This is a genomic window from Sphingopyxis sp. Geo25, assembly GCF_949769135.1.
Lineage (GTDB): Bacteria > Pseudomonadota > Alphaproteobacteria > Sphingomonadales > Sphingomonadaceae > Sphingopyxis.
Genome location: NZ_CATKOZ010000003.1, coordinates 1 through 54,819 on the forward strand (window position 1 = coordinate 1; position 54,819 = coordinate 54,819).

60 protein-coding genes, 1 tRNA gene and 1 pseudogene (1 of these 62 only partly in view) are annotated in these 54,819 nt (G+C 65.3%); 35 read left to right on the top strand and 27 right to left on the bottom strand.

Annotated elements, in window-relative coordinates; genetic code table 11:
- Positions 1-211 precede the first annotated feature (211 nt).
- The 5 genes from QOL68_RS10495 to QOL68_RS10515 all read left to right on the top strand — a co-directional run bounded on the left by QOL68_RS10495 (position 212) and on the right by QOL68_RS10515 (position 4,436).
- Positions 212-487 carry a hypothetical protein gene (locus tag QOL68_RS10495; RefSeq protein WP_282949515.1) on the top strand — a complete coding sequence of 92 codons (276 nt, stop codon included), beginning with the start codon at positions 212-214 and terminating at the stop codon, positions 485-487.
- A 1-nt stretch (position 488) separates the two neighbouring features.
- Positions 489-623, top strand: a complete 135-nt coding sequence (locus tag QOL68_RS10500) for a hypothetical protein (RefSeq protein ID WP_282949514.1) — start codon at positions 489-491, stop codon at positions 621-623.
- A gap of 141 nt (positions 624-764) precedes the next feature.
- Positions 765-2,948, top strand: a complete 2,184-nt coding sequence (locus QOL68_RS10505; RefSeq protein ID WP_282949513.1) for a glycosyltransferase family 4 protein — start codon at positions 765-767, stop codon at positions 2,946-2,948.
- Entirely contained in the window at positions 2,941-4,242 is a 1,302-nt protein-coding gene (locus QOL68_RS10510; RefSeq protein ID WP_282949512.1) for a glycoside hydrolase family 130 protein, read from the top strand. The genes QOL68_RS10505 and QOL68_RS10510 overlap by 8 nt, the downstream gene beginning before the upstream one ends.
- 11 nt (positions 4,243-4,253) lie before the next feature.
- Positions 4,254-4,436 (top strand): hypothetical protein, encoded by a 183-nt coding sequence (locus QOL68_RS10515; protein ID WP_282949511.1) that lies wholly within the window; start codon positions 4,254-4,256, stop codon positions 4,434-4,436.
- 193 nt (positions 4,437-4,629) lie between these two features.
- On the opposite strand, the gene QOL68_RS10520 is transcribed toward QOL68_RS10515, so the two are convergent.
- Positions 4,630-4,929, bottom strand: coding sequence for a hypothetical protein (locus QOL68_RS10520; protein ID WP_282949510.1), 300 nt, complete (start codon positions 4,927-4,929; stop codon positions 4,630-4,632).
- Between the two features lie 621 nt (positions 4,930-5,550).
- Here QOL68_RS10520 and QOL68_RS10525 point away from each other — a divergent pair.
- The gene (locus QOL68_RS10525; RefSeq protein ID WP_282949509.1) at positions 5,551-6,423 is read left to right on the top strand and encodes a hypothetical protein; all 873 of its coding nucleotides are present in this window, start codon (positions 5,551-5,553) and stop codon (positions 6,421-6,423) included.
- Here QOL68_RS10525 and QOL68_RS10530 read toward each other — a convergent pair.
- From QOL68_RS10530 to QOL68_RS18965, 4 genes and pseudogenes are all read right to left on the bottom strand, one after another.
- Positions 6,420-6,575 (bottom strand): hypothetical protein, encoded by a 156-nt coding sequence (locus tag QOL68_RS10530; RefSeq protein WP_282949508.1) that lies wholly within the window; start codon positions 6,573-6,575, stop codon positions 6,420-6,422. The genes QOL68_RS10525 and QOL68_RS10530 overlap by 4 nt on opposite strands.
- Positions 6,576-6,994: 419 nt before the next feature.
- Positions 6,995-7,165 carry a hypothetical protein gene (locus QOL68_RS10535; RefSeq protein ID WP_282949507.1) on the bottom strand — a complete coding sequence of 57 codons (171 nt, stop codon included), beginning with the start codon at positions 7,163-7,165 and terminating at the stop codon, positions 6,995-6,997.
- Between the two features lie 311 nt (positions 7,166-7,476).
- Positions 7,477-7,602: a hypothetical protein gene (locus tag QOL68_RS10540; protein ID WP_282949506.1), complete on the bottom strand. Its 126-nt coding sequence runs from the start codon at positions 7,600-7,602 to the stop codon at positions 7,477-7,479.
- Between the two features lie 67 nt (positions 7,603-7,669).
- Positions 7,670-7,888: pseudogene (locus tag QOL68_RS18965) on the bottom strand (hypothetical protein); the annotation flags it as partial.
- Between the two features lie 918 nt (positions 7,889-8,806).
- Between QOL68_RS18965 and QOL68_RS10550 the strand changes: the two are divergent.
- Entirely contained in the window at positions 8,807-10,144 is a 1,338-nt protein-coding gene (locus QOL68_RS10550) for a glycine zipper 2TM domain-containing protein (RefSeq protein ID WP_282949504.1), read from the top strand.
- Positions 10,145-10,260: 116 nt separating this feature from the next.
- On the opposite strand, the gene QOL68_RS10555 is transcribed toward QOL68_RS10550, so the two are convergent.
- Positions 10,261-11,424, bottom strand: a complete 1,164-nt coding sequence (locus tag QOL68_RS10555; RefSeq protein WP_282949503.1) for a sensor histidine kinase — start codon at positions 11,422-11,424, stop codon at positions 10,261-10,263.
- Positions 11,425-11,847: 423 nt separating this feature from the next.
- Positions 11,848-11,921 (bottom strand) — tRNA-Gln (locus QOL68_RS10560).
- A 155-nt stretch (positions 11,922-12,076) separates the two neighbouring features.
- Between QOL68_RS10560 and QOL68_RS10565 the strand changes: the two genes are divergently transcribed.
- Together QOL68_RS10565 and QOL68_RS10570 are read left to right on the top strand one after the other, a co-directional pair.
- Positions 12,077-13,369, top strand: a complete 1,293-nt coding sequence (locus QOL68_RS10565; RefSeq protein WP_282949502.1) for an FAD-dependent oxidoreductase — start codon at positions 12,077-12,079, stop codon at positions 13,367-13,369.
- On the top strand, positions 13,366-13,773 hold the full coding sequence (locus QOL68_RS10570; protein WP_282949501.1) for a DoxX family protein: 408 nt from the start codon (positions 13,366-13,368) through the stop codon (positions 13,771-13,773). The genes QOL68_RS10565 and QOL68_RS10570 overlap by 4 nt, the downstream gene beginning before the upstream one ends.
- A gap of 3 nt (positions 13,774-13,776) precedes the next feature.
- Here QOL68_RS10570 and QOL68_RS10575 read toward each other — a convergent pair whose 3' ends face one another.
- Positions 13,777-15,048 (bottom strand): dipeptidase, encoded by a 1,272-nt coding sequence (locus QOL68_RS10575; RefSeq protein ID WP_282949500.1) that lies wholly within the window; start codon positions 15,046-15,048, stop codon positions 13,777-13,779.
- 78 nt (positions 15,049-15,126) lie between these two features.
- A complete protein-coding gene (locus QOL68_RS10580; RefSeq protein WP_282949499.1) occupies positions 15,127-15,408 on the bottom strand; it encodes a hypothetical protein in 282 nt (93 codons plus the stop codon).
- Between QOL68_RS10580 and QOL68_RS10585 the strand changes: the two genes are divergently transcribed.
- The 3 genes from QOL68_RS10585 to QOL68_RS10595 are packed head-to-tail and all read left to right on the top strand — an operon-like array spanning position 15,407 to position 18,070.
- The gene (locus tag QOL68_RS10585) at positions 15,407-16,582 is read left to right on the top strand and encodes an acyl-CoA dehydrogenase family protein (RefSeq protein ID WP_282949498.1); all 1,176 of its coding nucleotides are present in this window, start codon (positions 15,407-15,409) and stop codon (positions 16,580-16,582) included. The genes QOL68_RS10580 and QOL68_RS10585 overlap by 2 nt on opposite strands.
- A 40-nt stretch (positions 16,583-16,622) precedes the next feature.
- Entirely contained in the window at positions 16,623-17,828 is a 1,206-nt protein-coding gene (locus tag QOL68_RS10590; protein ID WP_282949497.1) for a M20 metallopeptidase family protein, read from the top strand.
- Complete coding sequence (locus QOL68_RS10595) at positions 17,825-18,070, top strand: GlsB/YeaQ/YmgE family stress response membrane protein (protein WP_282949496.1); 246 nt, start codon at positions 17,825-17,827, stop codon at positions 18,068-18,070. The genes QOL68_RS10590 and QOL68_RS10595 overlap by 4 nt, the downstream gene beginning before the upstream one ends.
- Here the strand turns inward: QOL68_RS10595 and nadB are convergent.
- The 3 genes from nadB to QOL68_RS10610 all read right to left on the bottom strand — a co-directional run bounded on the left by nadB (position 18,067) and on the right by QOL68_RS10610 (position 21,015).
- On the bottom strand, positions 18,067-19,653 hold the full coding sequence (nadB, locus tag QOL68_RS10600; protein ID WP_282949495.1) for an L-aspartate oxidase: 1,587 nt from the start codon (positions 19,651-19,653) through the stop codon (positions 18,067-18,069). The genes QOL68_RS10595 and nadB overlap by 4 nt on opposite strands.
- The gene (locus tag QOL68_RS10605; protein ID WP_282949494.1) at positions 19,650-20,012 is read right to left on the bottom strand and encodes an endonuclease domain-containing protein; all 363 of its coding nucleotides are present in this window, start codon (positions 20,010-20,012) and stop codon (positions 19,650-19,652) included. The genes nadB and QOL68_RS10605 overlap by 4 nt, the downstream gene beginning before the upstream one ends.
- A gap of 79 nt (positions 20,013-20,091) precedes the next feature.
- Positions 20,092-21,015: an ABC transporter ATP-binding protein gene (locus QOL68_RS10610; RefSeq protein WP_282949493.1), complete on the bottom strand. Its 924-nt coding sequence runs from the start codon at positions 21,013-21,015 to the stop codon at positions 20,092-20,094.
- A 112-nt stretch (positions 21,016-21,127) separates the two neighbouring features.
- Here QOL68_RS10610 and QOL68_RS10615 point away from each other — a divergent pair, with 112 nt between their 5' ends.
- The 13 genes from QOL68_RS10615 to QOL68_RS10675 all read left to right on the top strand — a co-directional run bounded on the left by QOL68_RS10615 (position 21,128) and on the right by QOL68_RS10675 (position 33,055).
- Complete coding sequence (locus QOL68_RS10615) at positions 21,128-21,688, top strand: DUF4402 domain-containing protein (RefSeq protein WP_282949492.1); 561 nt, start codon at positions 21,128-21,130, stop codon at positions 21,686-21,688.
- 43 nt (positions 21,689-21,731) lie between these two features.
- On the top strand, positions 21,732-21,935 hold the full coding sequence (locus QOL68_RS10620) for a zinc-finger domain-containing protein (RefSeq protein WP_282949491.1): 204 nt from the start codon (positions 21,732-21,734) through the stop codon (positions 21,933-21,935).
- A 381-nt stretch (positions 21,936-22,316) separates the two neighbouring features.
- Positions 22,317-22,877: a DUF4402 domain-containing protein gene (locus QOL68_RS10625; RefSeq protein ID WP_204992299.1), complete on the top strand. Its 561-nt coding sequence runs from the start codon at positions 22,317-22,319 to the stop codon at positions 22,875-22,877.
- A 39-nt stretch (positions 22,878-22,916) separates the two neighbouring features.
- Positions 22,917-24,359: a metalloprotease TldD gene (gene tldD / locus QOL68_RS10630; protein WP_282949490.1), complete on the top strand. Its 1,443-nt coding sequence runs from the start codon at positions 22,917-22,919 to the stop codon at positions 24,357-24,359.
- A 212-nt stretch (positions 24,360-24,571) separates the two neighbouring features.
- Entirely contained in the window at positions 24,572-25,768 is a 1,197-nt protein-coding gene (locus QOL68_RS10635) for a hypothetical protein (protein WP_282949489.1), read from the top strand.
- 110 nt (positions 25,769-25,878) lie between these two features.
- On the top strand, positions 25,879-26,289 hold the full coding sequence (locus QOL68_RS10640) for a hypothetical protein (protein WP_282949488.1): 411 nt from the start codon (positions 25,879-25,881) through the stop codon (positions 26,287-26,289).
- A gap of 7 nt (positions 26,290-26,296) precedes the next feature.
- Positions 26,297-26,872 (top strand): DUF924 family protein, encoded by a 576-nt coding sequence (locus QOL68_RS10645; RefSeq protein WP_282949487.1) that lies wholly within the window; start codon positions 26,297-26,299, stop codon positions 26,870-26,872.
- A 28-nt stretch (positions 26,873-26,900) separates the two neighbouring features.
- Positions 26,901-27,464, top strand: a complete 564-nt coding sequence (locus tag QOL68_RS10650) for a pyridoxamine 5'-phosphate oxidase family protein (RefSeq protein WP_282949486.1) — start codon at positions 26,901-26,903, stop codon at positions 27,462-27,464.
- The gene (locus QOL68_RS10655) at positions 27,464-27,694 is read left to right on the top strand and encodes a putative signal transducing protein (protein ID WP_282949485.1); all 231 of its coding nucleotides are present in this window, start codon (positions 27,464-27,466) and stop codon (positions 27,692-27,694) included. The genes QOL68_RS10650 and QOL68_RS10655 overlap by 1 nt, the downstream gene beginning before the upstream one ends.
- A gap of 18 nt (positions 27,695-27,712) precedes the next feature.
- A complete protein-coding gene (locus QOL68_RS10660) occupies positions 27,713-28,405 on the top strand; it encodes an endonuclease/exonuclease/phosphatase family protein (RefSeq protein ID WP_282949484.1) in 693 nt (230 codons plus the stop codon).
- A 163-nt stretch (positions 28,406-28,568) separates the two neighbouring features.
- A complete protein-coding gene (locus QOL68_RS10665) occupies positions 28,569-28,907 on the top strand; it encodes a P-II family nitrogen regulator (protein WP_003043080.1) in 339 nt (112 codons plus the stop codon).
- Between the two features lie 17 nt (positions 28,908-28,924).
- Positions 28,925-30,394: an ammonium transporter gene (locus QOL68_RS10670; RefSeq protein ID WP_282949483.1), complete on the top strand. Its 1,470-nt coding sequence runs from the start codon at positions 28,925-28,927 to the stop codon at positions 30,392-30,394.
- A 300-nt stretch (positions 30,395-30,694) separates the two neighbouring features.
- Positions 30,695-33,055, top strand: coding sequence for a TonB-dependent receptor (locus tag QOL68_RS10675; protein WP_282949482.1), 2,361 nt, complete (start codon positions 30,695-30,697; stop codon positions 33,053-33,055).
- 234 nt (positions 33,056-33,289) lie between these two features.
- Here the strand turns inward: QOL68_RS10675 and QOL68_RS10680 are convergent, their stop codons facing one another.
- On the bottom strand, positions 33,290-33,760 hold the full coding sequence (locus QOL68_RS10680) for a hypothetical protein (protein WP_282949481.1): 471 nt from the start codon (positions 33,758-33,760) through the stop codon (positions 33,290-33,292).
- Positions 33,760-34,188: a VOC family protein gene (locus tag QOL68_RS10685; RefSeq protein ID WP_282949480.1), complete on the bottom strand. Its 429-nt coding sequence runs from the start codon at positions 34,186-34,188 to the stop codon at positions 33,760-33,762. The genes QOL68_RS10680 and QOL68_RS10685 overlap by 1 nt, the downstream gene beginning before the upstream one ends.
- Before the next feature lie 41 nt (positions 34,189-34,229).
- Between QOL68_RS10685 and QOL68_RS10690 the strand changes: the two genes are divergently transcribed.
- Positions 34,230-34,772, top strand: a complete 543-nt coding sequence (locus QOL68_RS10690) for a winged helix-turn-helix transcriptional regulator (RefSeq protein WP_282949479.1) — start codon at positions 34,230-34,232, stop codon at positions 34,770-34,772.
- Positions 34,773-34,843: 71 nt separating this feature from the next.
- On the opposite strand, the gene QOL68_RS10695 is transcribed toward QOL68_RS10690, so the two are convergent.
- From QOL68_RS10695 to QOL68_RS10715, 5 genes are all read right to left on the bottom strand, one after another.
- Entirely contained in the window at positions 34,844-36,430 is a 1,587-nt protein-coding gene (locus tag QOL68_RS10695) for a GMC family oxidoreductase (RefSeq protein ID WP_282949478.1), read from the bottom strand.
- A gap of 95 nt (positions 36,431-36,525) precedes the next feature.
- Positions 36,526-36,834, bottom strand: coding sequence for a hypothetical protein (locus QOL68_RS10700; RefSeq protein WP_282949477.1), 309 nt, complete (start codon positions 36,832-36,834; stop codon positions 36,526-36,528).
- Positions 36,831-37,745 (bottom strand): sterol desaturase family protein, encoded by a 915-nt coding sequence (locus QOL68_RS10705; RefSeq protein WP_282949476.1) that lies wholly within the window; start codon positions 37,743-37,745, stop codon positions 36,831-36,833. The genes QOL68_RS10700 and QOL68_RS10705 overlap by 4 nt, the downstream gene beginning before the upstream one ends.
- Entirely contained in the window at positions 37,738-38,145 is a 408-nt protein-coding gene (locus tag QOL68_RS10710; protein ID WP_282949475.1) for a hypothetical protein, read from the bottom strand. The genes QOL68_RS10705 and QOL68_RS10710 overlap by 8 nt, the downstream gene beginning before the upstream one ends.
- Entirely contained in the window at positions 38,142-38,576 is a 435-nt protein-coding gene (locus QOL68_RS10715) for a protein tyrosine phosphatase family protein (protein ID WP_282949474.1), read from the bottom strand. Before QOL68_RS10715 ends, QOL68_RS10710 begins: the two co-directional genes overlap by 4 nt.
- A gap of 61 nt (positions 38,577-38,637) precedes the next feature.
- Between QOL68_RS10715 and QOL68_RS10720 the strand changes: the two genes are divergently transcribed.
- Positions 38,638-39,300 carry a GNAT family N-acetyltransferase gene (locus tag QOL68_RS10720; protein WP_282949473.1) on the top strand — a complete coding sequence of 221 codons (663 nt, stop codon included), beginning with the start codon at positions 38,638-38,640 and terminating at the stop codon, positions 39,298-39,300.
- Here QOL68_RS10720 and QOL68_RS10725 read toward each other — a convergent pair.
- The 4 genes from QOL68_RS10725 to QOL68_RS10740 form a co-directional block, all read right to left on the bottom strand.
- Complete coding sequence (locus QOL68_RS10725; protein WP_282949472.1) at positions 39,234-40,094, bottom strand: sterol desaturase family protein; 861 nt, start codon at positions 40,092-40,094, stop codon at positions 39,234-39,236. The two genes, QOL68_RS10720 and QOL68_RS10725, sit on opposite strands and share 67 nt — an antisense overlap.
- A gap of 75 nt (positions 40,095-40,169) precedes the next feature.
- A complete protein-coding gene (locus QOL68_RS10730; RefSeq protein ID WP_282949471.1) occupies positions 40,170-41,228 on the bottom strand; it encodes an AraC family transcriptional regulator in 1,059 nt (352 codons plus the stop codon).
- A 15-nt stretch (positions 41,229-41,243) separates the two neighbouring features.
- Positions 41,244-43,019: a DNA helicase RecQ gene (gene recQ, locus QOL68_RS10735; protein WP_282949470.1), complete on the bottom strand. Its 1,776-nt coding sequence runs from the start codon at positions 43,017-43,019 to the stop codon at positions 41,244-41,246.
- 115 nt (positions 43,020-43,134) lie between these two features.
- Positions 43,135-43,899, bottom strand: coding sequence for an SDR family oxidoreductase (locus QOL68_RS10740; RefSeq protein ID WP_058456802.1), 765 nt, complete (start codon positions 43,897-43,899; stop codon positions 43,135-43,137).
- 187 nt (positions 43,900-44,086) lie between these two features.
- Here QOL68_RS10740 and QOL68_RS10745 point away from each other — a divergent pair, with 187 nt between their 5' ends.
- Positions 44,087-44,989 (top strand): LysR family transcriptional regulator, encoded by a 903-nt coding sequence (locus tag QOL68_RS10745; RefSeq protein WP_282949469.1) that lies wholly within the window; start codon positions 44,087-44,089, stop codon positions 44,987-44,989.
- Between the two features lie 72 nt (positions 44,990-45,061).
- Here QOL68_RS10745 and QOL68_RS10750 read toward each other — a convergent pair whose 3' ends face one another.
- The 4 genes from QOL68_RS10750 to QOL68_RS10765 form a co-directional block, all read right to left on the bottom strand.
- Positions 45,062-45,520, bottom strand: coding sequence for a Dps family protein (locus QOL68_RS10750; protein WP_282949468.1), 459 nt, complete (start codon positions 45,518-45,520; stop codon positions 45,062-45,064).
- Positions 45,521-45,640: 120 nt separating this feature from the next.
- Positions 45,641-46,204 (bottom strand): hypothetical protein, encoded by a 564-nt coding sequence (locus tag QOL68_RS10755; protein WP_282949467.1) that lies wholly within the window; start codon positions 46,202-46,204, stop codon positions 45,641-45,643.
- A gap of 32 nt (positions 46,205-46,236) precedes the next feature.
- On the bottom strand, positions 46,237-46,566 hold the full coding sequence (locus QOL68_RS10760) for a hypothetical protein (RefSeq protein ID WP_204992275.1): 330 nt from the start codon (positions 46,564-46,566) through the stop codon (positions 46,237-46,239).
- A gap of 226 nt (positions 46,567-46,792) precedes the next feature.
- Complete coding sequence (locus tag QOL68_RS10765; RefSeq protein ID WP_058456797.1) at positions 46,793-47,443, bottom strand: GGDEF domain-containing protein; 651 nt, start codon at positions 47,441-47,443, stop codon at positions 46,793-46,795.
- Between the two features lie 180 nt (positions 47,444-47,623).
- On the opposite strand from QOL68_RS10765, the gene purE reads away from it, so the two are divergent.
- The 7 genes from purE to ileS form a co-directional block, all read left to right on the top strand.
- Entirely contained in the window at positions 47,624-48,121 is a 498-nt protein-coding gene (gene purE, locus QOL68_RS10770) for a 5-(carboxyamino)imidazole ribonucleotide mutase (protein WP_282949466.1), read from the top strand.
- A 4-nt stretch (positions 48,122-48,125) separates the two neighbouring features.
- The gene (locus QOL68_RS10775) at positions 48,126-49,211 is read left to right on the top strand and encodes a 5-(carboxyamino)imidazole ribonucleotide synthase (protein ID WP_204992273.1); all 1,086 of its coding nucleotides are present in this window, start codon (positions 48,126-48,128) and stop codon (positions 49,209-49,211) included.
- The gene (locus tag QOL68_RS10780; protein ID WP_058456796.1) at positions 49,208-49,702 is read left to right on the top strand and encodes a dihydrofolate reductase; all 495 of its coding nucleotides are present in this window, start codon (positions 49,208-49,210) and stop codon (positions 49,700-49,702) included. Before QOL68_RS10775 ends, QOL68_RS10780 begins: the two co-directional genes overlap by 4 nt.
- Positions 49,699-50,880, top strand: a complete 1,182-nt coding sequence (locus QOL68_RS10785) for a dipeptidase (protein ID WP_282949465.1) — start codon at positions 49,699-49,701, stop codon at positions 50,878-50,880. Before QOL68_RS10780 ends, QOL68_RS10785 begins: the two co-directional genes overlap by 4 nt.
- A 169-nt stretch (positions 50,881-51,049) precedes the next feature.
- Positions 51,050-51,979: a bifunctional riboflavin kinase/FAD synthetase gene (locus tag QOL68_RS10790; protein WP_282949464.1), complete on the top strand. Its 930-nt coding sequence runs from the start codon at positions 51,050-51,052 to the stop codon at positions 51,977-51,979.
- An 84-nt stretch (positions 51,980-52,063) separates the two neighbouring features.
- Complete coding sequence (locus tag QOL68_RS10795; protein WP_282949530.1) at positions 52,064-52,354, top strand: GIY-YIG nuclease family protein; 291 nt, start codon at positions 52,064-52,066, stop codon at positions 52,352-52,354.
- A 142-nt stretch (positions 52,355-52,496) separates the two neighbouring features.
- Positions 52,497-54,819, top strand: the 5' portion of a protein-coding gene (gene ileS, locus QOL68_RS10800; RefSeq protein WP_058456793.1) for an isoleucine--tRNA ligase. The gene runs 704 nt beyond the window's last position; 2,323 of the gene's 3,027 nt are visible here — the first part of the coding sequence; it begins with the start codon at positions 52,497-52,499; its stop codon lies off the right edge, out of view.

Genomic DNA, 54,819 nt, shown 5'->3' on the forward strand with positions numbered 1-54,819 from the left:
AGCGGACGTTCAGAAGCAAGCCTGAGCGCTCGCTCTCTAGGATATAGAGTTTGCTGGTTAGACTTCGATGCCCTCCGTTTTTATCGCCCATCGGCGAACTAGAGTTAAAATCTCTCAATCCCATATTCGTGCGGCGATCCTCGCAGAATGTGTTATACGGCCACATCACCTGAATTCCGAACAAGCTCCATGTGACAGAGGGACAAATATCGTGCTCTCGCTTGATGCAGGAGCACGCACCATGTGCCTCAACCAGCTACTCGAAGACGAACAGATCGCGCTGATGCGCTATTCCGCCGCGACCAAGCCCTCGGAGGTCATGCGATATCGGCGCAAGATCGAAAGCCTCGGTCAGCGCTTCAAATCCTTCCCCTACCGTCACCGTCCCTATCTTTCTCAAATTGTCAGGCCCGATGCGATCGCTTCGGCGCGCCCGCAGCGTTCGAACGAATTCTCGTACCGGGCGATCGAACGGAAGGACGTCTGACATGGCAAAATCGCAAAAGCGCAGCAATCGCGAGACCCGCAAGCCCAAGGCGACGAAGCCGAAAGCGCTCACCGGCCTCGCCGCCCACGAAGCATCCGCGGTGAACCTGACCGCGAAACCGAAAGGCAAGCACTGAGATGGCCTGCACACGCCGGCGCTGCGGATTGCCTTCGTCGGCAATGCCCTCCCGCGCCGCTGCGGTATAGCCACCTTCACAACCGACCTCGACCTCGCGGTCGGCGCGCTCGGCGAGGTTGCGGATACGGCCATTGTCGCGATGATCGAGCCGGGCGGCGACCATGAATTTCCGCCACCCGTCCGCAAGAAGATCCGTCAGGACCAGGCGGCCGACTATCGCGCCGCCGCCGACTTCATCAATCGCGAGGCCTTTGATCTCGTCTGCCTCCAGCATGAGTTCGGTATCTTCGGCGGCGAGGCAGGCGCGCTGATTCTCGGCCTCGTAGCGAGGCTAGATGCGCCGCTCGTCACCACCTTGCACACGGTGCTCGATCGGCCAACCACGGCGCAGCGCCGCGTCATGAAAGATATCATTACCGCATCGGCGCGGGTGGTCGTCATGGCCGACAAGGCGCGCGACATGCTAATCGACGTCTATGGTGCCAATCCAGGGAAGATTGACGTTATCCCCCACGGCATTCCCGATGTTCCGCTAGCCTCGACGCGAGCCGCCAAGAAGCGTTTGGGGTTTACCGATCGCAAGGTGATTCTGACGTTCGGGCTGATGAGCCCGAACAAGGGCATCGAGACGATAATCGACGCTATGCCCGAGATTGTCCGGAGCACGCCCGATACTCTCTATGTGGTGATGGGCGCCACGCATCCCGCCTTACTGGCGCGTGAGGGCGAGCGTTATCGCGACACGCTGATGGCGCGGGTACGCGAGCTTGGCCTCGATGACCATGTCGCGTTCATCAACCGTTTCGTCGACCGCCCCGAACTGCTCGATCATATCGCGATGTGCGATATCTACGCGACGCCTTATCTGTCGGCGGCGCAAATGACGTCGGGAACGCTCGCCTATTCGCATGGTCTGGGGCGTCCGGTCGTTTCCACGCCCTATTGGCACGCCGCCGCGTTGCTCGCCGACGGGTCGGGCGTCCTGATCCCGTTCGACAATCCGGCGGGCTTCGGTCCGGCGATTTGCGATCTGCTGGGCAACGACCCCGAACGCGTGGCGATGGGGCGCAAGGCCTATGCGGCGAGCCGCCCCATGATATGGGCCAATACGGCACGGCGCTATGCCGCGAGTTTTCGCAAGGCTTGCCGCGAGCCCAGGCTTGCGTCCGGCGGCCGGGCGGGGATGCCCGAACCCGGGCCGGTTCCCCTGCGGGCAAACGTCCAAGGCGGCCTTCCACCGATGTCACTCGACCATCTCGCCGCGATGTCCGACGACACGGGAATATTCCAGCATGCGGTCCATGCGATCGCCGACCGCAGTCATGGATATTGCATCGACGACAATGCACGGGCGCTGCTGCTGTGCTGCAGTCACGCCGGCGGCCCCGATGCGGCGCTGACGCGCCGGCTGTCACTCACGTTCGCGGGCTTCATCCAGCACGGCTGGAATCCCGGCAATCGACGCTTTCGCAATTTCATGGGCTTCGACCGGCGATGGCTCGAAGATGCGGGCTCGGAGGATAGCCACGGAAGGACGCTCTGGGCGCTGGGCGCCTATAGCGCGCGAGCCTGCTCTCTTGGCCATGCGCGTTGGGCAAAAGAGCTGTTCAGCGAGGCGCTGCCCGAGGTCGAGGCCTTCACCGCGCCGCGGTCCTGGGCGTTCACCTTGCTCGGCCTCGCATCCTATTGCGCGGTTTATGCCGAAGATTATGCCGCCGCGCGCCTACGCGCCGAACTGGCCGGCCGCCTCGAAAGGTTGCTGTGTGCACGAGAAGGTCCTGAATGGACATGGTTCGAAAATGGCCTCAGCTATGACAACGCCCGGCTGCCGCAAGCGCTGATCGTCACGGGCGCCGCAGCGTGCTCGGCGACCATGATCGAGACAGGGCTGCGAAGCCTGCGGTGGCTGGTGGCCGTGCAGACAGCGCCCGAAGGTCATTTCCGGCCCGTCGGCTCGCATGGCTTCCTGATGGCCTCGCGCAACAGTCCCGAACCGTTCGATCAACAACCGCTGGAGGCTTGCGCGACGATCGCGGCCTGTATCGCGGCGGAAGCTGTCGATCCGGCCTCTTCGTGGCGCGCGGAAGCCGAGCGCGCCTTCGCATGGTTTATTGGCGCGAACGATCTCGGCATTGAACTGGCCGACGTCGCGACGGGTAGTTGCCGCGACGGGCTCCACCCGGACCGCGCGAACGAGAACCGCGGCGCGGAATCGGTGTTGTCCTTCCTGCTCGCGCTGGCCGACATGCAGCGCCTGAAAGCGACGGGCTGGCGGGCGCCGTCACCGACGAGCGAATCCACACACGACGCCATCGATGCCTGAGGGAACTCCGCCATCCGCGCCCTTCTTCAACCGGCAGGCGCTTCACTTGCGGCCCGACCCGTCGCGCGTCGTCGTCCGCCCGTTCCGGCCGGCGGTGGAACCTCGCGACCTGAATCCCGTCGACAAGACCCGCGCCAATCACATCGTCGACCGCGTCCTCGCGATGACCCCGGACGAAACCGACGCGCTGCTTGCCGAGACGCTGCGCAACTTCGACGACCGGCACCGCAACCTTCCCGCAATCTTCGAACGGCGTACCGCGGAAATGGAGGATGCGTTTGCCGCTCACATGAGTTTCTCGCAGGCGCAGCGCCAGCTCGTCGGCGCCTACTTCCTTCATGAGTACAGCTTCGAAGCGGCGGCGCTGTTCAATCCCAGCATCGTGCCGCACCCCGACCAGTCGGGAGTCGCCGCAGGATGCCGCCGCTTCATCCTCAGCCTGCGCGCCGTCGGCGAGGGCCATATCTCTTCCCTGACGTTTCGGTCGGGAATATTGGCCGCCGACGGAACCGTTACCATCGACCCGCCCGCGCGGCTCGCCGCGACGCCCGTCGTGACCGCCCGTGTCGGCGATCGTCTGGAACTAGGCTTCGATCCCGCCAGCGACATCGCCGAGCGGGTGATCTTCCCCGTCACAGAGATGCAGGCGAACGGGATCGAGGATGCCCGCTTCGTCGCCTTCCACGACGAAGGCCAGACCATCTATTATGCGACCTTCACCGCCTACAGCGGAAGCGGCATAAGGTCGGAGCTGATCGAAACCCGGGACTTCGTGACATTCCATCTGGTACCGCTCAAGGGCGCCGCGGCGCGCAACAAGGGGATGGCGCTTTTTCCACGAAAGATCGGCGGCCGCTATGCGATGATCGCGCGCCACGACAATGAGAGCCTGCACCTCATCCTGTCGGACGACCTCCACGAATGGGGTCTCGGCGAGGTGATCGTGAAGCCCAAATATCCCTGGGAGTTCGTCCAGATCGGCAATTGTGGCTCGCCCATCGAACTCGACGAAGGCTGGCTGCTCTTCACCCATGGCGTCGGCCCCGTACGCCATTATTCGATCGGCGCTGTTCTACTCGACAAGACCGATCCCTCGCGCGTGCTCGGGCGCTCGCCCGTGCCGCTCGTCCAGCCGGCGGCCGCGGAGCGCCATGGCTATGTCCCGAACGTGGTCTACTCGTGCGGCGCCATAAAGGTGGGAGAACGCATCCTGCTTCCCTATGCCATATCCGACGCCTTTTCGACCGTCGCCACGATCAGGATCACGAATCTTCTCGACCAGCTCAAGGATTGAAAGGCTTCGTCATGGACAAGACTCCTCCCGGAAACGACCGATCGTGCAAGAGCGGCAGAATCGATGCGGCCGAACGTAAAACACTCGATCGATACAGCATTACCCGCGTTCCCGTGGCGACCTATGTCCTGGACGGTTATCGCTATTCCACCCTTGCCGATGCGGTCGCGCAGGTGCGCCGTTCCCGCATGTGAAGCGAAATCGGACGCTAGCCGGCGACCGGAGACGACTTAAAACGCCACGGGACGCTTCCCAAAAACGGAACCCGCCCAGAACTAGCCGCCCCACCTGCCTAGCGCTGCGGCTTCTCCACCCTGGTGCGGCCACTTGTCACGATCCGGGCGATCCTGATGCAAGCAACGTGGCGGCCGAAAAGATTGTGCAAAATCACAGCCGCGGTCCTCGTCGGGGTTGTGCTCCGCCTTCATTGTCCCATTGTTCAATCGCTTGTTGGACGGGAAACGATTGTGCGATTTGAAGATGGGCTGGTTGCGAGGCCCCCGAGCGGGCGTTGCTCTCACGCGCCCAGCTATCGATTGCGCGCTCCAGGTCGCGCCGCCTGCGACGCGACTGGCGAAACGCGTTTTCGATTGTTTGCGGGACATGTTCCAGCCCATGAGTGAGAAGCCGGTTCCACAGCCGAATGATCCGGCCGAAAGGTTGCGAGGGTTCGTGGATGGCAATCATCGAATAGACTCCCGTCGGCAAGCGGGAGCTCGATGTCTCTCAGTCACGGGAAGCTTGCGATCGAAATCGGGTGATGCCTCATCCTAACACAGACGGACATAATGCCGGCATCAATTCGCCGCGCAGAACGAGACCATTCCACCCGCCCAGCCCGCATCGTCGCATTCCCTCCGGTCCACCCGAGCCCCGTGCGAAACCGAAGCGTATCACGAGCGCAATAACCGCCGAGCGAGGCTTCAATCTTTCGCGCCTGGCGGATTTTACCGCTCGACTCTCTCGTGGATAAGCCTAGGCTCTCTATACAAAGACTCTCTGATGCGACCCTCGTGAGAGTTGATGGGGCTTCCTTTGGTCACGACCACAGAGGATGGAAAAAGCCCCGTCGAAGGATGGGGCTTTTTCTGTCCGGTCGATCCATCCCTGCGACCATCGCCCCTCAGGTTGCCGGACGCGAGCATGATCATGCCGCGCGTTGACCGCCACCGGAACGGCTGGTTTCTACGGTGACCATTGACCTTGTAATCAGCGGTTGTTCGCACCACATTCAAGACATCGCCAGATTCGTTTTTTGCATGTTGGCGACCGAGAGACTTTCGCGCTCCCGCACATGGGAGACGGAACATGGATCTCAATCACCTTCTCGATCACTATCAGATGGCCTTGATTGCAGTAAGCCGGGCGCGGCGCAATGGACATCTTTTGCCCAACTTCGATTTGCCTAGTCACTATACCAAGCGGATCGCCGAATATCGCGACCCGCGCGGCCTCAAAGACGGACTTCCAATAAGAACGCAGCCTGGTTCCGTACGCCCAAGGGCCGACCCAGCAACCTCAGAACCGGTCACCGGATATGGGGATTTCCTCGTCGACACACTCATTGCCGAGCTTCTCATTCAAAAGGGGTTCAGCATGAAGCCTCAGGAACGCAGAGCGTCAGCACTCGAAGATATAGGCGGCCGGCTGGCCGACATCGAGGAAGCGCTCCGGGTCATCGGCCGCGATATCTATCGGTCGCTCGGATATGATGACATCGCGCTCTCGACTCTTGCCGACGATACGATGCTGGACGACAATGTGAGCACCACAAGCACGGTCAAGCGCGGCTCTGAACGGCCATCGACGGACGAAGGTATCTCCCGCAGCCATGCCGGGCAATTGCCCCCGGAGACTTCGCAAAACACCAACGTTCATGACGATCGCGCCGAACTCCTTCGCCAGCGCATTCGGGAGCGCAGCTTAAGCGAACAAGCCGATGATCCTGATTGCGAACAGATCATTTCAAGGGCGATGCTCGACGCGGAAAATCGCCACGGCACAGCTTCGGAACAGTTTGCCGTCGGCAAGGAAGTCGAGGCGGCCCGCCTTGGCGATCGCGCGGCCGCCCATATCTGGAAAATCGTTGCCGAACGGCTTCATAAACTCCACGATATAGGCGGGCCGCTCGAAGCAGGATTAATGAATCGATTATGCGCCGCTGCCAAAGCGACAAGCTAATGGCGAACGGGAAGGATACGGATGCGGTCGATTGCACCAGGCGAAGCGGGCGACCGCGCAACCGAAGCCCCGCGCAAATCCTCTAACATCACCATATCATGACCATTCCCGCCGAACCGGAGCAGCACATCGGCTTCGATAATCAGGAACATTTCCCGTTTACGCCCGTCAAACCGCCACTCGTGCCAGCTTCGAACGATAGGGTCTTGGTTTTAGCGATCCGTGGTAGCAGGGCTTCGTGACCTGAATTCTGAACAAGCTGCATGAGACAAAGGGAAGATTGTTGTACTCTCGCTTGATGCAACAGTCCGCACTATGTGCCTCAATCCGCTACTTGAAGACGATCGGATCGCACGGACGCGCCATTCGGCCGCGACCTCGCTTCTCGACGATTATCGCCTCACCGGTACTTGCCTATGTGGTGCGAAGGCACATTTTTCCAACAGGTTATGCGAAAATCGCACACTGCCAGCGGCCGGGAGTCACTGGAAGGGTGGCAGGATACTTCTAAAGACGAAACCGGGCCACGCATCGACACGCAGCCCGGTCGGGGAAGATCCGTTAGCTGGGGCTAGCTGCTCTGCTTGCCCGGCTTTGCCGTCTCTCCGCCCTGCTGAGGCCGCTTGTCGCGGTCCGGCTGGCCGGGCTGACGGCGATCGCCATCTTCCTGCTGGGGCTGGCGCTCGCCTTCCGGCTTGCGGCCCGGCTGGTTGCCGGTCTGGTTCTGGTCGGGGTTGACCATGACCATTCTCCTCTCTTCAAATGCCCGGTAGTGGGCATGGAGACGACGCGCCAGAGAGAGCATTGTTCCCGATCATCATACGAGAAGACAAATAGCGCGTTTCCGGTCGGCCGAGCGGCAAAAGAAGAGCGGCAGAAGAAGATCGTCTCAGCCCCGCTGTCCGCTTGCCTGCCATACCAGGCCGGTCAGTTTGACCATCTCGCAACCGCAAACGGTGCAATAACTGACGAAGAGCCCCCGGCCCCAGGGGTTCGCCCTGAGATCGAGAAGGTGCCGGCCACAAAATTGTGCAAAATATGATCGCGTTCCTTTCACAGGTTGTGCTCCGCCCATAGCTCCTTCACCCCCCCCCCCGGCGCGCCCATCAATGCCGACAGCAATACCGACGCCAGTACCCTGACGAGAGCCTCGACGATCAACCGGCCGGCGGCGATCATATCCTTGATCGAACCGCATCCCTACACCGAACATCAGCAGGATGCCGATTTCGGCGAACTGGTTCGCTACATCGGCGCCGCCCCCCAAGAAACCCCGAGTGAACGAGCCGACGGCCAAGCCAGCAAGCAGATAGCCGACGAGCGGCGGCAGCTTGAGCCTGCTCGCCATAAACCCGCCGATGAAGGCGAGCACCAGTCCCATGAGGAGCATGGCGAGAAGCCTGGTATCGTGGAGCAATAGCGATCCTTCCCGAAAGGTCCGCCATGCGGACGCCGGCCGCCCCATCAGCGATGGCAAAAGGTCGATCCTACGGCGGCGATAGTGCCAAGGCCATGCAACAGCGTCGATCGTACGTCAGCAAGCCAGAGACGTAGTTCCCCAAAGCGCCATCCGAGCCATCGACGAATGTGATGGCTCTACCCTAGCATTGGCCATGCATCATCCCAGATGGAGGGTATTGCATTCCATGCCTTGAGCGCCGGTGCGACTGAGAGATTCCTCCATACTCCCGCTCGGCGACGGAGCCGGGTCATGCCGACTATATCAGAGGTTTTGAAGTCGGGGCGGGCTGCAGCCGCGCCTCGCGTGATGGCGTTACCTTCGCGGCATGAAGCGGACAGGCGATCGGCTGTCGAGAGCTGGAAAAATGAAGGTGGCCACTTCCCCGAGCTCGCGCCCATCCGAAACCCAAGCGCCGCAATTCCCGAGCCGGCGGCCACCGACTCCGAAAGGCAAAGAACGGAGATAGAGAGCCTGACCCGTAAGCTCGCCGACGACTTCGCCAATTGACGCGTCGGCAGGCGGTACAGCACCTATCAACATCGCACACGAGTCATTCGCCAACTGTGACGACGATATGGGCCGCAGGGCGCGACTGATCGCCCGCGGCAGGCTGTTTGGTGCAAGGCCAGCGGTGCGTTCACTCCCGCCCGTCATTTCAGCCTGATTTTTCGCGTGCCGGCTCAGGCGGCGACGGGGATATTCTGCGCACATCTCATCAAATCTCCCACCCGTCTACCAAGACCGTTGATAAAATCCCGATTAGAAACAATATAAATTACCCAATATATTTATCATGATATGAAAAAATAAATCGAATCTTGAAACCATAATTTCAGGAAACGGGGGAAATAGGGGAACTATAAAAAATACTGAGCGTTGTTTAATTGCGAGCGGCATCTTGTCAGCTCCAGGAGCCCCCAAATGTACAGGTTTATTCTCGCGGCGAATATCGCCGCCATCGCCCTTGTTCCGTCCATCGCCGGCGCACGAACGCAGTCGCAGGCGACCTGCGAAGAACAGCGCTCGACGCGCGTCGTCGCCACCATCGGTGGAGCGGCGGCCGGCGGCGTGCTCGGCAATGTCGTCGCCGGTCGTGGCGACAAGACGGTCGGAACCGTGGTCGGCGCCGCCGCAGGAGCCGTTCTCGCCAACCAGATCGCCAAACCGACGCGCGATTGCCGCGATGCCTTTGGCTATTACGACAATGAAAATCGCTGGCACGCCACCGGGGTGAACTCCTCCGATGCCCGCGGCTATTATAATCGTGACGGGATATGGGTCGATGGTCCGCCCAACGGTCGATATGGCAGCGATGGCCGCTGGGTCACTTACGCGGCGTCCAGTCGCGGAGAAGGCGACTATCGACCGGGCGGCGAATGGGTGCCCGCATCAGCGAACGGTTATTACGACCGCGACGACCTCTGGGTGCCGGGTTCGACGAGTGGCCGGTATGACGATCGCGGGCGTTGGATCGGAAACACCGCTTCAAACCCGCCAACTCGCCGCGACGACGCCTATGGCTATTACGACACCGCCGGCGCGTGGCACGCAACATTGACCGCGCGCGGCCGAGCTACCGGCTATTATGACCGCGATAACAAGTGGGTCACCGGAACGCCGAACGGCTATTATGACGAACGGCGCAACTGGATTCCCCAGCGCGAGGACGGAACGGCAAGCGGCAGCTATGACGGCCAGAACCGCTGGATACCAGCCTCTTCGGCCGGCTATTATGATGACAATGATCGCTGGATAACCGGTGCCGCAAGTGGCCACTATGATCAGCGCGGCCGCTGGGTCGCGGGCGTGACCGTCGGCCATTATGACGCGAACGGCCAGTGGATTGCCGGCGCCGCGAGCGGTCGCCGCGACGCGAACGGCCAGTGGATCGCCGATCCGCATCCCGGCTATTATGATCGGAACGGCCGATGGAACGCCGGAGTGACGACGGGCTATTACGACGCCCGCGGGCGCTGGGTTCCTACCGGGCGCGAGGGCATGGACAGCGACTATGGGGCGAACCGCCCCGCTATCCTCTCGCAGCTCGCCAACCTCGACCAATATGTCCGCACCGCGCGATCGGAGCGCACGATCGACAACCGGACGGCCATGAGTGCCAGCCGCGAGCTGCGATCCATTCGCGCCAGCGAGCGGGCCATGCGTCATGACCGGATGGACCGCCTGTCAGCGCGCAATGAAGCCGCGCTTCAGTCGAGGATCGATCGCCTGAATCTTCGCCTGCGGCTCAGCCCGCAGTAAAACGAACGCCCATCAAAAGGGGATCTGCCGCCTCCGCTCAATGCGGGGGCGGCAGTTTTTCATCCCGATCATGGCGGAAGTTGGCAGAACCATCTTGTCAACCGGCCGCGCCCGCTTCAGCCCGCACCGACCGGCGCGTCGTGCACGATCGAAACCCTAGTTCCGGGATTGGCGCCCACCGTTTCGACGGTCGCGTGAAGCTGTCTCGCCAGGGCTTCGACAATACTGGTCCCGAGGCCGGGCTTGGCCGCAGCCAGCTTGCGCGGTGTGCCTACGCCGTCGTCACGGACCGTCAGTTTCCATGCCTCGCCCAGTGCATGATAATCCACCAGGATCGCTCCACCGCGTTCGCCCGGGAACGCGTGCTTCAGCGCATTGATCACGAGTTCCGTCACGATCAACCCGAGGCTGACCGAGATGTCGGCATTCACCATGCTGTCGTCCGCGCTCACCTTGAGCGAGACAAGGTCCGGGTCGCGGATCATCGAGGCGCCGAGGCTCTGGCAAAGCTGCGTGAAGTAGGCACGCAATTCGACCTCGCCCAACCGTGACGCCGCCAGATGTTGCTGGACGGTGGCAATCGACATCACGCGATTATGCGCATCGCGAAGATGGCTTCTCGTCTCTTCCGACTGCACCCGCCTCGCACTCTGCATGAGCACGCTGGCGATGATCTGAAGGCTGTTGGCGACGCGATGCTGAAGCTCCTGAAGCAGGATCGCCTTCTCGCGCAACAGGTCATCCTTCAACTTTTCGCTGATCCGCGCTTCGGTCACGTCCGAAATGGTCAGCAGCAAGCGCGGCCGGGCTAGATCGCCATAGTCGAGCATCTTCGCACGGAGCACGAGCCGGCGGGGCGCGCCCGGGCCATCGAGGTCCATTTCATAGCATTCTATCTCTGCGTCGCCGCGAAAGGTGACGCCGAGCAATGTCCGAAGTTGCGGCACGTCCCACTCGCCGTCTCCCAGTTCCATCGGCGTCCGCCCAACGGCTTGCCGCCGGTCGAACGCGAAGGCGCGGCAGAAGGACGTGCTGGCCGCAATGATCGTGAAATCCTGGTCGAGCAGCAGGGCGGGTGCATCGGAGGCGGCAATGACGGCAAGCGCGAGATTGAGCGCAACGTCGGCATGGATGGTGCGGGTCATCATGGCCCCTTTCGGGGAGACCGGAGAGCTGACGGGCTTGAAAGCCGGGTCCGGGGAGAAACGGCGCGCTCGCGAACACGAGAAGCGCGCCGCTAACATGGAGAGTATACCATGAATGCAGGCGCGTCGCGCCAAGATTCCGCTCCATCGGCGGTTACGCGCGATTGATTGAGCAAGGGGTTCGGTATTGCCTCGTGTCGCCATCGCTCACTAAATCCAAGCGACCGCTTTCAGGTGGCGAGTGACTCGGGCTGAAAGGCTGAAATCAGGCGCAATGCTGACAACCGATCGCCTTGGGATTGGTCAAAAACTAGGTACCGCGGGCATATGCGTCTCGGGCCATCGTCTTAAATGGAGCGAATAGCATTGGTGAAACTCGACGGTTGGCACCTTGAATCGCTGAATGCAGTCTCCGCCGGGCTCCCTAAATGGCATAAATCTGCCATCTACCCCACACCTCTGCAAATCTGAAAATTGCGGGGTAAATCTCAACGGGATACGAAAGAATCGCTCATCTATGAAATTAGGAGCGGCTTCAGATGAAATCTGACATGGTTCTGGATGCCCCGTGAGGATTCGAACCTCAATAGACGGAATCAGAATCCGTAGTCTTACCATTAGACGACGGGGCAGCGAGGCGGGCGCAATATGATTGCGTGGCCGTCCTGTCAAGGCCGCTGCGCCGATTTGCAACAGCCCGCTTGCCCTCCGGCATTTCGCCGCTAGCATCGCGCCATAACAAGAGGGGCCGCGCCCTGGCGCAGACCCCGCACATGGAGGTGGGTTGATGCGTCATGTCGCGATCGTCGGGTCGGGTCCGGCAGGATATTATACCGCCGAAGCATTGCAGAAAGCCGACGATATCGCGATCGACGTCATCGACAGGTTGCCCGTTCCCTATGGCCTGATCCGCACCGGCGTCGCCCCCGATCACCAGTCGATCAAGGCGGTGTCGCGCCGCTACGAAGGCGTCGCGCTCACCGACAACGTCCGCTTCGTCGGCCATGTCTCGGTCGGCACCGACGTCAGCATCGATGAATTGACGGGCCTCTATGACGCCGTGGTCCTGGCGACTGGCGCCCCGCACGATCGCCCGCTCGACATCCCCGGCGCCTCGCTGCCGGGGGTGATCGGCAGCGCGGCCTTCGTGGGCTGGTACAACGGCCATCCCGATTTCGCGAAGCTCGATCCGTCGCTCGATGCCCCCGGCGTTGTGGTCGTCGGCAACGGCAATGTCGCGCTCGACGTCGCCCGCATCCTTGCCAAGACCCCGGAGGAGTTCGCGGGCAGCGATATCGTGTCGCACGCCCGCACGGCGCTTTCCGACAGCGCGGTGCGCGAGATCCACATTCTCGGGCGCCGCGGCCCGCACCAGATCGCCATGACCCCCAAGGAACTTGGCGAGCTCGGCCATCTCGAGCGCGCTAGCCCGCGCGTCGACCCCGCCGACCTTCCCGACGAAGGCGACGACGCCATGCTCGAGCCCGGGATGCGCAAGTCGGTGACACACCTCCGCAGCTTCGCGGCCAACCCGGTCGCAAAGCCCGTGACGATCGAGTTCGACTTCTTTGCGATGCCCGTCCGGATCGAAGGCGATGGCCGCGTCGAGCGCGTGATCGTCGAACGCACGACGCTCGACGCCGACCTGCGCAGCCACGGCACCGGCGAAACCTATGCGATCGACGCGGGGCTGGTGATCAGCTGCATCGGCTATCAGACCCCGCCGATCCCCGGTGTCCCCTATGAGCATGGCCGCGGCCGCTTCGCGAGCGACGAGGGGCGGGTGCTTCCCGGGCTCTATGCGGTAGGCTGGGCCCGGCGCGGCCCGTCGGGAACGATCGGGACGAACAAGCCCGACGGTGCCCGCATCGCCGAAATGGTGTTGGAGGACATCGGGCGCGGCGCGGGCAAGGCGGGGCGCGCCGGGCTCGACGCGCTGCTCGCGAGCCGCGATATCGTGCCCGTCACCTTCCGCGACTGGCGCAAGATCGAAGCGGCCGAAATCGCGGCCGCGCTCGACGGCAACCCGCGCGAGAAGTTCACCAGCGTCGAGGCGATGCTCGCCGCAATCGGACGGTGAGCCCCGGCCGGGACGGCATCCGCGCACTGCTGCGTTGGCTGCTGGCGCTTGCCTATGGCTATGCGGGCTATCGCCATCTCGCGACGCCCGCGCCCTTCGTCGCGATAACCCCGCCGTGGGTGCCGCAACCCGATTTCGTCGTCGCGGCGACCGGCGTTGCCGAACTCGCGGGCGCACTCGGGCTGATGGTCCCGCAGACGCGCAAGGCCGCGGGCTGGGGCCTCGCGCTCTATGCACTCTGCGTCTGGCCCGCGAACTTTCACCATGCGCTTGCGAACGTCGCGATCAATGGCGAGACGCTGAGCTGGTGGTACCACGGGCCGCGCCTCGCCGCGCAGCCGCTGATCATCTGGTGGGCGCTATGGGCGGGCGGCGCGACCGACTGGCCGTTCCGCCGCCGCTAGCCTCTATTTCGCGACCGGCGTCTCGATCGGCGGCTGGCCTTTCTGGCTCGCGGCATAGGCCTCGACCGCCTTCAGCACGCGCAGCATGTTGCCGATCGCGACCTTTTCGAGATCGGCCTGCGAATAGCCGCGCTTCGCGAGTTCGGTGAAGAGCGCGGGGTATCCCGACACATCCTCCATCCCGACCGGCGCCGAATCCATTCCGTCATAATCGCCGCCGAGCCCGATATGATCGACCCCGATCGTCGTCTTGATATGGTCGATATGGTCGGCGACCTTCTGCACATTCGTCTTCGGCACCGGGTTCGCGGCATCCCAAGCCGCGAGTGCGGCCTTCGCTGCCGCCGGATCGCCCGGATAGAGCGCCTTCAGCCGCGCCTCCTCGGCCGTGCGCGCAAGCCCCTGCGCGCGGACATCGGCGTCGAGGAAGCTCGGCAGCAGGACGACCATCACGATCCCGCCATTCGCCTTGACGAGCGGCAGCACACTGTCGGGCACGTTGCGCGGATGCGGGTTCACCGCGCGCACCCCCGAATGGCTGAACATCACCGGCGCCTTCGCAACCTCCAGCGCGTCCTTCATCGTGGCTTCGCTGACATGGCTCAGGTCGACGATCATGCCGATGCGGTTCATCTCGCGCACGACCTGCCGACCGAAATCGTTGAGGCCGTCGAGCGCGGGCGCGTCGGTCGCGCTGTCGGCCCAGGGGATGTTCTTCGAATGCGTCAGCGTCATGTAGCGCGCGCCGAGGTCGTACATCTGGCGCAGCACGGCGAGCGACGAGCCGATCGACTGGCCGCCCTCCATCCCCATCATCCCGGCGATCTTGCCGGCCTTCATCGCCTTTTCAAGCTCGGCCGAATTGGCCGCGAGCGCGAGGTCGTTGGGGTAGCGCGCGACGAGCCGTTTGGTGACGTCGATCTGTTCGAGCGTCTGCTGCACCGCTTGCTGCTCGTTGCTGTTCGCGGGGACATAGACCGACCAGAATTGCGCCCCGACATGGCCCTTGCGCAGGCGCCGAAGGTCGGTGTGCATCGCGATCACCGGCGGGGCCGCGTCGGGCTTTGCGGTATCGGTCGTGTCGACGAAGTCGAAATCGTTGATCATATTGGCGGCGCGGCCGCGCAGCGCCCAGGGCACGTCATTATGGCCGTCGAACACCGGCGCCTTTTTGAGCGCGGCTTCGGCGGTCGCCTCGGGCGACTTTTGCGCCATGGCGGGAGTGGAGATCAGGGCGAATGCGGCGAGGCCGACAAGCAGGGGGGCTATGTTCATGGCGCGCGACCCTAATGCGTTGATCGGAGGGCGCAAGCCCGAGGCGGAGCGGGAGGTCGCGAGGGCGTGCGGTTTGTTTCACGCAAAGGCGCAAAGGCGCGAAGAAGATAAAATCTCACACAAAGACACAAAGAGGGCGCGCGCCCACGCGGATGGCAGCTTGTCGCCGTAGGCGGCCGTAAAGGCGCTTCGCGCGATTATGGCGCTGCGGTTGCTGGCGTCCGGCGCCCTCTTTGTGTCTTTGTGTGAGATCCCTTTTTTCTCTCTTCTTTGCGCCTTTGCGTGCGATTTTTCTGCGCCGCGCCCACGGGTCAGACTTGCCTTGACGTTCGCGTAAACCCCGCGCAGCATCGCGGACATGACAGCCTTCGACGACTGGCGCGCCCGTTCGCCCTATTATGACGAAACCCACGACGCGCTGGCGCAAAGCGTCCGCCGCTTCGTCGCGCGCGAGATCGTGCCGCACATCGACCGCTGGGAGGCCGACGGCGAACTGCCACGCGACCTGCACAAGAAAGCCGCCGAGGCGGGCATCCTCGGCCTGCGCTATCCCGAGCAATATGGCGGGCACAGCGAAGGCTTCGACAATTTCCACGGCCTCGTGCTGACCGAGGAACTCGCTGCGGTTGGCGCAGGCGGGCTCGGCGCGTCGCTGATGACGCACGGCATCGGCCTGCCGCCGATCCTCGCGCTCGGCTCCGAGGAGCTGAAGCAGCGTATCGCGCCTCCGGTCCTCGCGGGCGACAAGATCATCGCGCTCGGCATTACCGAGGCGGGCGGTGGCAGCGACGTCGCGAACCTCAAAACCACGGCCGTGCGCGACGGCGACTCCTATGTGGTCAACGGCGGCAAGATGTTCATCACCAGCGGCATGCGCGCCGACTGGCTGACCTGCGCCGTGCGTACCGGCGGGCCCGGCGCGGCGGGCATTTCGCTGCTGCTGATCGACATGACGAGCCCCGGGGTCGAACGCACGCGGCTCGACAAGATGGGCTGGCGCTGCAGCGACACCGCCGCGATTCATTTCAGCGACGTCCGCGTCCCCGCCGTCAACCTGATCGGCCAGGAAAATGGCGGCTTCATAGGCATCATGCGCAATTTCAACAGCGAGCGGCTCGGCATGGCGATGGGCTGCTGCGCGATGGCGCGCGTCGCGATGGCCGAGGCGGCCGAATGGGCGCAGCAACGCGAGACCTTTGGGCGTCCGCTCGTCGGCCACCAGTCGATCCGCATCAAGCTCGCCGACATGGAGCGCCAGATCGAGGCGACGCAGGCATGGGTCGACCTCTGCGCCTGGCAGGTGAAAGAAGGCAAGGACCGCCCCGCCGACTTCGCGATGCTGAAGGTGCAGGCGACCCGCATGCTCGAAGCCGTCGCGCGCGAGGCCGCGCAGATTCTCGGCGGCGCCTCCTACATCACCGGCAGCAAGGTCGAACGCATCTACCGTGAAGTCCGCGTCAACGCGATCGGCGGCGGCAGCGAGGAAATCATGCTGGATCTGGCGGGGCGGCAGTTGTTCGGAGGGAAGCGCTAGCTGGCTCGACAGGACGCCTCGGTGTCGGCACACTCGGCGCATGGACACACAATCTCTTAGCTGGCCCGCTGAGGCCGAAACCCTACTCGACGATCTTGTCGACCTTCGCCGCGCCATCCATCGCGAGCCCGAACTCGGGCTGCAAAACCCGAAGACGCTCGCGAAGATTAAGGCGGCGCTCGCGGGGCTGCCGCTCGAATTTCGCGAAGGGCCGTCGACCACCGGGCTGGTCGCGATCCTGCGCGGACCCGCCAATGGGCGCACCGTGCTGCTGCGCGGCGATATGGATGCGTTGCCGCTGGTCGAGGAAACGGGGCTGGATTTCACGTCAGAGATCAGCGGCGCGATGCATGCGTGCGGGCATGACACGCATGTCGCAATGCTCGTCGGGGCGGCGAAGCTGCTGTGCGCCGCGCGCGACCGTCTCCCCGGCTCCGTGATCTTCATGTTCCAGCCGGGCGAGGAAGGCCATCATGGCGCGCGCTTCATGCTCGACGACGGGATCATCGACCCGCTCCCCGACGCCGCCTTCGCGCTCCACATCATGCCCAATGCACCGCACGGAATCTTCGCGGGACGCGCGGGGCCCTTGCTGGCTTCGTCGGACGTGCTGTCGATCACGGTCAAGGGCGCGGGCGGGCACGCCTCGATGCCGCACGACAGCATCGACCCGATTCCCGTCGCGTGCGCGATCGTCACCGCGATCCAGACGATGGTCACACGCCGCATCTCGGTCTTCGACCCCGCGGTCGTCACCATCGCGAAGATCGCAGCGGGCACGACGAACAATATCATCCCCGAAACCGCCGAGATGCTCGGCACGATCCGGACGCTGTCGCCCGAGCGGCGCGCGATGGTCGCGCGCGAGCTGAAGCGCCTTGCCCCGCCGATCGCCGAGGCCCACGGCTGCACCGCCGAGGTGCAGATCGACGAGGGCTTCCCCGTCACCATCTGCGATGCACGCGCGGTCGCGTTCGGTCAGGCTGTCGTCGAGGAGACCTTCGGCGAGGAAGCCTGGCTGACGATGGACAATCCGGTGATGGGCGCCGAGGATTTCTCCTACGTCCTCGAAAAAGTGCCCGGCGCGATGTTCTGGCTCGGCGCGAGCCACGAGGGGAGCGACTGGCGCCAATGCTGCGGACTGCACAGCAACCATATGGTGCTCGACGAAAAGGTGATGGCGCGCGGCGCTGCGCTGCACGCGGCGCTCGCAGAACGCTTCCTCAATGAAGGATTCAACGCATGATCAACATCATCGGCGCGATCGTCTCGGGCCTGATCATCGGCGCGCTCGCGCGCTTCTTTTATCCCGGCGCGGTGCAGATGGGCTGGATCGCGACGATCCTGCTCGGCGTCGGCGGCTCGCTCCTCGCGGGCTTCGTCACCTCGCGCGGCCGCGCCGACTTCCACCGCGCGGGCTGCCTGGCGTCGGTTATCGGCGCAATCGTGCTGATTCTCTTCGGACGGCTGCTCGGTATCGGCGGTTAGGGCACCAGTACCGTATCGCGCGCCTCGGCGAGCAGTTTCGGATAGTCGAGCGTGTAGTGCAGTCCGCGGCTTTCCTTGCGGTGGAGCGCGCTTTTCACGATCAGGTCGGCGCATTGCAGCAGGTTGCGCAGCTCGATGAGGTCGGTCGTGACGCGGAAGTGGCCGTAATAATCCTCGACCTCGCCGGTCATCATCTTGATCCGGTGCTGCGCGCGTTCAAGCCGCTTGGTCGTGCGGACGATGCCGACATAGTTCCACATGAAGCGGCGGATCTCGGTCCAGTTCTGCTTGATCACGACCTCCTCGTCGGAGTCGGTCACCCGGCTCGCGTCCCACGGCCGGATCGCGGGCGGCGGTTCGAGCTGGTCCCAGCGCGCGATGATATCCTTCGCCGCCGCCTCGCCGAAGACGAAGCATTCGAGCAGGCTGTTCGACGCGAGACGGTTCGCGCCATGGAGACCGCTCTCGGTGCATTCGCCCGCGGCGTAGAGCCCCGGCAGGTCGGTGCGGCCGTCGAGGTCGATCAATATGCCGCCGCAGGTATAATGCTGCGCCGGCACCACCGGGATCGGCTGCTTCGTCATGTCGATGCCAAGCGTCAGCAGCTTTTCGTATATGTTCGGGAAATGGCCCGCGACAAAATCGGGGTCCTTGTGGCTGATGTCGAGATGGACATAGTCGAGGCCCGAGCGCTTGATCTGGTCGTCGTTCGCGCGCGCGACGATGTCGCGCGGCGCGAGTTCGGCGCGCTCGTCATAATCGGGCATATAGCGATGCCCGGTGACGGGGTGCTTGAGGATGCCGCCCTCGCCGCGCACCGCCTCGGTGATCAGGAAATTCTTGACCTCGAGATTGTAGAGGCAGGTCGGGTGGAACTGCATCATCTCCATGTTCGAGACGCGGCAGCCCGCACGCCATGCCATCGCGATGCCGTCACCGGTCGCCCCGCGCGGTGCGGTTGAGAATTGATAGACGCGCCCCGCGCCGCCGCTCGCGAGGATCGTCGCACGGCCGACGTGCGCGTGGACCTTGCCGCTCTTCTCGTCGAGCGCATAGACGCCCCACACGCGGCCTGAACCCGAATAGCGTTCCTCGTGGCGGCCGGTGATCAGGTCGATGCACGCCTGTCCCGGCAGCAAGGTGATGTTGGGATGCGCCTCGGCAGTCTTCAATAATGCCGCCTGTACCGCCCAGCCGGTCGCATCGTCGACATGGACGATGCGGCGGTGCGAATGACCGCCCTCGCGCGTCAGATGCAGCGCCTCGGCTTCCTTGTTGAAGGGGACGCCCATCTCGATCAGCCGCAGAATCGCGTGCGGCGCGTTCTCGACGACGAACTCGACCGTCTCGCGCCGGTTGAGCCCGGCGCCCGCGACCATCGTGTCCTCGATATGATTCTCGAACGTGTCGCCCGCGTCGAGCACCGCGGCAATGCCGCCCTGCGCCCATGCGGTCGACCCGCCGGTCAGCTCGCCCTTCGCGAGCACGAGAACGCGGCAATGGTCGGCGAGCGCGATCGCGGCGGTGAGGCCCGCGGCGCCCGAGCCGACGATGATGACGTCGTGGGGGGGCGCGTCGGTCACTCTTCTCCCCTCCCGCAGGCGGGAGGGGCCGGGGGTGGGCCTGAATTCAAGGCAGCGATAATCGTCATCAACACACCTTCCAAATTAGACAGCACATCGGCATTGGAAAAACGCAGCGTCCAATAGCCTTGCGACCGCAAATAGCCATCCCTGCGGTGGTCTTCTTGCTGCCGAGCGTCATGCGAAATTCCGTCCAGCTCAATGACAAGCTTTGCTTCGCGGCAGACGAAGTCCACGACATAGGGTCCAATCGGTATCTGACGGCTGAATTTCCAACCTTCGAGTTGGCGCTTCGATATCACGCGCCAAAGGGTGCGCTCAGGCGGTGTCGCTTCCCGGCGCAGCCGCTGTGCCTTCAATGTCTCGCGTGGCCGGAATTTTCGGACAGGCCCACCCCCGACCCCTCCCGCCTGCGGGAGGGGAGAAGAGGTGTCGCCCTCACCCATTCGCCGCGCGCGTCAGGTTGAGGAAGACGTCCTCGAGATCGGCCTCGCGCGTCGAGACGTCGACGATGCCGTGGCCCATCGCATTGACCGCGGCGAGCACCTCGCCCGCGTTCATACGGTCCTTGTTGTAGCTGATCGCAAGGCCGCGCTCGCCCTCGCGCTCGACCTTCTCGAACGCGGGATGCGACGGCAGCACCGTCACATCGGCGTCGAGCGTCACGACGACGATCTTCTCGCGCGCCATGTCGACCAGTTCGCGCGTCGGCTTGTTCGCGATCAGCTTGCCATGGTTGATGATCGCGATCCGGTCGCAAAGCTCCTCGGCTTCTTCCAGATAATGCGTCGTGAGCACCACGGTGACGCCGCGGTCGTTGAGCGACTGCACATATTCCCAGAGCTGCTGGCGCAGTTCGATGTCGACGCCCGCGGTCGGCTCGTCGAGCACGATGATCGGGGGCGAATGCACCATCGCCTTGGCGACGAGCAGGCGGCGCTTCATACCGCCCGACAGCGTGCGCGCATAGGCATCGCGCTTGTCCGACAGATGCACCGCGGCGAGCAGCGCGTCCGAAATCCGCTTGTCCTTCGGAACGCCGTAAAGGCCTGCCTGATTTTCCAGCGTCTCGAACGGCGTGAAAAAGGGATCGAAGACGATCTCCTGCGGCACGATGCCGATCGAATATTTGGCGTTGCGGGGATCGGCGTCGATGTCGAAGCCCCAGATGCTCGCTTGGCCGCTCGTCTTGTTGACGAGTCCCGCGAGGATGTTGATCAAGGTCGACTTGCCCGCGCCATTCGGCCCGAGCAGTCCGAATATCTGCCCGCGCGGTACGTCGAAACTGACATTGTCGAGCGCCTGCTTGCCCCCGGCATAGATTTTGGAAACGGCGTCGATGCGGATGGCGGCTTCACTCATGGCCGCCTCCATAGCCGCGCGCCTTGCAGCGCGAAAGCCCTCTCGCGGCGGCGAATTCGAGCCGATCGCCGCGTTAACGCTAAATTGGCGAGTCGCGCTTATCAGCGACCATGTGAGGACCAGCCACATCATTCGCCCGCTGCCGCTGCAGCAGGGTCTAGCCGCCATTGCGCTCCTGCTCGCGCCCGCCGCCGCAACACCGGCGTTCGCGCAGAGCAGCACGCAAGCGCAGGCCGACGTCATCATACTCCGACCGCTCTCCTTCTTCCGGGTCAACGACCTCGATTTCGGCGATATCATCGCGTCGGGAACCGCGGGGACCGTCAGGCTCGCGCCCGACGGGACGCGCACCCGTACCGGCGGCGCGACGCTCGCCGGAAACGGCGGCGAACCCGCACGCTTTGCCGGGCTCGGCACCCCGAACCGTCAGGTCAATATCTCGCTCGGATCGAATACGATCTGGATTACCGGGCCGGGGCCGCGGATGCGCGTGCGCAATTTCGAGATCGGATCGACCCCGACCGCGATCCTGTCGACGACGCCGACGCGCTTCACGATCGCGAGCGCGCTCGGCAACTATAATTTCCCGGTCGGCGCGACGCTCGAGGTCGGGGCGAACCAGACGCCCGGCGACTACAGCGGCACCTTCACGATCACGCTGAATTACCTCTGACAGGCGATTGCGGGCGGGCATCGCGCTTGCTAAAGGCGCGTCGATGACCCAGCCCGCCCCCCCGCCCGAGACGATCCGCACGCCCAAGACCCGCATCGCCTGCGACGGCACCGGCGACGGCCTTGCCAACGCCGCGCTCGGCCATCCGCGCGTGTGGCTGGAGATCAACCCCGACCAGGGTTTCGCCGACTGCGGCTATTGCGACCGACGGTTCATTCTCGTCGGCGGTATCGCCGACAAGAGTTGAGCGCGACCGGCGGGGTCGCCGACCACGGCTAGGGTCAGGACCCATTAATTCCGCGATCGAGGCGTCGAAATGGCGAAGATATCGGGTTCGGGCGGGTGCAGCGGGTAGCATCGCTACCCGCAAGGCCGCGCGGGCCCGAGATCGAAGCCATTTCGGCGTCCCTGCGGGATTTGACCGATTTTGCCCATGGCTTCGTCGAAAAGTCTCGAAATATCGACATATTCCTGCGCCTTTTCTCCTCGCCCCAGGCAAAATCGCTTCAAACCTCGATCGCGGAATCGATGGGTCCTGACCCTAAAGCTTAAGCGCGAATTCACCATACCCGCGCATCTTCGATTCACGCGCCGACGCTATGTCTCTGTTCCAGACAGGAGCAGAATCGTGGGGATTCGAGGGACCAGCCAATCGCGAGCGGCGCTCCGCCGCCTCGCCATCATTTCCGTTGTCGCGGCGACCACACTCGCATCCGCCCCGGCCCTCGCGGCCGACCAGACGGGCACGGCGGCGGTCGTCGTCGTGCGGCCCAACACGCTCGTCAAATCGGACGATCTCGATTTCGGCACGCTCGTGAGCGGCCCGACCGCGGGCACCGCGACGATCAATCCCGCCACCAACGCGCGCAGCACGACGGGGGGCGTCACCGCGGTCGGTACCACGGCGCAGCGCGCGGTGTTTCAGGGCACTGGCGGCATTTTCCTGATCACCGTCACCGGCGACAACAATGTCACCCTGACCCGCTCCGGCGGCGGCGGATCGATGACCGCGACCCTCGTCCGCGCGATCACGACGAGCGGCGGCGGAATATCGATCCTCGGCTCGTCGGCGACACTGCTGCCGAGCGGGGTCCAGACCTATTATGTCGGCGGCACGCTCACCGTCCCGGCGAACCAGCCCGCGGGAGACTATAGCGGCACGTTCCAGCTCACCGTCAATTATCTCTGAGCGCTGGCGCCGCGGGACAGGCGCCCCTATATCGGGCGTATGACTAGCCCGACCGATCCCCGCCGCTTCCTCTATCGCACCGACGCGCTCGACCCCGATCTGGCGCAGAAGCTCGCCCGCGAAGCGCTCGCCAAGGCCGACGACGGCGAGCTCTACCTCCAGTATCGCGCGACCGAGAGCTTCGGCTTCGACGACGGGCGGCTCAAGACGGCGGACTATTCGACCGACGCCGGCTTTGGCCTGCGCGCCGTGTCGGGCGAGATGACGGGGTTCGCGCACGCGAGCGACGTCAGCGCCGGCGCGATCCGCCGCGCCGCCGAGACGCTCGCGCTGCTCGACCCCGCTACGCAGGCCCCCGCCGGCCCGCCGCCGCGCACCAACCGCCACCTCTATGACGAGGCGAATCCGCTCGACCTCATCCCCTTCGCGAAGAAGGTCGAGCTCTGCCAGAAGGTCGACGCCGCGGCGCGCGCGCGCGATCCGCGCGTCGTGCAGGTCTCGGTCGCGCTCGCGGGCAGCTGGTCGGTGGTCGAGATCGTCCGCGCCGACGGCTTTCTTGCGACCGACATCCGCCCGCTCGTTCGCCTCAACGTCTCGATCGTGGTCGAAGAGAATGGGCGTCGGGAATCAGGCTATTTCGGCCTCGGCGGCCGCTATATGTACGACCATCTGTTCGAGGACGCGCAGTGGAACCGCGCGATCGACGAGGCGCTCAATCAGGCGCTCGTCAACCTGCGCGCCGTCGATGCCCCCGCGGGCGAGTTCACCGTGCTGCTCGGCCCCGGCTGGCCCGGCGTACTGCTCCATGAAGCCGTCGGGCACGGGCTCGAGGGCGATTTCAACCGCAAGGGCACCAGCGCTTTTTCGGGCCGCATCGGCGAGCGCGTCGCCGCATCCGGCGTCACCGTGGTCGACGACGGCGCGATGGAAAGCCCGGTCGGCGGCGGCCGCCGCGGCTCGCTCAGCATCGACGACGAAGGCACGCCGACCGGCGAGACGGTCCTGATCGAGGACGGCATCCTCAAGGGCTATATGCAGGACCGGCTCAACGCCCGCCTGATGGGGGTCGAACCCACCGGCAACGGCCGCCGCGAGAGCTTCGCGCACGCGCCGATGCCCCGCATGACCAACACCTTCATGCGCGGGGGCAACGACGATCCTGCCGAGCTGCTGTCGCGCGTCAAGAACGGCATCTTCGCCAAGAGCTTCGGCGGCGGGCAGGTCGACATCGTGTCGGGCAAATTCGTCTTCAGCTGCACCGAGGCGTACAAGATCGAGAACGGCAAATTGGGCGACTCGATCAAGGGCGCGACGCTGATCGGCGACGGGCCGAGCGTGCTCACCAAGGTCATGGGCATCGGCAACGACATGGCGATCGACGAAGGCATCGGCATCTGCGGCAAGGGCGGCCAGAGCGTTCCTGCGGGCGTCGGCCAGCCGACATTGCTGGTCAGCGGGCTGACGGTCGGCGGCACGGCGTAACCCAATATCGTCATGCCGGGCTCGACCCGGCATCCATGACGCCATCGCCGCCATGGACCCCGGATCAAGTCCGGGGTGACGACTCTGTGGTGCTCGCCTGTGACCGCCCTCACTTGGCGCGGCGCGTTTCCCTGCTTATACCCCCTTCAAACACAAGAAGAATCGGGCCGCATCATCCGCGGGGGCAGCCTCCCCGCAACAGGGAGGATTTCATGCGTTCGAGCCTGCGTTTCGTTTCTGTCGCCACCATCGCCGCGATGCTCGCCGCCGTTCCCGGCTCGGCGCAAAAGTCGACCGGCCCCAAGGAACGCTATGAAATGGACGTCGCGACGATGTCGGGCTTTGCCGCGATGGCGGGCGGGCGCGGCGGCCTCGGCGGCGCGATGAGCATGGCGTTCGGCGGCGATCCCAACAACCGCGTCGCCTACCAGCTTCTGCTCCGCCTCGGCTCGGGTCAAGCGCCGACCGCGCCGCCGCCGAAGGGCGACCATTTCTTCCAGCCGCAAGCGAAGCTCGGCAAGTCGGTGCCGCTGATCGCGCCCGAACGCAAGGAAGGGACATATCCGACCGAATTCGAACGACCGAAGGGCCGCCTGCTGCTCTACTGGGGCTGCGGAGCGAAGGCTGGTCCCGGCCAGCCCGTCGTGATCGACTTCGCCAAGGTCGCCGCCGGACAGGTTCCGCCGAACCTCTTTTCGAGCGCGGTGCCGGTCATCCGCGAGGTCAGCCAGGCGAACAGCAAATCCTACGTCGACTGGCCGAACAGCAAGGGTGGCAAGCAGCCTGGATCGGGATCGTCGCTGCTCGGCGCGCACCGAGTCGCGAGCAATGTCGGATCGGACATCAACTTCACCCTCGCGCAGGACTATATGCAGGGGCTCAGCGCCTCGACCGCGATCCAGGGCGACCAATCGGTGATGGTCCGCTGGAATTCGGTGCCGAACGCGACCGGCTATGTCGCGTGGACGATCGGCGGCATGGACCGGCAGGACAAGGGCGGCGACATCGTCTGGTGGACGAGCAGCGCGTCGCAGCAGTTCGGCGGCGGCCTGTGGGACTGGCTGCCGCCCTCGGTCGTGGCGAACCTCATCACCAAGAAGATCGTGATGCCGCCGACGCAGACGAGCTGCCAGATCCCGGCCGAGGTCAAGAAGGCGTCGGGCGAGATGATGCTCGGCAACCTCAATGCCTTCGGCCCCGAAGCGAATTTCTCCTATCCGCCGAAGCCCGCGGGCAACGCGGTGTGGAATATCGACTGGACCGCGAAGGTGCGCTTCCGCTCGCATACGATGCTGCTGATCGGCGCCGACTTCGGCGGCATGGGCAGCTCCGGCGGCGGCACACCCGCCGAGCCCGAGAAGAAAAAGAAGTGCAAGGGGCCGCTCGGCATCCCGCTGCCGACCTGCTGACCGGCCGGACCGCGCGGCCAGGGTCAGGGCCCCGATCGCCGGTCATTCCCGGTTCATCGGACCTGGTGTATAAGGCGCGCGGGTAGGGTTATTCAGACAGGAGTCGCATCATGCGCCCCATAATCCTTACGATCCTCTCCGCCGCTGTTCTCGCAGCCGCTCCCGCAGCAGCTTCCGCGCGCGAAAAGCTCGCCCCCGAAGACCAGCTCGCCAAGCTGCTCAAGGACCGCGTCGCGGGCGAACCGCAAAATTGCATCACGCTGTCGAGCGTCACGAGCAGCCAGGTGATCGACAAGACCGCGATCGTTTACAAGATCGGCGGAACCTATTGGGTGAACCGGCCGAAGGACGCCGAATCGCTCGACGACGACGATGTGCTCGTCACCAAGACGACGGGTAGCCAGCTTTGCAGCATCGACACCGTCCAGCTCCACGATCGCTCGAGCCATTTCTGGACCGGCTTCGTGTCGCTCGGCGAGTTCGTCCCCTACCGCAAGGTCAAGACCGCGTCGGGCCAGTAAGCGCAGCATGGCCGACGAAACGCAGGGCGTCCCGTCGCCGCCCGCCGACTGGGCGGCGCGGCTGCTAGTTTTCTGGTTCGACGACCACGGCATCGACGACTGGTACGGCGGCGGCGCAGCGTTCGACGAAGCGGTCCGCGACCTCGCAGGCGACTGGCACGATGCGCTCCGCGCGCTGCCCGCTGACCATTTCCTGACCGATCCCGACACCGCGCTCGCCGCGGTGATCCTGTTCGATCAGGTGCCGCGCAACATCTATCGCAACCACGCCGACGCCTTCGCGACCGACGATCTCGCCCGCGCGATCGCACGCGGGATCGTCGCGCGCGGCTGGGACCGGAGCTTGCCTGAAATCCGGCGACCGTTCGCCTATCTCCCCTTCGAGCACAGCGAGGATATCGCCGACCAACGCGAATCGCTGCGGCTGATGAGCCAGCTCGCCGACCCGATGTCCGGCACCTATGCCCGCAAGCATTTCGACATCATCGACCGCTTCGGCCGTTTCCCGCACCGTAACGCCGCGCTCGGCCGCGCGACGCGGCCCGGCGAGGAAGCGGCGATAGAAGAGGGCAAGGATTGGTGATAGGGCCGGAGGGATACGGAGAGCAACCATGGCAGACTTCACCGATACGCTGACCGACAAGCATATCGCCTTCATCGAGAGGCAGCCGGTCTATTTCACCGCGACCGCTGCGAGCGAAGGGCGGATCAACCTGTCGCCCAAGGGCTATGCCGACAGCTTCCGCGTGTTGTCCGACCGCCAGGTCGCCTATCTCGACCTCGGCGGATCGGGCAACGAGACTCACGCACACCTCGCCGCCGACGGGCGCATCACGATCATGTTCTGCGCCTTCGACCGCACCGCGCTGATCCTGCGCCTCTACGGCCGCGGCCGCGCGGTGTTGCCCCAGGACGCCGAATGGGATGCGCTGGCGGCGAATTTCGCCCTGCTGCCGGGGACGCGCCAGATTTTCGTCATCGACGTCGAAAGCGTCCAGACCAGCTGCGGCTGGGGCGTGCCGATGATGGAATTGAGCCAGGAGCGCGAGACGCTGCAGAAATATCACCGCCAGGCCGACCCCGGCCTGTGGGTCGAGAAATTTCAGGAGCGCACGAAGAGCATCGACGGCCTGCCAACGCGCGCGACCGACCGCTATTTCGCGGGCGAAGCCTGATGGCCCTCGTCGAACTCGTCCGCCTGCCGAGCGGCGCCGAGGCCGAATTGCTGCGCGGCCGCCTCGAAAGCGCGGGCGTCCACGCCGTCTGCTTCGACGCAGGGATGAACATCGCCGAGAGCGTCGGACTGCTGATCCCGGTGCGCGTGATGGTGCTTGACGAGGATCTGGCCGACGCGCGCGCGTTGATGACCGAATTCGAAGCGGTCGGGAACGGAAGCGCCTCCTGAGCGCTTGAAAAACAGGTCATGATCAAGGTCGCCTCCTACAATATGCGCAAGGGCATAGGGCTCGATCGCCGCCGCGACCCCGGTCGCGTGCTCTCGGTGCTCGGCGAACTCGACGCCGATATCGTCGCGCTGCAGGAAGCCGATCGCCGGTTCGGGACGCGCGCGAGCGCGATCCCGCCGCATATGCTCGCCGAACATAGCGACTATGAAGCCGTCGCCCTCACCGATCGGCCGCACAGCATCGGTTGGCATGGGAATGCGCTGCTCGTCCGCAAGGGCACCGAAATCGAGGAGAGCCACGCGCTGCACCTGCCGACGCTCGAACCGCGCGGCGCGGTCGCTGCGACACTCCGCATCGGCGGCCAGCGGCTGCGCGTCGTGGGCATGCACCTCGACATTTCGGGGCTCCGCCGCCGACAACAGGCGCGCGCGATCCTCGACCATGTGGGCGCGGGCGAGCCCTTGCCGACGATCCTGATGGGCGACTGCAACGAATGGCGGAACCGCGGCGGCTGCCTCGCCGACTTCGGCGCGCAGCACCGTCTCGTCGACACCGGCCACAGCTTCCACAGCCGCCGCCCGGTCGCCAAGCTCGATCGCATCTTCGCCTCGCCCGAACTCGAACCGGTCGAGGCGGGCGTTCACCGGAGCGCGCTCGCCGCGCGCGCATCGGACCATTTGCCGATCTGGGCGCGCTTCAAGGCCCGATAATGCCTAAAATTTAGGCAAACCCCTGCTTCGCCTGCCCAATCCGCGAACGATTATGCGTCTCGCAGGGTCCAAAACCGTCACAAAATGTTAACTTTTGCGCACCCCGCGCAATCTGGCACGGCTGTTGCACCGCAACATGAGCCATAAAGCAAAAGGGGGCATCATGAAGCTGATCCTGGCTATCATCAAACCGTTCAAGCTCGACGAGGTGCGCGAAGCACTGACCGGGCTCGGCATCGCCGGCATGACCGTTACCGAGGTCAAGGGTTTCGGCCGGCAAAAGGGGCAGACCGAAATCTACCGCGGTGCCGAATATGCAACCAACATGGTCCCGAAGGTGAAGATCGAGCTCGTCTGCGACGACGCGCTCGCACCGCGGGTCGTCGAAACGCTGCAGCAAAGCGCCGGGACCGGGTCGATCGGCGACGGCAAGATCTTCGTCCTCGACGTGGGTCAGGCCGTGCGCATCCGCACCGGCGAGACCGGCGAGGCGGCTCTCTAATGACGAAGGGGGAAAATATGACGTTCGCAAACAAGATTGCGGCGAGCGCGGGGGCCGCGGGCCTCGCGCTGTTCGCCGCGCTGCCCGTATGGGCGCAGGAAGCGGCGACGGCGGTCGCGGCGCCTGCCGCGCCGGCCGCCGAAGCGGCAGCGCCCGGCCCGTTCGTGCCGACGGCCGAGATGGTGAACAAGGGCGACGTGGCGTGGATGCTCGTCGCCTCGGCGCTCGTACTGCTGATGTCGGTGCCTGCGCTCGCGCTCTTCTACGGCGGCCTTGTGCGCGCCAAGAACATGCTTTCGGTACTGATGCAGGTGCTGACGATCGTCTGCGTCGCCGCGCTGGTCTGGTTCAGCTGGGGCTATTCGATGGCCTTCACCTCGACCGGCTCGCCCTTCCCGGCGCTGTTCGGCGGGCTCGACAAGGCCTTCCTTGCCGGCGTCGACGTCAACACCTTCGCCGCCACCTTCTCGAACGGGGTCTATCTCCCCGAATATGTCTTCGTGATCTTCCAGATGACCTTCGCCTGCATCACGCCGGCGCTGATCGTCGGGGCGTTCGCGGAGCGCGTGAAGTTCACGCCGCTGATCATCTTCACGGTGCTGTGGATGACCTTCGCCTATTTCCCGATCGCGCACATGGTCTGGTACTGGGCCGGACCGGACTTCCTCCACGCCGCGCCGACCGATTACGGCCTGCTGTGGGGCTGGGGCGCGCTCGACTTCGCCGGCGGCACCGTCGTCCACATCAATGCCGGTATCGCCGGTCTGGTCGGCTGCCTCGTGATCGGTCCGCGCATCGGTTACAACACCGAGCCGATGCCCCCGCACAATCTGGTCATGACGATGATCGGTGCCTCGTTGCTGTGGATCGGCTGGTTCGGCTTCAACGCCGGCTCGGGTCTCGAAGCCAATGCCTTCGGCGCGCTGGCTTTCATCAACACCTTCGTCGCCACAGCGGCGGCGGGCGTTGCCTGGGCGGTCATCGAGCAGATCGTGCACAAGAAGCCGTCGCTGCTGGGTGCGGTTTCGGGTGTCGTCGCCGGTCTGGTCGCGATCACCCCGGCGGCGGGCTTTGCCCACCCGGGCACCGCGATCATCCTCGGCGCCGTCGCCTCGCTGGTCTGCTTCTTCTTTGTCACCACGGTGAAGAAGAAACTCAAATATGACGACTCGCTCGACGTGTTCGGCATCCACGCGATCGGCGGCATCGTCGGCGCGATCGGCACCGGCTTCGTCGCCAACCCCGCCTGGGGCGGCCAGGGCTGGATCGACTATACCGCGCCCGTCGCCAAGGCCGGCGAGTTCGATCTCGCGGGTCAGGTGATGACGCAGATCTGGGCCGTCGGCACCACCGTGCTGTGGACCGGCACGGTCAGCGTCGTGCTGTTCCTCGCGCTCAAATATACCATCGGCCTGCGCCCGTCGAAGGACGTCGAGCAGGAAGGGCTCGACCTCGCCGAACACGGGGAGCGCGCCTACAATATGTAACGAGACAGGATACCCGCCGCCGCTCTCTCTCCTCTTTCAATCGGCGGCGGGATCCTACCCGGGTTCCTCCTGCGAACCACTGGCCGGGACTTGTTCCCGGCCATTTTTTTCGATTGTGGTCGGCCATTCATTGGCCGGCCTCTTTCTTGCGCGGCCTTTTCTGACCGTGGCCGCGATGCAACAGCGCCAAGCCATTTTTTCGGGCCCGATTCGTCCCCCATTGCCTTGCTCTCCGCAAAAGCGCAGCATCGTTACACGCCGGGGCAACATAGCCCCGCGGAAAGCAACTGGGAGGACATCATGGTTCGCACGACCCTGCTGGCGGGGCTTTCGACGCTCGCGCTCGCCATCACCACCAATGCGGCGGCGCAAGAGACACCCACCGAAACCTATGGCAATGACATCATCGTGACCGCGACCAAGCGCGACACGAGCATTCAGGACATTCCCTTCTCGATCAACGCGCAGACCGCCGAGGATATCCAGAAATCGGGCGCGGTCACGCTCGAGGATCTCTCGCGCAATGTCGCGGGTCTGTCGGTCCAGAACCTCGGCCCGGGGCAGAGCCAGGTTTCGGTCCGCGGCGTCTCGGCGGGGCAGGTCGTGCGCGACCAGCCGGGCGTCAAGGAGCAGGTCGGCGTCTATCTCGACGAAAGCGTGATCTCGCTCTCGCTCTTCACCCCCGACCTCGACCTGTTCGACCTGAATCGCGTCGAAACGCTGCGCGGTCCGCAGGGCACGCTCTTCGGTTCGGGTTCGGTGGGCGGTACGATCCGCTACATCACCAACCAGCCGAAGCTCGGCACGGTCGAGGGCGCGGTCGAGGGCAATATCAACCTCGTCGACGGCGACGATATCGGCGGCCACCTGAAGGGCGCGATCAACCTGCCGCTCGGCGACAAGGCGGCGCTCCGCGCGGTCGGCTATTACACGCGCTACGGCGGCTTCATCAACGCGATCGGCCCGGCGGGCGGTGACGATATTAACAGCGGCGAACGCTATGGCGGCCGTCTCGCGCTGACCTTCGAGCCCAGCGACAATTTCTCGATCACCCCGCGCATCGTCTATCAGAAGGTCAAGGCCGACGGCTTCAACCGGCAGGAGATCTACAATCTCTATGCCAATCAGTTCACGACCACCCGGCCGCAGGTGACCTTTGACGAGCGCGAGCAATATCTGTTGCTGCGCGAGGCGTTCGAGGACGAAACCTTTCTTGCCGACCTCAAGATCGACGTTGGCCTCGGCGGCGCGAAGCTGACCTCGGTGACGAGCTACATCAACCGCGACATCCTCGTCAGCCGCGACGCGAGCGCGCTGACCGGATCGGTGTCGGTCGACCTCGGCTTCCCCGATGCCGCGGTGCTGCTGCCGTCGAACCTCGTCGATACCACCGACCTCGAAACCTGGACGCAGGAAGTCCGGCTGGCGTCGGACAATGACAGCCCGTTCCAGTGGGTGGTCGGCGGCTTCTATTCGAAGATCGACCGCGTCTATATGCAGCGCCTGCCCACCCCGGGTTACGATGCCTTCACCGACGCGACGCTCGGCGCCGGCACCTCGGCGGCGGTCGCGAACGGCTTCCCGGCCAATTCGCCGTACAACGCCGACCTGCCCTATGATATCAAGCAGTTCGCGATCTTCGGCGAGGTCAGCTACGACATCACCGACGCGCTGACCGCGACGGCGGGGGGCCGCTATTACGACTTCAAGGAAACGCGCAGCTTCACCTCGGGCGGGCTGTTCGCCAACGGCGACCGCCGCACCGACAGCACCAAGTCGGACGGCTTCACCCCGCGCTTCCTGCTGTCGTACGACGTGGCGGACAATGTGACGGTCAACGCGCAGGCGTCGAAGGGCTTCCGCCTGGGCGGCGTCAACGACCCGCTCAACCTGCCGCTCTGCTCGCCCGCCGACGCGGCGCTGTTCGGTGGCTTCCAGAGCTATGACGACGAAAGCCTGTGGAACTACGAACTCGGCGTGAAGTCGGGCGGCCGCGGCTTCACCTTCAACGCCGCGGGCTTCTACAACGACATCAAGAATCTGCAGGTCACGCTCGACGCCGGCAGCTGCTCGTCGCGCATCGTGTTCAACGTGCCGAAGGCGCATTCGATGGGCCTTGAATTCGAACTGGGGCTGAACCCGACCGAAGGGCTCGATTTCAACCTGTCGGGCAGCATCATCGAAGCCGAATTCGACACCACCCTGCCCGGCGCGCTGACGACCGCGACGGGCATTCGCGACGGCAACCGCCTGCCGTCGGTGCCGAAGTTCCAGCTCTCGGCCTCGGGCAGCTATGAATTCCCGGTCTCCGACACCGCGAAGGCCTATGTCGCGGCGTCGTTCCAGCATGTCGGCACGCGCTACACGCAGCCGGCGGACCAGGAAAACAACCCGCGCACTTTCGTCCACGGGCTGCCCTTCGGCGGCGCGCCGGCGAATGCATCGACCACGGTCGATCTGCAGCTGCCCGACTATCAGCTGGTGAATCTCAGCGCCGGGGTCGACTTCGACAATGGCCTGTCGCTGATCGCGTACGTCAACAATGTGTTCGACGAAAACGCCCTGCTCTCGTTCGATCGCGAACGCGGCGGCCGTGCGCGGCTAGGCTATTCGGTGGGCCAGCCGCGGACCTTCGGGATCACCGCGCGCAAGACCTTCTGAACGGTAAAGGGAGCGGGGTTCTCTTCGCAGAAATCCGCTCCCGAAACTGCACAAAAGACTGCACAATTTTTGGGCGCGGGTGCCGCAATTTTAGCCTTCCCAACATGACATTAATATGGCATTCATTGCGTCAACAGTTTCAGGAGGGGAGAGCCTGAAAGGCTGGGCCGGGACGAAAGTTCCGGCCCTCTTTTTTTGTGCGCAGCACATTGCTGCGCTCCAAACTCCCTATTTTCAGCCATTTGTGCGGCGATAGCGCAGCATGGCGAACAGCCGCCAGCTCCCGTCTTCCTGCAGAATCGAATCGCTGACGGTCAATATTCCGCCCTCTTCCAGAACATAGGTGGAGCGCCCGATCTCGACATCGGCGCTGCCCCATTGCGTCCACCATGTTGCACCCGAAATTCCGCCCGCGACGGGCCGGGTCCCACCATAGCTGTCAGCCCATTTTCCGCGCACCCGCCCCTTGGCGTCGACCGCATAATTTGCGTCGGCGGAATAGCCCAGCGGCGGCGGACCCGCGATGCTCAAGCGATAGGCAAGGCGCGTCGCTCCGCCTCCGTCCGGCGCAATGTCGAGCGTTGCCGTCCCGGGCTTTCCGAACGCCTGCCCCTCCCCCGTCCAGTGGCCGTGCCAGGCGGCAAGCGACGGCGCTTCAGCGGGTACGGCGGGGGCGATGACCGCGGCGGCCCACCAGAGCGACATCACGTCGCCATTTCCGACTGCGAGAACATGAAGGCATTGCCATCGGGGTCGTAGAAGGTGAGCAGCTTCACGAGGCCCGGAATATGCTGGATGTCACCGTCCTGCCGGACGCCTTCGCCATCGAGATGCGCCTTCGCCGCCTCGATATCCGCGACCTCGAACACGTTCGTCGCGCCGCCGCCCTGGGTCACGGCTTCGACCTGGCTGAGCCCGATGTTCACCCCGGTCATCGGCGTCGCCAGTTCGCACCAGCCAATCGCGTCGGCGCGGTAGAGCAGCTTACACTGCAGGACGCGCTCGTACCATAGGATCGACGCGTCGATGCTCGTGACGCCCATCGAACAGGTGAGCTCGGATCCGATCTGAAGCGCCATGTCATTCCCTCCCTTGCCGAAGCCGCGCGCCGACCGGAGAATCGACTCGGCCATATCGCTTGCCTCTATAGTCCGGTTTGTATAGTTAGTTGTAAATGCGGTCAAGCAAGCCCGACCCCCTGCTCGCACAGCTCGGCAGCCATCGCTGGCTGGTCCCGTTGCTCGCCGACCTCGCGGCGCACAAGGGCGCCCGCTTCGTCGAGCTGATCCAGCGGCTCGGTCTGTCGCGCGACAGCCTGACGCGCACCCTCGACGCCGCAGCGGCGATCGGCTGGGTGCAGCGCAACCCCGGTCACGGCCATCCGCTCCGCCCCGAATATATCCTGACCGAACAGGGTCAGGCCGCCGCCGCGCGCGCCGCAACGATTGCCGAGGCGCAGGGTGCGATCGGCCTGTCGCCGGGCGCCGCGACGCGCTGGGGCCTGCCGCTCGTCGCCGGGATCGGCGCAGGACACGACCGCTTCAATGCGCTCGCGCGCCTCCTCGCGCCCGCGACCCCCCGCGCGCTGTCGCAGGGGCTGACCGCGCTCGGCAAGCATGGGCTGGTGACGCGCGAGATCCTCGACCTGCGCCCGCCGGCAAGCCGCTACGATCTGACGAAGAGCGGCGCGCTGCTCGCCGCTGCCTGTGCTGCGTGAACCCCGGCGAAAGCCGGGGCCCATCGATGATTGCGTAAAGTTTCTGGGCCCCGGCTTTCGCCGGGGGTCACTCAAGCCAGCGCCGCCTTCACGAAATCGGCCGCGCGTTCGCCGATCATGATACTCGGCGCATTGGTGTTGCCCGACACCAGCCGTGGCATGATGCTCGCATCGGCGACCCACAGGGCGTCGATGCCGTTCAGCTTCAGCGCCGGATCGACCACCGCATCGGCATCGCTCCCCATCCGGCACGTCCCCACGGGATGATACACGGTGTCGGCGCGGCTGCGGATCAGCGCGTCGAGCGCGGCGTCGTCGTCGATATCGACCGGATGCCGGTCCACGCCGGAATAGTCCGAAAGCGGCGGCGCGGCGACGATGCGGTGCATCATCCGTACGCCCGCCCGCAAGGTCGCGAGGTCGCGCTCGTCGGTCAGGAAACCCGGATCGATCACCGGCGCCGCCGCCGCATCGGCCGACGCGAGCGTAACCGACCCGCGGCTCTCGGGACGCAGCACGCAGGCATGGACCGAAAAGCCGTGCCCCTTCACCTTCGTCCGCCCGTGATCCTCGAGCATCGCGGGCACGAAATGATATTGGATGTCGGGCGCGGGCAGGTCGGGCCGCGACTTCCAGAAGCCGCCCGCCTCGGCAAAGCAGGTCGTCATGATCCCGGTGCGCTTCGTGCGATGCTCGAAGATCGCCTTCACCATCCGCCATGTGCCGGCCAGGCTGTCGCCGAGCGGATCGGTCGAGCGCGTTTCCCAGCTCGACACATAGTCGATATGGTCCTGCAGGTCGGCGCCCACCGCGCCGCGATCGGCTACCACGTCGATCCCCTTGTCCTTCAGATGCGCCGCGGGGCCGATGCCCGACAACATCAGGATTTGCGGGCTGTTGAACGCCCCCGCCGACAGGATCACCCCGCCCCGCGCGCGCAGCATTTCGCGTTTCGATCCGCGCCGGATCACCACGCCGGTCGCGCGGCCGTCCTCGACGACGATCTTCTCGACCAGCGCCCCGGTGCGCACCGCGAAATTGGCCTTCTCGCGCAGCGGCTCGACATAGGCGCGCGCCGCCGACCAGCGCTCGCCCGCCTTCTGCGTCACCTGATAGAGACCGAACCCCTCTTGGTTGGCGCCGTTGAAATCGGCCGTTCGCGGCAGTTGCAGCGCCGCCGCGCTCTCGACGAAGCGCTTGCTCGTCACATTGGGCCAGCGCTGGTCCATGACGTTGAGCGGGCCGTCGGCGCCGTGGAAGTCGTCGGCGCCGCGCTCATTGCCCTCGGCGCGCTTGAAATAAGGGAGCACGTCGGCATAGCTCCACCCCGTCGCGCCGAGCGACGCCCACTGGTCGTAATCGAAGGCATGGCCGCGGATATAGACCATCGCGTTGATCGCGCTCGACCCGCCGAGCCCGCGCCCGCGCGGCTGGTATCCGGTGCGTCCGTTCAGCCCCTTCTGCGGCACCGTCTCATACCGATAGTTCGACGCGTCGGGGATGAAGGGCATGAAGCCCGGCGTCTTGACCCGCACCGTGTCGTTGCGCCCGCCCGCCTCGACCAGACAGACCGTGCGGGTGCCATCCTCGGCGAGCCGCCCCGCCGCCGCACTCCCCGCGCTGCCGCCGCCGATGACGATGATGTCGAACTGATCCATGCTAGCGAACTCTCCCTCGTGCCGCCTGCAGCGGTCACCCGGATGCTTACATGAATGTCATTAGCGAGCGAAGCAAGCTGCGAGATGCAACGGCTTCAGATGCAGCTGCCGAATGTACAGACCGCAAACAAAAGAAGCACAGGCGCCATACTTGTCGCAAGGAACACGATGCCCGCGACGATCAACAAGCGACTTCCCGTACGCCAACCCATCACCGTGCCCGCAAGGACCAGCGGCACGCAGACCCAGGCGGTCAACCACACCAGCGTTCCTACCGAGCCGGCGAACATGAAGAACGCTTCGCCGCGCGTGCCGAAAGCACCGACAAATATCGCTAGAACAAGCGGCACGGCGCCTGCCGCAAACACCAGCACATCCCAATATGGCCAGCGCTCCTTCGTCACTCCGCAGCTTCCTCCACCGGCCGCCCCGCGGCCCAGCGTTCCTTGATCATCGCGCTCGTCGCGCGGCTGCCATCGTGGCTCCAGCCGGGCTCGCGCCACATATAGGAGAGCTTGTGCCGCCACGGCGCGCGCCAGACATCCTTCGCGATCCCGACCCATTCATGCACCGCCGCCCACAGGATGTTGAAGCTGCCGAGCTGCTTGACGATGCCATAGCGCACCGGCTCGTCGTCACGCTCGGCGACGAAGCTGCCGAACATCCGGTCCCAGATGATGAAGACCCCCGCATAATTGGCGTCGAGATAGCGCGGGTTCACGCCATGATGGACACGGTGGTGCGACGGCGTGTTCATCACCGCCTCGAACCATTTGGGCATCCGGCCGATCGCCTCGGTATGGATCCAGAACTGGTAGATCAGGTTCAGCCCCGCGCAGAAGAAGACCATCGCGGGCGGAAAGCCGATCAGGAACAGCGGCAGGCGGAACAGGAACCCCAGGCTGAGGAAACCCGTCCAGGTCTGCCGCAGCGCGGTCGACAGGTTATAATGCTGCGAGCTGTGATGGATGACGTGGCTCGCCCAGAACCAGCGCACGCGGTGCGCGCTGCGATGGAAGACATAATAAGCGAGATCGTCGAGGAAGAAGCAGAGGATCCACGCCCACCACCATGTCTTGAAGTCGATCCCGATGTCGAACAGCCGGTATTGGTGCAGCCACACCGCCATCGCGACGACCATCCCGCCGACGAGCGCGCTCGCGACCTGGCTCCCGGTGCCGAGCAGCAGCGAGGTCAGCGTGTCGCGCGCCTCGTACCGGCTGCGGTCGCGGCGCAGCGCGACCACCATCTCGGCGATCAGCAGCAGGATGAAGGCCGGGATTGCGTAGGTGACGGGATCGGGCAGCTTATCCATGCCTCAACTCGCGCATCCGGCTCGCCCACATCCCCGCGTCCTTGCCCAATTGCAGCGTCACGGCGCCGAAGGTCTTCTCCGGCATCGTCAGCGTCAGAAAATCCTTGTCGAGCCGCCCGACCGTCGCCGCGTCGACCGGGCGCGCCGCGAAATGATTGCCGTGCGCGCGCACCAGCATCATCCGCCCTTCGGCGTTGCGCACGATCGCCGCGAAACCCGCGCGGTCGCGCGCGACCTCGGTGCCGCGAAACCCCGCCTCGGCCTCTTCGGCGAGGCGGATCGCATGCGCCGCATCCTCGATCCGCGGATCGGCGCCCAGCCCCATGCGCCTGACCAGCCAGGCGACGAAGAACACCGCAGCCAGCGACGCGCCGGTCTGGATCAGGTCGGTCGCCGTCACTTTTCGCCTGCCAGCGCGTCCAGCATCGGCCGCAGCCCGGTAAGGTCATAGCCCGCCTTCGCGGCCGCATCGACGATCGCGCCGACTTCCGCGCCGCCGCGCGCCTGCGTCAGGGCCCACAGATGCGTCGAGCGCGTCCCCGACCGGCAATAGGCCAGGATCGGGCCCGTCGCGTCGGCCAGCAGCTTGTCCAGCGCATCGATCTGCGCATGGCTGAACCCCGAATGGCCGATCGGGATCGCGGCATAGGCGATACCCTCGGCCGCAGCGGCGTGGGCGATATCGCCCCCTTGCGGCGCCGACGGCTCCTCGCCATCGGGGCGGTTGTTGACGATCATCGCAAAGCCCTGCGCCTTGGCCTGGGCGATATCCTCGATCGAGATTTGCGGGGCGACACTGAAGCCGGCGGACAGGGGTCTGAAATCGCTCATGGCAGCGATCTACTCCCGCCGCCCGCTTGCTGACAAGCGCGAAGGCGCGTTGTCACTTTTCTTGCCTCGCGCATCGCTTATGCTCGACGCGATGGACGATCATTTCAAATGGGCCTTCGGCTATTGCTCGGCGCGCGGATATGCAGAGCCGGTTGAGGCGACCAATCCCCCGGCCCTGTGGTTCGAGGCCGGCAAGCCGGACCAGCTTGGCCGTTTCATTCTCGGGAACGCGTCGGGCGAAACCGCGGCCGCAGCCTTCGCCGCGGTCGACGCGCCGCATATCTATGTCGATATCGCGGCACCACGCGATGCGATTCTCCCTCACGTTCCGCGGCACTGGCACGCGCGCGATCCGATGTGGCTGATGGCGACCGGCGCCGCCGTGCCGGCAGCACGGCCCACGCCCGATTTCATGATCGAGGTCGAAGAAAGCGCCGACCGTTTCGAGGCTACCGCCCGGCATAGCGACGGATCCCTCGCCGCGCACGGCGTTCTCGGTATCCATGGCGCCACCGCCGTCTATGACCAGATCGTCACCGAACCCCGGTTCGGCCGGCGCGGACTCGGCTCGGCGATCATGGCCGAACTCACTCGCTGCGCCATCCAACGCGGTGCCAACGAGTGCCTGCTGGTCGCTACCGCCGACGGCAAGGCGCTCTACGAACGGCTCGGCTGGACGCTGCGCAGCGACATCGTTTCGGTGATTTCGCCCTCGGACGCCTGAAGATGTCCGGCGCCGACGGGTTCGCGCGAGACAACCTCGTGGAACCGCTCGGCATATCTGGGATGCTCGGTCCCCATCCATTTGTCCCACCAGGTGAAATAGAGGCCGTAATTGGTGTTGAAGCCGCCGCTGTGATGCAGGTCGTGGTGCGTCGTCGTGTTTATCCAGCGCGTCGCCGGCGTCGACAGCCACCAGCGCGGGTGCAGCTCGAAACCCGCATGCCCCATCGCGTTGCGGATGATCTGGAAGTTGATCCACAGGAACATGACCCACACCGGCGTCGCTACGAAAAAGAGCCAGATCGGCACGAACAGGATCATCACGAACGCCTCGGGGATGGCGAAGCTGTAGGCGGCCCAGGGCGTCGGGGTGATCGAGCGATGGTGCGCGCGGTGGAAACGTTTAAACAGTCTGGGATGGTGCATCGCGCGGTGGACCCAGTAGAAATAGGCGTCGTGCGCGACGACGATCGCCGCGAGCAGCGCCATGTCGCCCCAGATGCCATAACTCCCCTCGAAACGGTGCAGCACCCCCGTATCGACGCCCCAGACGATGAACAGCGCGACGAACAGATAGACGCCGACCGTCTGCAGCGATTGCAGGAATTCGCGGCGCTTGTCGGCGGCACTCGCTTCGCGCGCCTGGATCTTGCGCGCGGCGATGCTCGACCGGCGCAGCCCCCAGACGACCGCGCTGGTGACGCTCGCGGCGACAAGGTAGCGGCCGAAATCGAAGGCGAACATCGCCGGGCCCTTTTCGAGCAATATGGCAAGGGGAGGAATGGATGCGATCATGGCGTCGTCCTTTTCGGTGGATGACCGGCATGAAACAGTTTTGCGCGGCGCCAGCCCCGCACAGTCGAAAATCGGCTAGCCGATTCCGGAATCGGCTAGGTGCACAGACCTGTACTCGCTCGGCGTCATCCCCTCGGCGTCGCGAAACGCGCGGTTGAACGGACCCAGCGAACCAAAGCCCGCGTCGAGCGCGATCGTCAGGATCGGCACCTCGCGCTGCGCCGGATCGGCGAGCGCCGCACGCACCTCGTCGAGGCGAAAGCCGTTGAGAAAGGCCGTGAAGTTGCGATGCCCCATCTCGCCGTTGATCGCGCGCCGCACGCGATATTCGGGCTCGCCGAGCCGCGCCGCGAGCGCTGCGATGCTGAACCCTTCGGCGCGATAGGCGCGCTCCTCGGCCATCACGACGCGAAGCCGCTGCGCGAGCGCCGAAGGCTCGGCGGGCCGCGCGGCCGGCGTCGGCGCGGCGTCGGGCACCGCGAACAGCTCAGCCGAGCGGAAGCGATAGAGGCCGACCGAGACGATGAAGGTCGCGACGAGGATCGCGGCCAAGGTCAGCGTCCGCGCCAGATCGTGGCTCATGTCGCGATTGTGGAACATCTCGAGGAAGCTCACCCAGATCACGAAACCGCCGATCGCGCCGACGACGCCGAGGCGGAAGCTGCGCCGCGCCTCGATCAGGTCGTTCGCGCGTCCGCGCCACGCGATCCACATGCCCGCGATCGCGAAGGCGAACATGCCGATGCGCACGAGGATCCAGATCGCCGGGCTGAAATCGCCCGTCGCGGCGATCAGCACGACCTGGATCAGCGGCAGCGCGCCGAACGCCGAGACGAGCGCCCAGCTTTGCCAGCCGATCCGTCGCCGATCGTCGAACCACAGCCGCGCGAAAAGCCAGAACAGCGCGGGCACCATCACCGACAGCGCGTCGGCAATGACATAGGGAAAAAGGGTCGCGCCCTCGGGATGCAGGACGCGTGCAAGCAGGTAGGAGATGATCGACACATTCATCGCGATCGCGACCCGCGCCGCAGGTACGGCACGATGGTCGCGCCACAGGATCGCGATCCACAGCAGGAAGAGCGCGGTCGCACCGCCGCGAATCATCGGGTCGATTGTATCGAGCGCCCCCATGCGCGCCCTGCTAGCTCAAAACTGGCGGATCACCGACAGGAAAGCGTCGCCCCACGCTTCGAGCTTCTTCGCGCCGACCCCCGGAATGCCGCCAAGTGCGCTCCGTGTCGCGGGCCGCTCGTTCGCCATCGCGCGCAGCACCGCGTCGTGGAAGATCACATAGGGCGGCACCCCTGCCTCGATCGCCAGCTCGCGCCGAGTCGCGCGGAGCGCGTCGAACAGCGGATCGCCGACAGGGTTCGCCGCCGCGCGCTCGCCGCGCAAGGTCCGGGGGAGGCGCCGTGCCGGCGGCTCGGCGATCAGCACCGGCACCTCGCCCTTCATCACCGCGCGCCCGGCGGGACCGAACATCAGCCCGCCATGCTCGGTCGTCTCGAGCGCCTCGCGCGCGACGAGCGTGCGGACGAGCGGCTTGATCAGCCGTGCTTCCTCACCCGCGACGATCCCGAAGACCGAGAGCTTGTCATGCCCCCGGCTCGCGATGCGCTCGTCGGCACGGCCCGTCAGCACGGCCTCGACATGGCCCGCGCCATAGCTTTGCCCGGTGCGATAGACCGCGCTCAGCAGCTTCTGCGCCAGCACCGTCGCATCGACCTGGCTCGGCGGGTCGAGGCAGGTGTCGCAATTGCCGCAGCGTTCGGGCGGCGTCTCGCCGAAATGCCGCAGCAGCAGGGCGCGGCGGCACTCGACCGTCTCGACCAGCGCCGCGAGCGCGTTGAGGCGCGCCCGCTCGCCCGCAATCCGGGCCTCGGGCAGTTCGCCCAGCCGCATCCGTGCGCGCGCGAAATCCTCGGCGCCCCACAGCATCAGCGCCTCGGCGGGGTCGCCGTCGCGGCCCGCGCGGCCGGTTTCCTGATAATAGCTTTCGATCGATTTCGGCAGCCCGGCATGCGCGACGAAGCGCACATCGGGCTTGTCGATCCCCATGCCGAAGGCGACCGTCGCGGTGACGATGCCGTCCTCCGACGCGACGAAATCATGCTGCACCCGCGCCCGCGTTTCGGGGTCGAGCCCGGCATGATAGGCCGCCACGCTGCGTCCCGTCGCGGCGGCGAGCTTCGCCGCCATTCTCTCGGCCCCGTCGCGCGTCGGGCAATAGACGATCCCCGGCCCCGGATTGGCGGCGATGAAATCGGTGAGCTGCTTCGCCGGGCTGATGCGCGGCGTCACGCGGTAGCGGATATTCGGCCGGTCGAACCCCGCGAGGATCAATCCGTCGCCCGGAATACCGAGCTGGACGAGGATATCCTCGCGCGTGTGCTTGTCGGCGGTCGCGGTCAGCGCGAGCCGCGGCACGTCGGGAAAGGCGTCGAGCAGCGGCCGCAGTAAGCGGTAATCGGGCCGGAAATCATGCCCCCATTCGCTGACGCAATGCGCCTCATCGATCGCGAACAGCGCCGGACGGCGCGCCTCCATCAGCGACCGGAACCCGTCGCCCGTCGCGCGCTCGGGCGCGATATAGAGGAGGTCGAGCGCGCCGTCACGATAGGCCTGCCGCGTGTCGGCGAAATCGGCATCGACGCTCGTCAGGCTCGCCGCGCGAATCCCCGCCGCGCGCGCGCCGCGCAGCTGGTCGTGCATCAGCGCGATCAGCGGCGACACGACGACGACGCAGCCGTCGAGCGCGACTGCGGGAAGCTGATAGGTCAGCGACTTGCCCGCGCCGGTCGGCATCACCGCCAGCGTCCGCTCGCCCGCCATCACGCGATCGACGACCTCGGCCTGTCGCCCGCGGAACGCGTCGAAACCGAAGGTGGATTTGAGCAAGGGGAGGAGAGCAGCGGCGGACATTGCCGGGTCGCGATAGGCAAAGTCACGGGGCGGGGGAAGTCCCAAACCCGTCCGATCCCAAAGAGAAAAGGGCGGGGCCCGCAGGCTCCGCCCTCTCGGGTCGCCGGGCGACCGATCAGCTGCGCGTGATCGATGCCCCGCCGTCGACCAGCGATGCCGTGCCGGTGACGAAGCTCGCATCGTCGGAGGCAAGGAAGAGCACGGCCTTCGCGATCTCGTTCGGCTGGCCGACACGCTTCACGGCGTGCAGATTGGTCACGAAATCCTGCTTTTCGGGGCTGTCGTTGACCGCCTCGAACATGTCGGTCGCGACGCCGCCGGGGAGCACCGAATTGACGCGGACATTCTGCGGGCCATATTCGGCTGCCAGCGCCTGCGTCAGCCCGATCAGCCCGGCCTTGCTCGCCGAATAGGCCGCGCTGCCGGGAAAGGAAAAGCTGTAGCCGACGAAGGTCGAGGTGAAGATCACCGACCCGCCGCCATGCTTGACCATCTCGGCGATCTGATGCTTCGCGGCGAGGAAGGAGCCGGTGAGGTTGACCTGCAGCGCGTCGTTGAAGCCCGCTTCCGATACCTCGGTGCTCGGGCCGGCTTCGCCGAAGACGCCGGCATTGTTGAACCCGATGTCGAGCCGGCCGAAATTCTTCACGGCCGCAGCGACCAGCGCCGCGTGGAAAGCTTCGCTGCGGACGTCGCCCGCGACCGCGACGGCCTTGCCGCCCGCGGCGGTGATTTCGGCGACGAGGCTGTCGAGTTCGGCCTGACGGCGCGCGCCGACGACGACGCTGGCGCCCTCGGCGGCAAAAAGTTTCGCGGTCTCGCGGCCGATCCCCGAGCTGGCGCCGGTGACGATCGCGACCTTGTTCTGCAAACGGTTCATGACTTTTCTCCTGTTCGGCGGCGGGCCCGATGCCCGTGGTCGATGCGGAGTAAGTGGACTTTGCACGTCGTTCGGAATAGACAGCAGTTCTTGGTTCTATAATTCGGAATTACCGAACAATGGATGGAATGCGCCTTCCTCGGCGAAAAGCTGATCCCCGGCGAAAGCCGGGGCCCATATCTCGACCATGATCCGCATCGAGGGAATCGCCGCCTTCGTCGCAACGGTCGAGCATGGCTCGATCAGCGGCGCCGCGCGCCAGCTTCGCCTGTCGAAATCGGTGGTGAGCGAACGCCTCGCCGAACTCGAACGCTCGCTTGGCAGCGCGTTGCTCCATCGCACCACCCGCAAGCTGAGCCTGACCGAGGACGGCACCGCCTTCCTGCCGCGCGCGCAGCGCATCGTCCGCGACGTCACCGAAGCCGCCGCCGCCATCGCCGAACGCCGCGGCACGCTCGCGGGCCCGCTGCGCATCGCCGCGCCGGTCACCTTCGGCCATATGCACCTCGGCCCCGCGCTCTATCCGTTCCTCAAAGCCCATCCCGAAATCCAGCTCACGCTCGACCTCGACGACCGCCGCATCGACGTCGCGTCGAGCGGCCACGACGCGATCATCCGCCAGGGGGTGATCGACGACACGCGCCTCATCGTCTGGAAACTCGCCAAAAGCCGCCGTATCCTCACTGCGTCCGCGGCGTATCTGGCGGAGCATGGCACGCCGCAGAGCCTCGAAGATCTCGGCGACCACCGCGGCATCTTCTACACCAATCGCGGCGTCGCCGACTGGCACTTTCGCACCGCCGACGGCCCGATTGCGATCCAGGCCAGACAGGCGCTCGGCGTCAACAACGGCGACATGATCCGCGACGCGGTGGCAGCGGGCCTCGGCATCGCGATGCTCCCCGCCTTCATCGCCGGCCCGGCGATCAAGGCAGGCACGCTCGTCGCCATCCCGCTCGCTATCCCCCCCGACGAGGAATGGATCTACATGGCGCATTCGCAGGGCCGCGACCCGTCGGCAAAGCTGCGCGCGCTGCGCGATCATCTGAAAGACGCGTTCGGCGACCCGCCTTATTGGGAGGTGGCCTAGACCGATCCGGGGTCGCGAACTGTCATGTGAAGCGGGCCGCCTCCACCCGATCGCGAACGACCATCGCCGGCCTCAATAGCCCGCCGTGGCCTCGAGGAACCAGATCCGCTGCTGCGTCTCGTCGGCCCAGGCATCCACCAGTCCGCTCGTCGCGATATCGCCCTCGGCCTCGGCCGCCGCCTTCACCTCCTTGAGCTGGGCAAGCAGCGTCCGGTTGTCCTCGGCCAGCGTCCTGACCATCGCATCGGCGGTCACCGACGTGGCATCGTCGTCCTTGATCGACTGGCGGCGCGACACGTCGCCGATCGAGCGCAGCGTCGCCGCGCCATTCTTGCGAACGCGTTCGGCGATCAGGTCGGTGGTGCCAAGGATCTGCGTCGCCTGTTCGTCGAACAACAGGTGCAGTTCGCGGAAGTGCGGCCCCTGGACGTGCCAGTGATAATTTTTGGTCTTGAGATAGAGCGCGAAGCTGTCGGCGAGCAGCGCGTTGAGCGCATCGGCGACGGCGGGCTGATTGTGATTGTCGGGCATGGGATGATCCTTTCGTTGGCCCCTACCATGTAGGGCCGCGAACAGGAATTTTCCCATTGAACCTTTTGGTGGCTTTCATCGAATAAACCGATGAAACCAACGGTCATAAATGAGGCTCTACTATAAGCCGAAAGCGGTCATCCCCGCGCGAACGCCCCACAGGACCAGGATCGCCGCGCCGGCATAGCGCAGGACTTGTACCGGCCGCTGCGCCGCGAGCGCTGGTCCGAAGGCGAGGAAAGGGAGCAACGCCAATATCCACCCGACCAGCCCGCCCGCGGCTGCCCAAAGCCCCGCGCCGCTCGTCGCGGCGAGCGCGCCGATCAGGAAATGGCTGCGATTGCCGAATTGCAGCGCGAGCATCCGCACCGCGAGCACCGCGGGCGCCGCATCGGACATCTCCTCCGCCGGCGGGCCGAGCCGCCCGCGCCACAGCAGCGCGGCCGCCGCGGTCAGCGTTGCAAAGGCGATCAGCAGCGAAACGATCCCCTGCCCGACCATCCGGTTCAGCGCCGCGCCCGCGATCGCGGCGATCAGCGCATTGGCGATGAACGCGCCAAAAGCGATGGCGACGACGCGCCGCCGGTCGTTCCGCGCGGCGAGCAGGTCCGAAAGCAGGAGTCCCGTCCGCCCGTCGGCATTGGCGAGCGCCACGGCGACGAGGGCGAGCATGATCGCATCCATGACAAACCGCCTGCGCCGTCAGGCGCGGCGCGTCAATGCCCGAGCCGCATCGCCACCGACGCCAGCCACGCTTCCTGGGCGGCGGCAGGCAGCGGCCCGCGCGGCGCCAGCACCGCGTCGCTCATCGCGTCGAGATAGGTCAGGATCGCGGCGCGATAGCCGCCGCCCGCGACCGCCGATTCCAGCCGGCTCGCCAGCATCTCGACGGCAGCAAAGCCATTGTCGCGCGCGAGGCAGCGAATATCGTCGACCCCCTGCACGATCTGCGCGAGCGCGCAATGCGGCAGCGCCTCGGCAAGCGCTCCGATCTGTCCGCCGATACGGTCCTGGATTTCCTGATAATGGTCGGTCTGGATAGCCATCGTCCGCCCCCTGGTTCCCCAGGGAGCAGCATGCGCCCCAATGGTTAATCGGTAGTTAGGGTCAGGACCCATTAATTCCGCGATCGAGGTTTGAGCGATTCTGCTTGGGGCGAGGAGAAAAGGCGCAGGAATATGTCGATATTTCCAGACTTTTCGACGAAGCCACAGGCAAAATCGGTCAAATCCCGCAGGGACGCCGAAATGGCGGAATTAATGGGTCCTGACCCTAGCGGTGGCGTACCGGAGAATCGGCGTCCTGCGACTGTTTGCTGCGGTACATGTCGCGGTCGGCGGCGGCGAGAATCTCGGACTCGGTCGCCCCCGCCTCCAGCATCGCGACCCCGAAACAGGCCGACAGCTGGATCACGTGCCCGTCATAGATCGCAGGCTCGGCGCTCAGCACGTGGCGCAGGCGGTTGACCTGCACGCGCGCGCCCTCTTCGGTCGACTGGTCGAGGATCAGGCCGAATTCGTCGCCGCCGATACGCGCCGCGACGTCGGTCGCGCGGATCGATTCATCGAGCCGCGTCGCGATCTGGAGCAGCGCAAAGTCGCCTGCCGCATGGCCGAAACTGTCGTTGATATATTTGAGCTGGTTGACGTCGATGAACACCACCGCCGCGCTTTCGGCGTGGCGTTCGAAGCGCGCGAGGCGCTGGTGGATCGCGGTCAGGAAATAGCGCCGGTTGAACAGCGGGGTCAGCGTGTCGCGTTCCGACACGCGTTCGAGCTCGGCCACCGCAATCTTCAGGATGCGGTTCTCCCGGCGCAACGCGTCGCGTTCCCTGCGCAATTCGCGCAGCTGGTCCTCGATGGAGTCAACGGATGCGAAGCCGGTCCGGTCGACCGCTATCCGTGCCCCCCCTGCGATATCCATTCCCTATCCCCGACGCATACCCTCTGGTCCGCCGGCACGATGCCGACACGATATGCGACGAAGACCCTAGCCGCCGAGTGGATACCAATCGGTAAACGCCGCGGATGGCATTTGGATGGCGTTGCCAGCGCGGCGGACAGACTCTAGGGGGATAGCAGGATCGGGATTCGGAGGGCTCTTGTGAGCGACGGCACGCCGCAGGTAGGGGTGATCATGGGGAGCCAGTCGGACTGGCCGACGATGGCGCACGCGGTTCAGATGCTGGAGGAATTCGGCATCGCGCACGAGGTGCGGATCGTCTCGGCGCACCGCACCCCCGACCGCCTCGTCGACTATGCCAAAAGCGCATCCGCGCGTGGTTTGAAGGCGATCATCGCGGGCGCCGGCGGCGCCGCGCACCTGCCCGGCATGGTCGCCTCGATGACGCGCGTCCCGGTGCTCGGCGTGCCCGTCCAGTCGGCCGCCTTGAGCGGCGTCGACAGCCTCTATTCGATCGTCCAGATGCCCGGCGGCATCCCCGTCGCGACCTTTGCGATCGGCAAGGCGGGCGCGACCAACGCAGGCCTGTTCGCGGTATCGCTGCTCGCCAACGAATGCTCCGAACTGGCACAAAAACTTGAAGACTGGCGCGTAAAGCAGACCGACAGCGTCGCTCCGACGCCCGTGCGCGAGGGCTGAGCCCTTGCTGCCACCCGGTTCGACGATCGGCATCTTGGGCGGCGGCCAGCTCGGACGCATGCTCGCGGTCGCGGCGGCGCAGCTCGGCTACAAGGTGCATATCTACGCCCCCGACGCCGAAAGTGTCGCCGCCGAAGTCACCGCGCACCACAGTCAGGCGGCATGGGACGACGAACCGCGCCTCGCCGCGTTTGCCGCCGCCTGCGATATCGTCACCTTCGAGTTCGAGAATGTCCCCGTCGACACCGTCCGCTTCCTCTCGGGCCATGTCGCGGTGCATCCGGGTGCGAAGGCGCTCGAGATCGCGCAGGATCGTCTTGCCGAGAAGACTTTCGTCGCGGGGCTCGGCGGCCGCACCGCGCCTTTCGCATCGGTCCCCGACCGCGCCACGCTCGATGCGGCGCTTGGCGAGATCGGCGCACCTGCGATCCTCAAGACCGTGCGCATGGGCTATGACGGCAAGGGGCAAGCGCGGCTCGGGACAGCCGCCGACGCCGACACGGCATGGGAGACGATCGGCCGCCACGCCGCGATCCTCGAAGGCTTCGTCGCGTTCGAGCATGAATTTTCGGTGATCCTCGTCCGCGGCCTCGACGGCGAAGTCCGCTATTGGGATTCGACCGTCAATGTTCACGAAGGCGGCATCCTCGCGACCGCCAGCCTGCCAGCGCCGCCGATCGTCGCAGCCCAACAGGCCGAAGCGCGCGCGATGATGGCCGAGATCGCCGCCGCGCTCGACTATGTCGGCGTCCTCACCGGCGAGTTCTTCGCGACCGACGCCGGGCCGGTATTCAACGAAATGGCGCCGCGCGTCCACAACAGCGGCCACTGGACGATCGAGGGCGCGGTCGCGAGCCAGTTCGACAATCATATCCGCGCGATCGCCGGCCTGCCGCTCGGCAGCACCGCAACGCGCCAGCTTCCCGTCGTCATGCGCAACCTGATCGGCGCCGACATCGCCGCGATCCCCGCGCTGCTCGCTGACGAGAATTGCCACGTCCACCATTACAGCAAGACCGAAGTCCGCGATGGCCGCAAACTCGGCCACGCCACATGGGCGGGTGCAGCGCCCGGAGCACCTCCCGCATGAACCGCCCCGAAATAACGCTGATCCTCGCGCGTGCCGCCAACGGCGTCATCGGCGCCGACGGCAAGATGCCCTGGCACCTGCCCGCCGACCTCCGCCGCTTCAAGCAACTCACCATGGGGCGCCCGATGATCATGGGGCGCAAGACCTTCGACAGCCTGCCCGCGATCCTCGAGGGCCGCCGCCACATCGTCCTCACCCGCGATCGCGACTGGCAGGAGGAGGGCGCCGAGCCCGTCGCCACCGTCGAAGAGGCGCTGAAACTGGCCAATGCGCCGCATGTAATGGTGATCGGCGGCGCCGAAATCTACCAGCTCTTCCTGCCGCTCGCCGACCGTATCGAACTCACCGAAGTCGCGCTCTCGCCCGCCGGCGACGCGTCGATCGCGGCGCCCGACCCGGCCGAGTGGCGGGAAATCGCGCGCGAGGACCATCCCGCCGCCGACGGCCGCCCGGCCTTCGCTTTCGTCACCCTCGCCCGGAAGCGCGGATGAAGCGTTGGCTCCTCGGCCTCGCGATCGTGCTGATCGTCGCCGCGGGGGCCTTTTTCGGCCTCGCGCCCGGCATGACCGAGCGCAGCCTCAACAAGATCGACGGCAAGCCGCTCGCCGCCGTCTCCGACCATGCAAGGGCGCTGCACAAGACGCTGACCATCGTCGACCTGCACAGCGACACGCTCCTGTGGCAGCGCAGCCTGCTGACCCGCGCCGGCCGCGGCCACGTCGACCTGCCGCGGCTCGAAGACGGCAATGTCGCGCTGCAGGTGTTTTCGAGCGTCACGAAGACGCCGAAGGGCCAGAATTACGACGCGAACGGCGGCGACACCGACAATATCACCGCGCTTACTATCGCCCAGCTCCAGCCGGTGCGGACATGGAGCTCGCTGCTCGAACGCTCGCTCTGGCATGCCGAAAAGCTGCACCGCGCGGTCGCGAAGGCCGATGGCAAGCTCATCGCCGTCGCCGCGCCCGCCGACATCGACGCGCTGCTCGCCGCACGCGCCGCGGAGACGCGTCCGGTGGGCGCGATGCTCAGCATCGAGGGTCTGCAGGATCTCGAAGGCGACATCCGCAACCTCGACCGGCTGCACGCCGCGGGTTTTCGCATGGCGGGGCTCGCGCATTTCTTCGACAATGATGTCGCGGGCTCGATGCACGGCCTCAGGAAATACGGCCTGACTCCGCTCGGCCGCAAGATCGTGCCGCGGATGGAAGAGCTCGGCATGATCGTCGATATCGCGCATTGCAGCCGCGCCTGCGTCGCCGACATCTTGAAGATCGCACGCCGCCCGGTCGTCTCGAGCCACGGCGGGGTGCAGGCGACGTGCAAGGTTAACCGCAACCTCGACGACAACCAGATCAGGGGCGTCGCGGCCACCGGCGGGCTGATCGGCATCGGATACTGGGACGCGGCGATCTGCGGCACCTCGCCCGCCAGCATCGCAAAGGCGATGAAGCATGTCCGCGACCTCGTGGGCATCCAGTATGTGGCGCTCGGCAGCGATTATGATGGCGGCACAACGGTCCGCTTCGACACGTCGAAGCTGGTGCAGGTGACGCAGGCGCTGATCGACGCGGGCTTCACCGACGACGAGATCCGCGCCGCGATGGGCGGCAATGCGATCCGCGTCCTGCGCGCTGGCATCGTCCCGATGGCGGCACCGGCCCCATGATCCCGGAAGCCCCTTCCTTGAAAAAGCCGCGTTCCCCCGCGAAGGCGGGGGCCCATCTCCGGCCAGCGCAAAATCAATCCGGCGGGAGATGGGTCCCCGCCTTCGCGGGGACACGCAGCTTCTTTACTCTCCAGCTTGGCGCTAGACGCGCGGACGAAGAGGCAGGTCTATGATCCGCCTCGACGGCCATGACCGAATCCCCGACCATCTGCGCGGCGGCGTCATCGCGCTCGGCAATTTCGACGGTTTCCATGCCGGGCATCAGGCCGTCGTCGGCCGCGCGGTGCGCCATGCCAAGGACGAGGGCCGCCCCGCGATCGTCGCGACCTTCGACCCGCATCCGGTGCGCTTTTTCAAGCCCGACGTCCCGCCCTTCCGCCTGACCACGCTCGCACAGCGGCTCGAACTGTTCGGCGCGGCGGGCGCCGATGCGATGCTCGTCCTCCCCTTCGACGCGACGCTCGCGGCGACCACCGCCGAGGATTTCATCACCGAACTCCTGCTCGATCGCTACGGCGCGGCAGGCGTCGTCACTGGCGCCGATTTCACCTTCGGCAAAGGCCGCGGCGGCGATGTCGTGACGCTCGCCGACCATGCGCGCCGCCTCGGCTTCTTCACCGAAATGGTCGCCCCCGTCGACGATAGCGAGGAGGTCGTCTCGTCGAGCCGCATCCGCGATGCGCTCCGGTCGGGCGACTGCGCCACTGCGACGCGCCTCCTCACCCGCCCCTTCATCGTGCGCAATGTCGTCCAGCACGGCGACAAGAACGGCCGCCTGCTGGGGTTTCCGACCGCGAACCTCGAAATGGGCCAATATCTCCGCCCCCGCTACGGCATCTATGCCGTCACCGGCCGCCTCCCCGACGGCCGCATCCTGAAGGGCGCCGCGAACCTCGGCATCCGCCCCAGCTTCGACCCGCCGAAGGAGTTGCTCGAACCGCATTTCTTCGATTTCGCCGAAGATCTCTACGGGCAGGAAATCGACGTCGCCTTCCACGCCTTCATCCGCCCCGAGGCGAAATATGACGGGATGGACGCGCTGATGGCGCAGATCGCGGTCGATTGCGATGAAGCGAAGGCGTTGCTTGCCGACATCTAGGCGAAGCGAGACCTTCGACGAAACATGTCCAGACTGGCGTTAATTGTTCCCCGGCGAAAGCCGGGGTCCAGTAGCAACGGCGTGATGATAAAACAGGGCTGGGTCTACATCCTGACGAATAAGCGTAACGGCACGCTCTACATCGGCGTAACCAGCAACCTCCCCCAGCGCATCTGGCAACACCGCGAAGGCCTGATCGAGGGTTTCACAAAGACATATGGCCTGAAAACGCTCGTGTGGTTCCAGTATTTCGAAGATCTTCAGGACGCTCGCCGCCGCGAGGTACAGATGAAGGAATGGAAACGCGCCTGGAAGATCGAGTTGATCGAGGCAATGAATCCCGATTGGCGCGACCTCTACACCGACCTTATCTGACGCCGCATGGACCCCGGCTTTCGCCGGGGATCACATACTGCCATCCCCCCTCGTGATCCCCGGCGAAAGCCGGGGCCCAGCACGCCGACGCATAATCGTGAAGGTTTGCTCCCACGCGAATCTGCGCTAAGCGCCGCGCACCATGACCGACAGCACCTCCGCTCCCGAAGCACGCGACTACCGCGACACCGTCTTCCTGCCCAAGACCGACTTCCCGATGAAGGCCGGCCTGCCGCAGAAGGAGCCGCAGATTCTGGCGAAATGGATCGAGGGCAATCTGGAAGGGCAGATCCGCGAGAGCCGCAAAGGCCGCGATCAGTTCATTCTCCACGACGGCCCGCCCTATGCCAATGGCGACATGCACATCGGCCATGCGCTCAACCATATCCTGAAGGACATGGTCGTCCGCACCCAGACGCTGAAGGGCAAGGACGCGCCTTATGTGCCCGGCTGGGACTGCCACGGCCTGCCGATCGAGTGGAAGGTCGAGGAGCAATATCGCAAGAAAAAGCTCAACAAGGACGAGGTTCCGGTCGAGGAATTCCGCGCCGAATGCCGCGCCTATGCGCAGCACTGGGTCGACACCCAGCGCGAGCAGTTGAAGCGCCTCGGCATCGGCGGCGACTGGGACCATCCGTACCTCACGATGGATTATGAGGCCGAGGCCACCATCGTGCGCGAGCTGCTCAAATTCGCCGCGAACGACATGCTCTATCGCGGCGCCAAGCCGGTGATGTGGTCGCCGGTCGAAAAGACCGCGCTCGCCGAGGCCGAGATCGAATATGAGGATATCGTCTCGACCCAGATCGATGTGGCGTTCGAGATCGTCGAGAGCCCGATCGCCGAACTGGTCGGCGCGCATGCGGTAATCTGGACGACGACGCCGTGGACGATCCCGGTCAACCAGGCTTTGGCCTATGGTCCGGACGTTGAGTACGTCCTTCTCAACTGCACAAATCTGCCGAGCGGCGATGGAAGTTTTGTCGTTGCGCGTGAATTGGTGCCAGCCTTTTGCGCCCGCATCGGCGCGCAAGCACCCGACATGTCGACCGGTGCGACTGTAACGCCAGCCGACCCCTCAGCCCCGACGGTAGAGATCGAAGATCCGTACGGGAGCCACGCGGACAAATTCACGCGGTCGGAAGAGTTTTGCTTCAAAGGCTCCGACCTCGCCGGCACCATCGCCCGCCACCCGATGCACGCGCTCGGCGGCTTCTTCGCGCGCCCGCGCCCCTTCCTCGCGGGCGATTTCGTCACCACCGACAGCGGCACCGGCCTCGTCCATATGTCGCCCGACCATGGCGAGGATGATTTCGACCTCTGCAAGGCGAACGGCATCGACCCCGTTTTCGCGGTCGAGGGCGACGGCAAGTACCGCGCCGACTGGGGCTGGCTCGGCGGTCAGGGCTCGGTGATCAACCCCAAGTTCAACGCCCCCGACGGCCCGATCTGCTCGGACTTGCGCGACGCGGGCGCGCTGCTCGCGGCCAGCGCCGACTACAAGCACAGCTATCCGCACAGCTGGCGCTCGAAGGCGAAGGTCATCTATCGCTGCACGCCGCAATGGTTCGTGCCGATGGACAAGGTGATGACCCACATCGAGCCCAAGACCCCGCGCGAAAAGCGCTGGGAGAATGAGGGCGGCGCGATCAACCCGCATGAGGAGGATCTCTGCGACGCGCCGACGCTGCGCCAGGCCGCGATGCACGCGATCGAGCGCACGCGCTTCGTCCCCGAAAAGGGCCGCAACCGCATCGGCAGCATGGTCAAGGACCGCCCCGACTGGGTGCTGAGCCGCCAGCGCGCGTGGGGCGTGCCGATCACGCTCTTCGTCGATCGCAAGACCGGCCAGTATCTCAATGACCCGATCGTCAACGACCGCATCGTCGCGGCGGTGAAGGCGGGCGGCGTCGACGCATGGAACGACGCGCGCGCGCAGGAATATCTCGGCGATCAATATGACGCCGCCGATTACGAGCGCATCACCGACATCCTCGACGTCTGGTTCGATTCGGGCTGCACCCACGCCTTCGTCCTCGAAAGCGGCCGCTGGCCCGCGCTCGTCCGCCACGACGGCGGCACGCACAGCGCCGACCTCTATCTCGAAGGCAGCGACCAGCATCGCGGCTGGTTCCAGTCGTCCTTGCTCGAAAGCTGCGGGACGCGGGGCCAAGCGCCGTACAAGGCCGTGCTCACGCACGGCTTCACGATGGACAGCAAGGGCTTCAAACAGTCGAAGTCGCTCGGCAACACCACCGATCCCGTCAAGGTGATGGAGACCAACGGCGCCGACATCATCCGCCTGTGGGCGCTGTCGGTCGACTTCACCGAGGATCACCGCATCGGCGACGAGATCCTGAAGGGCGTCGCCGACCAGTATCGCAAGCTCAGGAATACCTTCCGCTACCTGCTAGGTGCGCTCGACGGCTTCAGCGAGGAGGAGCGCATCACCGACGTCGCGGCGA

What these genes read in the sequence shown, in the direction of transcription:
- QOL68_RS10500 (WP_282949514.1), top strand. Translation starts at nt 489, where the DNA reads ATGGCAAAATCGCAAAAGCGCAGCAATCGCGAGACCCGCAAGCCCAAG.
- QOL68_RS10505 (WP_282949513.1), top strand. Translation starts at nt 765, where the DNA reads ATGATCGAGCCGGGCGGCGACCATGAATTTCCGCCACCCGTCCGCAAG.
- QOL68_RS10510 (WP_282949512.1), top strand. Translation starts at nt 2,941, where the DNA reads ATGCCTGAGGGAACTCCGCCATCCGCGCCCTTCTTCAACCGGCAGGCG.
- QOL68_RS10515 (WP_282949511.1), top strand. Translation starts at nt 4,254, where the DNA reads ATGGACAAGACTCCTCCCGGAAACGACCGATCGTGCAAGAGCGGCAGA.
- QOL68_RS10520 (WP_282949510.1), bottom strand. Translation starts at nt 4,929, where the DNA reads ATGATTGCCATCCACGAACCCTCGCAACCTTTCGGCCGGATCATTCGG.
- QOL68_RS10525 (WP_282949509.1), top strand. Translation starts at nt 5,551, where the DNA reads ATGGATCTCAATCACCTTCTCGATCACTATCAGATGGCCTTGATTGCA.
- QOL68_RS10530 (WP_282949508.1), bottom strand. Translation starts at nt 6,575, where the DNA reads ATGTTCCTGATTATCGAAGCCGATGTGCTGCTCCGGTTCGGCGGGAAT.
- QOL68_RS10535 (WP_282949507.1), bottom strand. Translation starts at nt 7,165, where the DNA reads ATGGTCAACCCCGACCAGAACCAGACCGGCAACCAGCCGGGCCGCAAG.
- QOL68_RS10540 (WP_282949506.1), bottom strand. Translation starts at nt 7,602, where the DNA reads ATGATCGCCGCCGGCCGGTTGATCGTCGAGGCTCTCGTCAGGGTACTG.
- QOL68_RS10550 (WP_282949504.1), top strand. Translation starts at nt 8,807, where the DNA reads ATGTACAGGTTTATTCTCGCGGCGAATATCGCCGCCATCGCCCTTGTT.
- QOL68_RS10565 (WP_282949502.1), top strand. Translation starts at nt 12,077, where the DNA reads ATGCGTCATGTCGCGATCGTCGGGTCGGGTCCGGCAGGATATTATACC.
- QOL68_RS10575 (WP_282949500.1), bottom strand. Translation starts at nt 15,048, where the DNA reads ATGAACATAGCCCCCCTGCTTGTCGGCCTCGCCGCATTCGCCCTGATC.
- QOL68_RS10585 (WP_282949498.1), top strand. Translation starts at nt 15,407, where the DNA reads ATGACAGCCTTCGACGACTGGCGCGCCCGTTCGCCCTATTATGACGAA.
- QOL68_RS10580 (WP_282949499.1), bottom strand. Translation starts at nt 15,408, where the DNA reads ATGTCCGCGATGCTGCGCGGGGTTTACGCGAACGTCAAGGCAAGTCTG.
- QOL68_RS10590 (WP_282949497.1), top strand. Translation starts at nt 16,623, where the DNA reads ATGGACACACAATCTCTTAGCTGGCCCGCTGAGGCCGAAACCCTACTC.
- QOL68_RS10595 (WP_282949496.1), top strand. Translation starts at nt 17,825, where the DNA reads ATGATCAACATCATCGGCGCGATCGTCTCGGGCCTGATCATCGGCGCG.
- QOL68_RS10610 (WP_282949493.1), bottom strand. Translation starts at nt 21,015, where the DNA reads ATGAGTGAAGCCGCCATCCGCATCGACGCCGTTTCCAAAATCTATGCC.
- QOL68_RS10620 (WP_282949491.1), top strand. Translation starts at nt 21,732, where the DNA reads ATGACCCAGCCCGCCCCCCCGCCCGAGACGATCCGCACGCCCAAGACC.
- tldD (WP_282949490.1), top strand. Translation starts at nt 22,917, where the DNA reads ATGACTAGCCCGACCGATCCCCGCCGCTTCCTCTATCGCACCGACGCG.
- QOL68_RS10635 (WP_282949489.1), top strand. Translation starts at nt 24,572, where the DNA reads ATGCGTTCGAGCCTGCGTTTCGTTTCTGTCGCCACCATCGCCGCGATG.
- QOL68_RS10640 (WP_282949488.1), top strand. Translation starts at nt 25,879, where the DNA reads ATGCGCCCCATAATCCTTACGATCCTCTCCGCCGCTGTTCTCGCAGCC.
- QOL68_RS10645 (WP_282949487.1), top strand. Translation starts at nt 26,297, where the DNA reads ATGGCCGACGAAACGCAGGGCGTCCCGTCGCCGCCCGCCGACTGGGCG.
- QOL68_RS10650 (WP_282949486.1), top strand. Translation starts at nt 26,901, where the DNA reads ATGGCAGACTTCACCGATACGCTGACCGACAAGCATATCGCCTTCATC.
- QOL68_RS10655 (WP_282949485.1), top strand. Translation starts at nt 27,464, where the DNA reads ATGGCCCTCGTCGAACTCGTCCGCCTGCCGAGCGGCGCCGAGGCCGAA.
- QOL68_RS10660 (WP_282949484.1), top strand. Translation starts at nt 27,713, where the DNA reads ATGATCAAGGTCGCCTCCTACAATATGCGCAAGGGCATAGGGCTCGAT.
- QOL68_RS10665 (WP_003043080.1), top strand. Translation starts at nt 28,569, where the DNA reads ATGAAGCTGATCCTGGCTATCATCAAACCGTTCAAGCTCGACGAGGTG.
- QOL68_RS10670 (WP_282949483.1), top strand. Translation starts at nt 28,925, where the DNA reads ATGACGTTCGCAAACAAGATTGCGGCGAGCGCGGGGGCCGCGGGCCTC.
- QOL68_RS10675 (WP_282949482.1), top strand. Translation starts at nt 30,695, where the DNA reads ATGGTTCGCACGACCCTGCTGGCGGGGCTTTCGACGCTCGCGCTCGCC.
- QOL68_RS10680 (WP_282949481.1), bottom strand. Translation starts at nt 33,760, where the DNA reads ATGTCGCTCTGGTGGGCCGCCGCGGTCATCGCCCCCGCCGTACCCGCT.
- QOL68_RS10685 (WP_282949480.1), bottom strand. Translation starts at nt 34,188, where the DNA reads ATGGCCGAGTCGATTCTCCGGTCGGCGCGCGGCTTCGGCAAGGGAGGG.
- QOL68_RS10690 (WP_282949479.1), top strand. Translation starts at nt 34,230, where the DNA reads ATGCGGTCAAGCAAGCCCGACCCCCTGCTCGCACAGCTCGGCAGCCAT.
- QOL68_RS10695 (WP_282949478.1), bottom strand. Translation starts at nt 36,430, where the DNA reads ATGGATCAGTTCGACATCATCGTCATCGGCGGCGGCAGCGCGGGGAGT.
- QOL68_RS10705 (WP_282949476.1), bottom strand. Translation starts at nt 37,745, where the DNA reads ATGGATAAGCTGCCCGATCCCGTCACCTACGCAATCCCGGCCTTCATC.
- QOL68_RS10715 (WP_282949474.1), bottom strand. Translation starts at nt 38,576, where the DNA reads ATGAGCGATTTCAGACCCCTGTCCGCCGGCTTCAGTGTCGCCCCGCAA.
- QOL68_RS10725 (WP_282949472.1), bottom strand. Translation starts at nt 40,094, where the DNA reads ATGATCGCATCCATTCCTCCCCTTGCCATATTGCTCGAAAAGGGCCCG.
- QOL68_RS10730 (WP_282949471.1), bottom strand. Translation starts at nt 41,228, where the DNA reads ATGGGGGCGCTCGATACAATCGACCCGATGATTCGCGGCGGTGCGACC.
- recQ (WP_282949470.1), bottom strand. Translation starts at nt 43,019, where the DNA reads ATGTCCGCCGCTGCTCTCCTCCCCTTGCTCAAATCCACCTTCGGTTTC.
- QOL68_RS10740 (WP_058456802.1), bottom strand. Translation starts at nt 43,899, where the DNA reads ATGAACCGTTTGCAGAACAAGGTCGCGATCGTCACCGGCGCCAGCTCG.
- QOL68_RS10745 (WP_282949469.1), top strand. Translation starts at nt 44,087, where the DNA reads ATGATCCGCATCGAGGGAATCGCCGCCTTCGTCGCAACGGTCGAGCAT.
- QOL68_RS10750 (WP_282949468.1), bottom strand. Translation starts at nt 45,520, where the DNA reads ATGCCCGACAATCACAATCAGCCCGCCGTCGCCGATGCGCTCAACGCG.
- QOL68_RS10755 (WP_282949467.1), bottom strand. Translation starts at nt 46,204, where the DNA reads ATGGATGCGATCATGCTCGCCCTCGTCGCCGTGGCGCTCGCCAATGCC.
- QOL68_RS10760 (WP_204992275.1), bottom strand. Translation starts at nt 46,566, where the DNA reads ATGGCTATCCAGACCGACCATTATCAGGAAATCCAGGACCGTATCGGC.
- QOL68_RS10765 (WP_058456797.1), bottom strand. Translation starts at nt 47,443, where the DNA reads ATGGATATCGCAGGGGGGGCACGGATAGCGGTCGACCGGACCGGCTTC.
- QOL68_RS10780 (WP_058456796.1), top strand. Translation starts at nt 49,208, where the DNA reads ATGAACCGCCCCGAAATAACGCTGATCCTCGCGCGTGCCGCCAACGGC.
- QOL68_RS10785 (WP_282949465.1), top strand. Translation starts at nt 49,699, where the DNA reads ATGAAGCGTTGGCTCCTCGGCCTCGCGATCGTGCTGATCGTCGCCGCG.
- QOL68_RS10790 (WP_282949464.1), top strand. Translation starts at nt 51,050, where the DNA reads ATGATCCGCCTCGACGGCCATGACCGAATCCCCGACCATCTGCGCGGC.
- QOL68_RS10795 (WP_282949530.1), top strand. Translation starts at nt 52,064, where the DNA reads ATGATAAAACAGGGCTGGGTCTACATCCTGACGAATAAGCGTAACGGC.